Origin of the sequence: Mesorhizobium sp. C399B, assembly GCF_030323185.1 — a bacterium.
In the GTDB taxonomy this organism is placed as follows: domain Bacteria; phylum Pseudomonadota; class Alphaproteobacteria; order Rhizobiales; family Rhizobiaceae; genus Mesorhizobium.
In genome coordinates this window covers 5,593,476-5,649,278 of the sequence record NZ_CP100472.1, presented here as the reverse complement: position 1 = coordinate 5,649,278, position 55,803 = coordinate 5,593,476, and the positions used below count along the sequence as shown (strand labels likewise).

The 55,803-nt window shown below is 63.5% G+C and carries 59 protein-coding genes (2 of these 59 running past the window's edge); 29 read left to right on the top strand and 30 right to left on the bottom strand.

Annotation, left to right across the window (positions count from 1 at the left end; translation table 11 throughout):
* Positions 1–83, top strand: the end of a protein-coding gene (locus tag NLY36_RS26815; RefSeq protein ID WP_023695596.1) for a Fic/DOC family protein. The gene continues 496 nt to the left of window position 1, outside the view; the window shows 83 of its 579 coding nt (coding positions 497–579); the start codon falls outside the window, past its left edge; the stop codon is at positions 81–83.
* An 84-nt stretch (positions 84–167) separates the two neighbouring features.
* Here NLY36_RS26815 and gmk read toward each other — a convergent pair whose 3' ends face one another.
* The 7 genes from gmk to fabD all read right to left on the bottom strand — a co-directional run bounded on the left by gmk (position 168) and on the right by fabD (position 6,960).
* Positions 168–842 (bottom strand): guanylate kinase, encoded by a 675-nt coding sequence (gmk, locus tag NLY36_RS26810; RefSeq protein WP_023672729.1) that lies wholly within the window; start codon positions 840–842, stop codon positions 168–170.
* 6 nt (positions 843–848) lie between these two features.
* Positions 849–1,739 (bottom strand): YicC/YloC family endoribonuclease, encoded by an 891-nt coding sequence (locus tag NLY36_RS26805; RefSeq protein WP_023695597.1) that lies wholly within the window; start codon positions 1,737–1,739, stop codon positions 849–851.
* Between the two features lie 262 nt (positions 1,740–2,001).
* Complete coding sequence (mltG, locus tag NLY36_RS26800) at positions 2,002–3,258, bottom strand: endolytic transglycosylase MltG (protein WP_023715070.1); 1,257 nt, start codon at positions 3,256–3,258, stop codon at positions 2,002–2,004.
* Positions 3,259–3,459: 201 nt separating this feature from the next.
* Positions 3,460–4,722, bottom strand: coding sequence for a beta-ketoacyl-ACP synthase II (gene fabF / locus NLY36_RS26795; RefSeq protein ID WP_023685687.1), 1,263 nt, complete (start codon positions 4,720–4,722; stop codon positions 3,460–3,462).
* A 34-nt stretch (positions 4,723–4,756) separates the two neighbouring features.
* Positions 4,757–4,993: an acyl carrier protein gene (locus tag NLY36_RS26790; protein WP_006203723.1), complete on the bottom strand. Its 237-nt coding sequence runs from the start codon at positions 4,991–4,993 to the stop codon at positions 4,757–4,759.
* Between the two features lie 221 nt (positions 4,994–5,214).
* Entirely contained in the window at positions 5,215–5,952 is a 738-nt protein-coding gene (fabG, locus tag NLY36_RS26785) for a 3-oxoacyl-[acyl-carrier-protein] reductase (RefSeq protein ID WP_023705359.1), read from the bottom strand.
* A gap of 60 nt (positions 5,953–6,012) precedes the next feature.
* Positions 6,013–6,960 (bottom strand): ACP S-malonyltransferase, encoded by a 948-nt coding sequence (gene fabD, locus NLY36_RS26780; RefSeq protein ID WP_023735487.1) that lies wholly within the window; start codon positions 6,958–6,960, stop codon positions 6,013–6,015.
* Between the two features lie 277 nt (positions 6,961–7,237).
* Between fabD and NLY36_RS26775 the strand changes: the two genes are divergently transcribed.
* The 13 genes from NLY36_RS26775 (at position 7,238) to NLY36_RS26715 (ending at position 21,273) form a co-directional block, all read left to right on the top strand.
* Positions 7,238–9,166 (top strand): LTA synthase family protein, encoded by a 1,929-nt coding sequence (locus NLY36_RS26775; protein ID WP_023735488.1) that lies wholly within the window; start codon positions 7,238–7,240, stop codon positions 9,164–9,166.
* Positions 9,167–9,477: 311 nt separating this feature from the next.
* Entirely contained in the window at positions 9,478–9,978 is a 501-nt protein-coding gene (gene rpsF / locus NLY36_RS26770; protein ID WP_023672722.1) for a 30S ribosomal protein S6, read from the top strand.
* Positions 9,978–10,226: a 30S ribosomal protein S18 gene (gene rpsR, locus NLY36_RS26765; protein ID WP_006203718.1), complete on the top strand. Its 249-nt coding sequence runs from the start codon at positions 9,978–9,980 to the stop codon at positions 10,224–10,226. Before rpsF ends, rpsR begins: the two co-directional genes overlap by 1 nt.
* Before the next feature lie 266 nt (positions 10,227–10,492).
* Positions 10,493–11,080, top strand: a complete 588-nt coding sequence (rplI, locus tag NLY36_RS26760; RefSeq protein WP_023735489.1) for a 50S ribosomal protein L9 — start codon at positions 10,493–10,495, stop codon at positions 11,078–11,080.
* A gap of 185 nt (positions 11,081–11,265) precedes the next feature.
* Positions 11,266–12,615: a cyclopropane fatty acid synthase gene (locus tag NLY36_RS26755; protein ID WP_023735490.1), complete on the top strand. Its 1,350-nt coding sequence runs from the start codon at positions 11,266–11,268 to the stop codon at positions 12,613–12,615.
* A gap of 157 nt (positions 12,616–12,772) precedes the next feature.
* Positions 12,773–13,750 (top strand): small ribosomal subunit Rsm22 family protein, encoded by a 978-nt coding sequence (locus tag NLY36_RS26750; RefSeq protein ID WP_023685683.1) that lies wholly within the window; start codon positions 12,773–12,775, stop codon positions 13,748–13,750.
* 219 nt (positions 13,751–13,969) lie between these two features.
* Positions 13,970–15,463, top strand: coding sequence for a replicative DNA helicase (locus NLY36_RS26745; protein ID WP_023672717.1), 1,494 nt, complete (start codon positions 13,970–13,972; stop codon positions 15,461–15,463).
* A gap of 230 nt (positions 15,464–15,693) precedes the next feature.
* Positions 15,694–17,097 carry a DNA repair protein RadA gene (gene radA / locus NLY36_RS26740; RefSeq protein WP_023672716.1) on the top strand — a complete coding sequence of 468 codons (1,404 nt, stop codon included), beginning with the start codon at positions 15,694–15,696 and terminating at the stop codon, positions 17,095–17,097.
* A gap of 48 nt (positions 17,098–17,145) precedes the next feature.
* Positions 17,146–17,811, top strand: a complete 666-nt coding sequence (locus tag NLY36_RS26735) for a CvpA family protein (protein ID WP_023735491.1) — start codon at positions 17,146–17,148, stop codon at positions 17,809–17,811.
* 131 nt (positions 17,812–17,942) lie between these two features.
* Entirely contained in the window at positions 17,943–19,424 is a 1,482-nt protein-coding gene (gene purF, locus NLY36_RS26730) for an amidophosphoribosyltransferase (protein WP_023672714.1), read from the top strand.
* A gap of 30 nt (positions 19,425–19,454) precedes the next feature.
* Positions 19,455–20,210, top strand: a complete 756-nt coding sequence (locus NLY36_RS26725; RefSeq protein ID WP_023702953.1) for an SDR family NAD(P)-dependent oxidoreductase — start codon at positions 19,455–19,457, stop codon at positions 20,208–20,210.
* 77 nt (positions 20,211–20,287) lie between these two features.
* Positions 20,288–20,917, top strand: a complete 630-nt coding sequence (locus tag NLY36_RS26720; protein ID WP_023735492.1) for a hypothetical protein — start codon at positions 20,288–20,290, stop codon at positions 20,915–20,917.
* 134 nt (positions 20,918–21,051) lie between these two features.
* Positions 21,052–21,273, top strand: coding sequence for a hypothetical protein (locus tag NLY36_RS26715; protein WP_023689120.1), 222 nt, complete (start codon positions 21,052–21,054; stop codon positions 21,271–21,273).
* Positions 21,274–21,426: 153 nt separating this feature from the next.
* Here the strand turns inward: NLY36_RS26715 and NLY36_RS26710 are convergent, their stop codons facing one another.
* Positions 21,427–21,933, bottom strand: a complete 507-nt coding sequence (locus tag NLY36_RS26710; protein ID WP_023731453.1) for an OsmC family protein — start codon at positions 21,931–21,933, stop codon at positions 21,427–21,429.
* A 292-nt stretch (positions 21,934–22,225) separates the two neighbouring features.
* Between NLY36_RS26710 and NLY36_RS26705 the strand changes: the two genes are divergently transcribed.
* The 3 genes from NLY36_RS26705 (at position 22,226) to NLY36_RS26695 (ending at position 25,728) form a co-directional block, all read left to right on the top strand.
* A complete protein-coding gene (locus NLY36_RS26705) occupies positions 22,226–23,731 on the top strand; it encodes a S10 family peptidase (RefSeq protein WP_023735493.1) in 1,506 nt (501 codons plus the stop codon).
* 149 nt (positions 23,732–23,880) lie between these two features.
* The gene (locus NLY36_RS26700; RefSeq protein WP_023735494.1) at positions 23,881–24,768 is read left to right on the top strand and encodes a DMT family transporter; all 888 of its coding nucleotides are present in this window, start codon (positions 23,881–23,883) and stop codon (positions 24,766–24,768) included.
* Between the two features lie 51 nt (positions 24,769–24,819).
* On the top strand, positions 24,820–25,728 hold the full coding sequence (locus NLY36_RS26695; protein WP_023735495.1) for a DMT family transporter: 909 nt from the start codon (positions 24,820–24,822) through the stop codon (positions 25,726–25,728).
* 134 nt (positions 25,729–25,862) lie between these two features.
* Here the strand turns inward: NLY36_RS26695 and NLY36_RS26690 are convergent, their stop codons facing one another.
* Positions 25,863–26,726: a LysR substrate-binding domain-containing protein gene (locus NLY36_RS26690; protein ID WP_023735496.1), complete on the bottom strand. Its 864-nt coding sequence runs from the start codon at positions 26,724–26,726 to the stop codon at positions 25,863–25,865.
* Positions 26,727–26,838: 112 nt separating this feature from the next.
* On the opposite strand from NLY36_RS26690, the gene NLY36_RS26685 reads away from it, so the two are divergent.
* A complete protein-coding gene (locus NLY36_RS26685; RefSeq protein ID WP_023735497.1) occupies positions 26,839–27,249 on the top strand; it encodes a tautomerase family protein in 411 nt (136 codons plus the stop codon).
* A 3-nt stretch (positions 27,250–27,252) separates the two neighbouring features.
* Here the strand turns inward: NLY36_RS26685 and NLY36_RS26680 are convergent, their stop codons facing one another.
* On the bottom strand, positions 27,253–27,759 hold the full coding sequence (locus tag NLY36_RS26680) for an RES family NAD+ phosphorylase (protein ID WP_023689127.1): 507 nt from the start codon (positions 27,757–27,759) through the stop codon (positions 27,253–27,255).
* Positions 27,756–28,244: an Xre family toxin-antitoxin system antitoxin gene (locus NLY36_RS26675; RefSeq protein WP_023727360.1), complete on the bottom strand. Its 489-nt coding sequence runs from the start codon at positions 28,242–28,244 to the stop codon at positions 27,756–27,758. Before NLY36_RS26675 ends, NLY36_RS26680 begins: the two co-directional genes overlap by 4 nt.
* Positions 28,245–28,443: 199 nt before the next feature.
* Between NLY36_RS26675 and NLY36_RS26670 the strand changes: the two genes are divergently transcribed.
* A complete protein-coding gene (locus tag NLY36_RS26670) occupies positions 28,444–30,666 on the top strand; it encodes an AMP-binding protein (protein WP_023735498.1) in 2,223 nt (740 codons plus the stop codon).
* A 160-nt stretch (positions 30,667–30,826) separates the two neighbouring features.
* On the opposite strand, the gene pssA is transcribed toward NLY36_RS26670, so the two are convergent.
* Both pssA and NLY36_RS26660 read right to left on the bottom strand, forming a co-directional pair.
* Complete coding sequence (gene pssA / locus NLY36_RS26665; protein WP_023672701.1) at positions 30,827–31,642, bottom strand: CDP-diacylglycerol--serine O-phosphatidyltransferase; 816 nt, start codon at positions 31,640–31,642, stop codon at positions 30,827–30,829.
* Between the two features lie 3 nt (positions 31,643–31,645).
* On the bottom strand, positions 31,646–32,344 hold the full coding sequence (locus NLY36_RS26660; RefSeq protein WP_023695608.1) for a phosphatidylserine decarboxylase: 699 nt from the start codon (positions 32,342–32,344) through the stop codon (positions 31,646–31,648).
* A gap of 254 nt (positions 32,345–32,598) precedes the next feature.
* Here NLY36_RS26660 and NLY36_RS26655 point away from each other — a divergent pair, with 254 nt between their 5' ends.
* Positions 32,599–33,288, top strand: coding sequence for a lysozyme inhibitor LprI family protein (locus NLY36_RS26655; protein WP_050588982.1), 690 nt, complete (start codon positions 32,599–32,601; stop codon positions 33,286–33,288).
* 97 nt (positions 33,289–33,385) lie between these two features.
* Positions 33,386–34,258, top strand: coding sequence for an SMP-30/gluconolactonase/LRE family protein (locus tag NLY36_RS26650; RefSeq protein ID WP_032934285.1), 873 nt, complete (start codon positions 33,386–33,388; stop codon positions 34,256–34,258).
* On the opposite strand, the gene NLY36_RS26645 is transcribed toward NLY36_RS26650, so the two are convergent.
* From NLY36_RS26645 to NLY36_RS26630, 4 genes are all read right to left on the bottom strand, one after another.
* On the bottom strand, positions 34,237–34,572 hold the full coding sequence (locus NLY36_RS26645; protein WP_023695611.1) for an antibiotic biosynthesis monooxygenase: 336 nt from the start codon (positions 34,570–34,572) through the stop codon (positions 34,237–34,239). The genes NLY36_RS26650 and NLY36_RS26645 overlap by 22 nt on opposite strands.
* A 285-nt stretch (positions 34,573–34,857) precedes the next feature.
* Positions 34,858–36,738 carry an ABCB family ABC transporter ATP-binding protein/permease gene (locus tag NLY36_RS26640; protein WP_023695612.1) on the bottom strand — a complete coding sequence of 627 codons (1,881 nt, stop codon included), beginning with the start codon at positions 36,736–36,738 and terminating at the stop codon, positions 34,858–34,860.
* A 24-nt stretch (positions 36,739–36,762) separates the two neighbouring features.
* Positions 36,763–37,098, bottom strand: coding sequence for an ArsR/SmtB family transcription factor (locus NLY36_RS26635; protein ID WP_023695613.1), 336 nt, complete (start codon positions 37,096–37,098; stop codon positions 36,763–36,765).
* Positions 37,099–37,327: 229 nt separating this feature from the next.
* Positions 37,328–39,013 (bottom strand): LysM peptidoglycan-binding domain-containing protein, encoded by a 1,686-nt coding sequence (locus tag NLY36_RS26630; RefSeq protein WP_286461570.1) that lies wholly within the window; start codon positions 39,011–39,013, stop codon positions 37,328–37,330.
* A gap of 125 nt (positions 39,014–39,138) precedes the next feature.
* Between NLY36_RS26630 and NLY36_RS26625 the strand changes: the two genes are divergently transcribed.
* The 3 genes from NLY36_RS26625 (at position 39,139) to NLY36_RS26615 (ending at position 42,588) form a co-directional block, all read left to right on the top strand.
* Complete coding sequence (locus NLY36_RS26625) at positions 39,139–39,750, top strand: LOG family protein (protein WP_023673582.1); 612 nt, start codon at positions 39,139–39,141, stop codon at positions 39,748–39,750.
* Between the two features lie 382 nt (positions 39,751–40,132).
* Positions 40,133–41,437, top strand: coding sequence for a sulfotransferase family protein (locus NLY36_RS26620; RefSeq protein WP_023735500.1), 1,305 nt, complete (start codon positions 40,133–40,135; stop codon positions 41,435–41,437).
* Positions 41,438–41,595: 158 nt separating this feature from the next.
* Entirely contained in the window at positions 41,596–42,588 is a 993-nt protein-coding gene (locus NLY36_RS26615) for a transporter (RefSeq protein ID WP_023698659.1), read from the top strand.
* Between the two features lie 66 nt (positions 42,589–42,654).
* On the opposite strand, the gene NLY36_RS26610 is transcribed toward NLY36_RS26615, so the two are convergent.
* From NLY36_RS26610 to cysS, 9 genes are all read right to left on the bottom strand, one after another.
* A complete protein-coding gene (locus tag NLY36_RS26610; protein WP_023698660.1) occupies positions 42,655–43,341 on the bottom strand; it encodes a glutathione S-transferase family protein in 687 nt (228 codons plus the stop codon).
* 11 nt (positions 43,342–43,352) lie between these two features.
* Complete coding sequence (rarD, locus tag NLY36_RS26605) at positions 43,353–44,282, bottom strand: EamA family transporter RarD (protein ID WP_023673577.1); 930 nt, start codon at positions 44,280–44,282, stop codon at positions 43,353–43,355.
* A 138-nt stretch (positions 44,283–44,420) separates the two neighbouring features.
* Entirely contained in the window at positions 44,421–46,037 is a 1,617-nt protein-coding gene (gene cimA, locus NLY36_RS26600; RefSeq protein ID WP_023684468.1) for a citramalate synthase, read from the bottom strand.
* A gap of 187 nt (positions 46,038–46,224) precedes the next feature.
* Positions 46,225–47,181 (bottom strand): prolyl aminopeptidase, encoded by a 957-nt coding sequence (pip, locus tag NLY36_RS26595; RefSeq protein WP_023735501.1) that lies wholly within the window; start codon positions 47,179–47,181, stop codon positions 46,225–46,227.
* An 8-nt stretch (positions 47,182–47,189) separates the two neighbouring features.
* A complete protein-coding gene (locus NLY36_RS26590; RefSeq protein ID WP_023687309.1) occupies positions 47,190–47,666 on the bottom strand; it encodes a GFA family protein in 477 nt (158 codons plus the stop codon).
* Positions 47,663–48,169 carry a GFA family protein gene (locus tag NLY36_RS26585; protein WP_023687308.1) on the bottom strand — a complete coding sequence of 169 codons (507 nt, stop codon included), beginning with the start codon at positions 48,167–48,169 and terminating at the stop codon, positions 47,663–47,665. Before NLY36_RS26585 ends, NLY36_RS26590 begins: the two co-directional genes overlap by 4 nt.
* Positions 48,170–48,191: 22 nt before the next feature.
* Entirely contained in the window at positions 48,192–48,578 is a 387-nt protein-coding gene (locus NLY36_RS26580; protein WP_023673572.1) for a VOC family protein, read from the bottom strand.
* Entirely contained in the window at positions 48,575–48,979 is a 405-nt protein-coding gene (locus NLY36_RS26575; RefSeq protein WP_023698663.1) for an endonuclease domain-containing protein, read from the bottom strand. Before NLY36_RS26575 ends, NLY36_RS26580 begins: the two co-directional genes overlap by 4 nt.
* A 283-nt stretch (positions 48,980–49,262) precedes the next feature.
* Positions 49,263–50,696: a cysteine--tRNA ligase gene (cysS, locus tag NLY36_RS26570; protein ID WP_023673570.1), complete on the bottom strand. Its 1,434-nt coding sequence runs from the start codon at positions 50,694–50,696 to the stop codon at positions 49,263–49,265.
* Between the two features lie 390 nt (positions 50,697–51,086).
* Between cysS and NLY36_RS26565 the strand changes: the two genes are divergently transcribed.
* On the top strand, positions 51,087–51,242 hold the full coding sequence (locus NLY36_RS26565; RefSeq protein ID WP_023673568.1) for a hypothetical protein: 156 nt from the start codon (positions 51,087–51,089) through the stop codon (positions 51,240–51,242).
* Between the two features lie 138 nt (positions 51,243–51,380).
* Here NLY36_RS26565 and NLY36_RS26560 read toward each other — a convergent pair whose 3' ends face one another.
* Positions 51,381–52,139, bottom strand: a complete 759-nt coding sequence (locus NLY36_RS26560) for an SOS response-associated peptidase (protein ID WP_023698664.1) — start codon at positions 52,137–52,139, stop codon at positions 51,381–51,383.
* Positions 52,140–52,262: 123 nt separating this feature from the next.
* Here NLY36_RS26560 and NLY36_RS26555 point away from each other — a divergent pair, with 123 nt between their 5' ends.
* From NLY36_RS26555 to NLY36_RS26540, 4 genes are all read left to right on the top strand, one after another.
* Positions 52,263–52,670: an NUDIX hydrolase gene (locus NLY36_RS26555; protein ID WP_023698665.1), complete on the top strand. Its 408-nt coding sequence runs from the start codon at positions 52,263–52,265 to the stop codon at positions 52,668–52,670.
* A gap of 67 nt (positions 52,671–52,737) precedes the next feature.
* A complete protein-coding gene (locus NLY36_RS26550; RefSeq protein ID WP_023735502.1) occupies positions 52,738–53,115 on the top strand; it encodes a TIGR02301 family protein in 378 nt (125 codons plus the stop codon).
* A gap of 327 nt (positions 53,116–53,442) precedes the next feature.
* Positions 53,443–53,700, top strand: coding sequence for a hypothetical protein (locus NLY36_RS26545; RefSeq protein WP_023673564.1), 258 nt, complete (start codon positions 53,443–53,445; stop codon positions 53,698–53,700).
* Positions 53,701–53,806: 106 nt separating this feature from the next.
* Positions 53,807–54,610 carry a hypothetical protein gene (locus tag NLY36_RS26540; protein WP_023735503.1) on the top strand — a complete coding sequence of 268 codons (804 nt, stop codon included), beginning with the start codon at positions 53,807–53,809 and terminating at the stop codon, positions 54,608–54,610.
* Between the two features lie 21 nt (positions 54,611–54,631).
* Here NLY36_RS26540 and NLY36_RS26535 read toward each other — a convergent pair whose 3' ends face one another.
* The 3 genes from NLY36_RS26535 to NLY36_RS26525 all read right to left on the bottom strand — a co-directional run.
* The gene (locus NLY36_RS26535; protein WP_023735504.1) at positions 54,632–55,360 is read right to left on the bottom strand and encodes a nucleotidyl transferase AbiEii/AbiGii toxin family protein; all 729 of its coding nucleotides are present in this window, start codon (positions 55,358–55,360) and stop codon (positions 54,632–54,634) included.
* 62 nt (positions 55,361–55,422) lie between these two features.
* On the bottom strand, positions 55,423–55,650 hold the full coding sequence (locus NLY36_RS26530) for a hypothetical protein (protein WP_027049982.1): 228 nt from the start codon (positions 55,648–55,650) through the stop codon (positions 55,423–55,425).
* Positions 55,651–55,704: 54 nt separating this feature from the next.
* On the bottom strand, positions 55,705–55,803 hold the 3' portion of the coding sequence (locus NLY36_RS26525) for a dihydroorotase (protein ID WP_023698668.1). The gene runs 1,233 nt beyond the window's last position; the window shows 99 of its 1,332 coding nt (coding positions 1,234–1,332); its start codon lies beyond the right edge, outside the window; it ends in the stop codon at positions 55,705–55,707.

Below are 55,803 nucleotides of genomic sequence, written 5' to 3'. Positions count from 1 at the left end.
ACGTCCTGAATCCGATGATTGAGAGCTTTGCCGGCGAGGAAACCCCATTTGCAGAACTCATAAAAGATATCGCCAGCCAGTAACAGATGCCCACAGCGTCCATATTGCCAGATCGTTTGCCAAAGACGCCTTCATGGGACAGCCGGCCATCGGGGAACGACAGCTGCCTATTCCGTCTTCTCGTCCAGCAACCCCGAGACGAAATCGAACAGCCCGGGCCGGCGGTCGCGCCGCAGCCTTTCCGCCGTCACGATGCCACGCACTTCGGCGAAGGCGCGGTCGAGATCGTCGTTGACGATGACAAAGTCATATTCCTTCCAGTGCTCGATCTCGTTGCGGGCGTTCTTCAGCCTGGTCTCGATCACGTGCTCCTGGTCCTCGGCGCGGCGCTTGAGGCGCGACTTCAATTCCTTCATCGACGGCGGCAGGATGAAGATCGAGACGATGTCGGCGCGCATCTTCTCCTTGAGCTGCTGGGCGCCTTGCCAGTCGATGTCGAAGAGCATGTCACGGCCCTGCGCCAGCGCCAGTTCGGCCGGCTCGCGCGGCGTCGCGTAGCAATTGCCGTGCACCTCGGCCCATTCGAGCAACGCGTCGGAATCGCGCAGCCGCTCGAACTCGCGCGTGGTGCGGAAGTGATAGTGGACGCCCTCGATCTCCGAGCCGCGGCGTGGCCTGGTGGTGACCGAGACCGATAATTCCAGGCTGCCGTCGCTTTCCAGCAGGTTGCGCGCGATCGTCGACTTGCCGGCGCCCGACGGCGACGACAGGACCAGCATCAGCCCGCGGCGGCGAATGCGGGATCCGAGATCCCTGGCAACCATCGGCTCCTTGCCACCCATTCGGGTTTACTCCAGATTCTGGACCTGTTCGCGAAACTGGTCGACCACCGCCTTCAGTTCCAGCCCGATGGCGGTGACAGTGGCGGCGTTCGACTTGGAACACAGCGTATTCGATTCGCGGTTGAATTCCTGCGCCAGAAAATCGAGCTTGCGGCCGATGGCGCCGCCATTTGCCAGCAGCGCTCTGCCCGACGCCACATGCGTCTTCAGCCGGTCGATCTCTTCACGGATATCGGCCTTGGTAGCCAGGAACGCCGCTTCCATGTGCAGCCGGCCGGCATCGAGATTGGCCGACGCATCCATCAGCAGCCGCACCTGTTCGGCGATCCGCTCGCGGATTGCCGCCGGCTCGCGCGACGGGTCGGCCTCGGCTTGAAGCGTCAACGCCTCGATGGCGTCGATATGGCCGGAAAGCAGCGAACGCAGCGCTTCGCCCTCGCTCTGGCGTGCCTGCTCGAGGCCTGTAAGCGCCGTTTCCAGCGCCGACAGGATTGACGCGTCGAGTGCTGCCCGCACCTCCTCGGTTTCGCTGGTTTCAGGGATATCGAGCACGCCGCGCAGGGAAAGCAGACCGTCGGCAGTTGCCGGACCAACACCGAACTGGTCCTGCAGCCGCTTGGCCAAGCCCGCCAGATCCCTGAGGAAGGCTTCGTTGACCACTGGCTGCGCCTGCTGGCCGGCGGCGCGGCCGACGGTCAGCGTCGCCTGGAAATTGCCACGCGAAAAGCGCTTCTGCAGCGTCTGCCGCACAGTCGGTTCGAGCCGCTCGAAACCTTGCGGCAGCCGCAACCTGACCTCGACGCTCTTGCCGTTGACCGACTTGACCTCCCAGGCGATCGAGGCGCCGTCATGTTCGGCAACAGTGCGTGCAAATCCGGTCATGCTCTGCAAATTCATGATGCGGCTCGTGTCTCCCTGATGGTCCGATTCTAACAATTGCGCATGCGTTCGATATCACGGGCAGCGCGAATGTCAGAATCGCAATACCGGCAAGATGTTGATTTCCGCTGTCGTTTCGATCTCGCAGGGCTGAAATCGAGATTCAGAGGCACCCGAGCAAGACCGAAAACGCTTCGAACCCCGCTACTCGTTCAAAGCAGCAGCGCGTCCGCCTCTGTCCGCATCGCTTAAGGTCGATCCGTCTGAAAGCGCCGGCCTGCTACTGGGCGGCACCCGTATCGCCGGCATCACCGCTGTCACCGGCGGCATCGCCACTTGCGTCACCGTTGTCGTCGCCATCCGCCGGCGCATCGGTCTGGCCCGGAGTCTTGGCGCCCTTGGCGGCGTCTTCAGCCTGCTTCTTCTGCAGTGCCCGGTAGCGGGCAACGTTCTCATTGTGCTCGGCAAGCGTGGTGGCAAAGACGTGGCCGCCGGTGCCGTCGGCGACGAAATAGAGATCATCGGTCTTCGACGGGTTGGCGACGGCTTCGAGCGCGGCGCGGCCGGGATTGGCGATCGGCGTCGGCGGCAGGCCATTGATAAGATAGGTGTTGTAAGGCGTCTGTTTCTGGATGTCAGATTGATAAATCGGCCGGTCGGCGGGTTTGCCCTTGCCGCCGAACAGGCCGTAAATGATGGTCGGATCGGATTGCAGCCGCATGCCCTTGGCCAGACGGTTGAGGAAGACGGCGGCAACGCGCGAGCGCTCGTCGCCCCGGCCGGTTTCCTTTTCGACGATCGAGGCCAAGGTGACGAAGTCGTCGACATTGGCCAGAGGCAGGTCGGGCGCGCGCCGCTGCCAGACCTCGTCGACCAGCTTCTTCTGGTCGGCGAGCAGCTTGTCGACCATCTGTTGGCGCGTGGCGCCGCGGGTAAAGCGCAGCGTGTCGGTGGCGAGGCTGCCCTCAGCCGGCTTGGCGGCCGGCATGTCGCCGGTCAGCGCATCCTGCTCGGCGATGCGCTGCAGCGCCTGCTCGACCGTCAGGCCCTCGGGAATGGTCAGCGAGTACATCACCGACTTGCCGCTCTTCAGAAGCTCCATGATGTCGCGCATGGAGGCGCGCGGCTTTATCTCGTATTCGCCTGCCTTCAGCGCTGAATCATTGCCATAGACCCGCACGGCGATGCGGAAGATGCGGGCATCGCTGATCAGCCCACGCCGTTCGAGCTGGTCGGCAATATCCTGGACGCCGGTGCTCGGCTTGACCAGGAAGGTGTCGCCGGCCACCGACGGGCCCGGTTCGTTGAATGCCTGCTTGCCGAAATAGAGCGAAACGCCGGCGGCGAGGATCATCAACATCACCGCGGAGATGACGAAGTTCATGAACACGACGACTTGGCTGCGCGAGGCGCGCGAGCGCTTTGGTGGTGGTGTGCCGGCTTCCGGGCGCAAAGCTTCGGCCGCGGTCTTCGGCACGATCGGGCCGGTCTGCTGGTTTTGTCCGAATTGTCCGCTGCCGCCCGGATTGGTGTTCATTAGCGCCCTACCATCTGATCTCTTAGAGCGACCATGCGCCCGATTGGACTCACAGCGTGCCCTAACATTTCAAGCCTACGCATCGTGCTTTTAAAAAAGCGCCTTCGGTTTCAGGCCGATGCGACGAATCCCCAGCGGCAGAGTAGGCTTGAATATGGCAAAATTGACGACAGACCGCTGGCGCGCCGGTCGATACCGCAATCAGCCTGTATAACGCTGGAATACCAGCGAAGCGTTGGTGCCGCCGAAGCCGAAGGAGTTGGACAGCGCCACGTCGACCTGGCGATGCCGTGGCGTGTTCGGAACAAGATCGATCGCGGTTTCGCGTTCCGGGTTGTCAAGATTGATGGTGGCTGGCGCGATGTTGTCTCTGATAGCGAGGATCGAAAAGATCGCCTCGGCGGCACCCGCCGCACCCAGGAGATGGCCGATCGACGACTTGGTCGACGACATCGAGATTTTCGAGGCGGCGTTGCCGACCAGCCGCTCGACGGCGCCGAGTTCGATCGTGTCGGCCATGGTCGAGGTGCCGTGCGCGTTGATGTAGTCGACGTCGGCGGGCGTCAGCTTGGCCCGGTTCAGCGCCGCCGTCATGCAGCGGAAGGCGCCGTCGCCGTCTTCGGCCGGTGCAGTGATGTGATAGGCATCGCCGGTCAGGCCGTAGCCGGTGACCTCGGCATAGATCTTGGCGCCGCGCGCCTTGGCGTGTTCGAGTTCTTCCAGCACGACGACCCCGGCGCCCTCGCCCATGACGAAGCCGTCACGGTCGCGGTCATAGGGACGCGAGGCCTTCTCAGGCGTGTCGTTGCGGTCGGTGGACAGTGCCCGGCAAGCAGCGAAGCCGGCAAGCGATAGTCTGGTCACCGGCGATTCCGCGCCGCCGGCCAGCATCACGTCGGCATCGCCGAAGATGATCAGCCGGGCGGCATCGCCAATGGCGTGCGCGCCGGTCGAGCAGGCGGTGACGACGGCGTGGTTGGGGCCTTTCAGCCCATGCCGGATCGATACCTGGCCAGATACCAGGTTGATAATGTTGCCGGGAATGAAGAATGGACTGATACGGCGCGGTCCGCGCTCTTTCAGGATGATAGCGTTCTCGGCGATGCCCTCGAGGCCGCCGATGCCGGAGCCGATCATGACGCCGGTGGCGCAGCGCTCGGCTTCGGTGCTGGGCTCCCAGCCGGAATCCTTCAGCGCTTCGTCGGCGGCCGCAATCCCGTAAAGGATGAAGTCGCCGATCTTGCGCAGTTCCTTGGGCTCGAGCACGGCTTCGGGATTGAGCGTGCCGTTGGTGCCGTCACCGCGAGGAATGACGTGGGCGATCTTGCAGGCAAGATCTTCCACTTCGAACTCGGTGACGCGCTTGGCGGCGCTGCGGCCGGTCAGAAGTTCCTTCCAGCTGTGCTCGAAGCCCATGCCGAACGGCGAAACCAGGCCAAGGCCCGTGACGACGACACGCCTCATCGCAGGTCCTCCCCGGTGATGACTGCGGATAGTGTCAGGCCGAAGCCTTGTCGATGTACTTCACGGCATCGCCGACGGTCAGGATGGTCTCGGCCGCATCGTCCGGAATCTCGACGCCGAACTCTTCTTCGAAGGCCATGACGAGTTCGACCGTGTCGAGGCTGTCCGCGCCCAGATCATCGATGAAGCTCGCCTGCTCCGTCACCTTGTCGGCATCGACGCCAAGATGTTCGATGACGATCTTCTTGACGCGCTCTGCGGTGTCACTCATTTGGGGCATCCTCGTCTTTTGTTTGTCTGTCTTCGTTAACGGGCAGAATGCCGCTAATCAAGCTGAAAGATGGTCCTGCCGGAAACGCAACGATGCCGGACCGGTTTTTGCCCGAACCGCCGGGTTGCGGGCCGCATTACACGAAAAATGGCCGAGGTCCAAGGCGAAATGGTCTCTTTTCACAAGCCGGCCATGTCTTCTTATCACCCGGCAATATCCTGTCAGATCATGGCCATGCCACCGTTGACATGGATGGTCTGGCCGGTGACGTAGGCTGCCTCGTTGGAGGCGAGATAGGCGACGGCCGACGCCACTTCAACACTCGTGCCCATGCGGCGCGTCGGGATCGCGGCCATTATCGCGTCTTTCTGCTTGTCGTTGAGCTTGTCGGTCATGGCCGATTCGATAAAGCCCGGGGCGACGCAGTTGACGGTGATGTTGCGGGTGGCGATCTCCTGCGCCAGCGACTTGGAAAAGCCGATCATGCCGGCCTTGGAGGCGCAATAATTGGTCTGGCCAGGATTGCCGGTGACGCCGACCACCGAGGTGATGTTGATGATGCGGCCATGGCGGCGGCGCATCATCGGATGGGTCAGCTCGCGGGTCAGCCGGAACACGGCGGTGAGGTTCACCTCCAGCACGCTGTCCCAATCCGCGTCCGCCATGCGCACGAACAGGCCGTCCTTGGTGATGCCGGCATTGTTGACCAGTATGTCGACGCCTTCGAGTTCGGCTTCGGCCTTCTGGCCAAGCGCCTTGACCTCGTCACGGTCGGCAAGATTGGCCGGGAACAGCTTTACCCGGTCGCCGAGTTCGCCGGCCAGGGTCTCCAGTTTCTCGACGCGGGTGCCGTGCAAGCCGACAATGGCGCCTTGCGCATGCAGCACCCGGGCAATCGCCTCGCCAATGCCGCCCGATGCGCCGGTGACGAGCGCCTTGCGGCCGGTCAGTTCGAACATTTTCGTCTCCTGATCTTAAGAGAACACCCTTCCCACGGGAGGGGTTGAATCGCCAGTGGATTATGCAAGCGCGGCCAGCGCCGCCTCGACATCGGCCGGCGTGCCGACGGCCGATGTGGCGATGTCGCGGCTGATCCGCCGCGCCAGGCCGGAAAGCACCTTGCCGGCGCCGATCTCAAACAGCGTGGCGACGCCATTGGCGCCGAACCACTCCACCGTTTCGCGCCAGCGCACGCGGCCGGTGATCTGCTCGACCAGGCGGCGCGCGATCTCGTCGGGGTCGCTGGTCGGGACTACAGTGACGTTGGAGACGACGGGCACCACCGGTGCATTCTTGGTCACCCCGGCCAGCGCCTCGCGCATGACATCGGCCGCCGGCGCCATCAGCGCCGAATGGAAGGGTGCGGAGACCTGCAGCATCAGCGCCCGCTTGGCGCCCTTTTCGGTGCACAGTTTCGCGGCGAGTTCCACCGCCGCCCTGGCGCCGGAGATCACCAGCTGGCCGCCGCCATTGTCGTTGGCGATCTGGCAGACCTGGCCGGATCCCGTTGCGGCCTCGGTGCAAGCGGCTTCGACGTCGGGCTGTTCCAGTCCGATGATCGCCGCCATGGCGCCCTCGCCGGCCGGCACCGCCGCCTGCATGGCGTTGCCGCGGATGCGCAGCAGCCGGGCAGCATCGGCGACCGAAACGAAACCGGCCGCGGCAAGGGCGGAATATTCGCCGAGCGAATGACCGGCAACGTAGGCAACCTTGTCCTTCAGCGAAAAGCCGCGCGCTTCCAGCGAGCGGATTCCCGCCAGCGAGACCGCCATCAGCGCCGGCTGGGCATTGGCAGTCAGGGTCAGCGCCTCTTCCGGGCCTTCCCAGATCAGTTTCGACAGCTCTTCGCCCAACGCATCATCGACTTCCTCGAACACCCTGCGTGCCTCGGGGAAGGCGTCGGCGAGGTCCTTGCCCATGCCGACAGCCTGGCTGCCCTGTCCCGGAAAGGTGAATGCGACGGCCATTTGGGCGCTCTCCAGCGGCTGATTTTTCCTGCCTGTGACGCAAGGCGGACCGTCAAGTCAAGCCCGAAGGCGGCATTTCGGCTCTCGCTTGAACCGGAGCTGACCTCGAGTCCCTGTTCCCAAAGGCTTTTTGCCGATCACACCTGATGAAAACCGCTCACGAATCGTTTGCTGGCTCTTCTTATTTTCGCCACAGGCGCTAGCTTTTGCATGACAGTTCTATGACAGAACGGTGGCGCGAGTGGAAATACGCGTTGCTTGGGCCGGGGGAAGAGACGTGGCTAGGATCAGGAAGGGCGCGGCCGTACCCGCGCCACAGTTCTTGGAAGACGATCCGTCCACCGGCTACCTGCCGGGGCGCAGATGGCCGGTCATCCGCTACGGTATGGTCACGCTGCTTGCCTCCGCCATCCTGGTGTTCGCCATCGAATGGATCGTGCGGGGCGACTTCTTCGGCACGGTCGACTTCTTCCTGCAGCCATTCAAGCCGGGCTGGACCACCATCATTGTCTTTGCATTGGTGCTGATGGGACTGGACGCCGTGCTTGGCCGCAGTCACCAGAGCCTGATGATCGTGGCGCCGCTGACGCTGGCGCTGGCCTTTGTCGGGCATCAGAAGTCGCATTATCTCGGCGATCCACTCTACCCAACCGATTTTCTTTATTCGCGCCAGATCATGGCACTGATGCCGCTCCTGGTGCGCGAACGGCCCTGGACGGCGCTCGCCATGGCGGTCGGCATCGTCGCCGGCCTGTCGCTGCTGATCTATGGCTGGCGGTTGTGGCGCCGCAAGGTTCCGATCCTCAGCCGCAAAGGGCGGCTGGCGCGGCTGACGCTGGCAGTGCCGCTGCTCGCCTTCTTCGTCTCGATCATGGACTACGCCACCTTCTCGTGGACCCGCGACCGGCTGCAGATCATCCCGATCATGTGGGACCAGAAGGAGAACTACGCCTCCAACGGGTTTGCGCTGGCCTTCGCGCTCAACGTGCCGATGGCGCATGTCTCGGCGCCGGCGGGCTATTCCGACAAGGCGATCGACGCGATCGACAGGCCTGATGTGACGGCCTCGGTACCGGATGAGAAACCCGACATCATCGTGGTGATGAGCGAATCTTTCTGGGATCCGACCAAGCTGCCCGGCGTCACAATCACGCCTGACCCGATCCCCAATGTGCGGGCGCTGCGTTCCGGCTATATGTTCTCGCCGGAATTCGGCGGCATGACCGCCAACATCGAATTCGAGGCGCTGACCGGCTTTTCCAATGCCTTCCTGCCGGCGGGCTCGATCCCCTATCAGCAATATGTGCGCACGCCGACGCCGTCGCTGGCGACCTTCCTGAAAAGCGAGGGATACCGGGCGCGCGCCATCCATCCGGGCACCAACTGGTTCTGGAACAGGGGCGCCGTCTATGCCGATTTCGGCTTCAACGATTTCCGCTCGGAAGAGACGCTGCCGCCACTGGAAAAGCGCGGGCCGCTGGCTTCCGATGCCTCGATGACCGACGAGATCATCGCAGAGGCCGACGCCAGCGAGCGGCCGGTGTTCTTCTTCGCCGTCAGCCTGCAGAACCACGGTCCCTACGAGCCGTACCGCTATTACAATCCGACCCACAAGGTCGCGGCACCGATCAGCACATGGGCGCGGGAATCGCTGCTCAGCTACGCCGAAGGCTCCGCCGATGCCGACCGTGGCCTCGAACGATTGATCGAATGGGCGAAGAAGCGCGAGCGGCCGACGGTCATCGCCTTCTTCGGCGACCATCTGCCGCCGCTCGGCCCCGTCTATGTCGAAACCGGTTACCTGAAGGACAATGTCGCGCCGCGCAAGGAACCGACGCCGGAGGCGGCACTGGAGCATCATCAGACGCCGCTGGTCATCTGGTCTAACCGCACCGGTCCGGCGCAGGATATGGGCGCGGTGAGCCCGGCCTTCCTGCCCTACCATATCCTTACCACGGCCGGGATCACGCACCCCTACTATACCGGCTTCTTAGGCGCGCTGCGCGAACGCTATCGCGTCGTGGATCGCAATCTGCTTCTGACACCGTCAGGTGAGGCCACGGCGGACTGGGCGCGGCAGAAGGACATCGATCCGGCGATCAACGATTTCCGCCTGCTGCAATACGATATGATGTTCGGCAAGCGTAAGGCGGCTCCGGAATTCTTCCCCGAAACGATCAACGGTCGTACCCCGCATACGAGTTGATGCCTGGTCTTTTCCAACCCTGCGACGCCAGGACGCTGCCCGGAGCATGCGTTACCCTTGCCTTCCAGCCAAATTGCTATATAGACGCCCGCAATCTGCCGGTCCTTGCTGGGGGCTGAACGGAGGGCCGGAGGTTTTACCCAAAACCTTCGTGTGAAGCCAGAAGCGCTTCCGCCTCCCGTGTCTCCGCTCTCGACCGTCTCGAAATGCTCCTTTCTTCCCCGCCCCTTCGGGATCAGCGGGTCAGAGAAGTTGCAGAGGCTTTTGCCGCGAGGATCCGGGAGAGAAACGAAGAAAGGCACTGAACCACTATGGCTCTATACGAACATGTGTTCCTTGCCCGGCAGGACCTCTCGCAGCAGCAGGTCGATGCGCTTGTCGAACAGTACAAGGGCGTCATCTCCGCAAATGGCGGGTCCGTCGGCCGGGTCGAGAACTGGGGACTGAAGTCCCTCACCTACCGGGTCAACAAGAACCGGAAGGCTTACTACACGCTTATGGACCTCAACTGCCCGCCGGCAGCGCTCAACGAGATGGAGCGCCAGATGGGCCTGTCCGAGGACGTGCTGCGTTTCCTGACCGTCAAGGTCGAGGCGCATGAGGAAGGCCCGTCGGCCATGATGCAGAAGCGCGAAGAGCGCTCGGAACGCGGCGGCTTCGGCGACCGCGACCGTGGTGATCGTGGTCCGCGCTCGTTCGGCGACCGTGATCGCGGCGACCGTGGCGATCGTCCGCCGCGCTCATTTGGCGACGCCGGTGGTGATCGTGGTCCGCGCCGTCCGCGCGAAGGCGTTGAAGGAGGTGCAGAATAATGGTCGACATCAATCAGATCCCGACCCGGCGCCCGTTCCATCGCCGCCGCAAGACCTGCCCGTTCTCCGGCGCCAACGCGCCCAAGATCGACTACAAGGACGTGCGTCTTCTGCAGCGCTACATTTCCGAGCGCGGCAAGATCGTGCCGTCGCGCATCACCGCCGTCAGCCAGAAGAAGCAGCGCGAACTCGCCAAGGCGATCAAGCGCGCCCGCTTCCTCGGCCTGCTGCCCTACGTGGTTCGCTAAGACTTTCGAGCGGGCGGTTCGCCGCCTGCTTCCTTCTCCCACGGCGACGGGCGCCGCAGGGGTAATTTGATGATGCATGTCGTTGTCCCAAAACCGGGACCACTCTTGGCGACGTGCATTGAAATCCCGAGTTGAGGTGAAAAGCCTCTAACTGCCGCGACAGGCAGGACAGCGACACCGGCGCCAAGGCGCTCAGAGCTTCCTGACCTGTTCCATTCAATTCGGCGCCGATCCCGCGGTCGGTGCCCAGACGAAGGAACAAGACCATGCAAGTGATTCTTCTCGAACGCGTTTCCCGCCTCGGCCAGATGGGCGATACCGTCAAGGTCAAGGACGGCTTTGCCCGCAACTTCCTCTTGCCGGAGGGCAAGGCGCTGCGCGCCAACGAAGCCAACAAGAAGAAGTTCGAAGGACAGCGCGCGCAGCTCGAAGCCCGCAACCTCGAGCGCAAGTCGGAAGCCAGCCAGGTTGCCGAAAAGCTCGACGGCAAGAGCTTCATCGCCGTACGTTCGGCCGGCGAGACAGGCCAGCTCTACGGTTCGGTGTCGACCCGCGACATCGCCGACCTGCTGACCGCCGAAGGGTTCTCGGTCAACCGCAACCAGATCCAGCTCAACCAGCCGATCAAGACTATCGGCGTCACCAATGTGGCGATTGCGCTGCATCCGGAAGTCGAGGTCACCATCAGCCTCAACATCGCCCGCACGGCCGACGAAGCCGAGCGCCAGGCCAAGGGCGAGACGCTGACCACCGCCGAAGCCATCTATGGCGATGACATCAACGACAACGCACGGCCGGAGAACTTCTTCGACCCGAACACCGAGTTCGAAGGCGGCGAAGAAGACAACGCCTGATCCCGTACGGGCCTGATCGGGAAGCGAGGGGAGCAGCGCTCCAATCACTTCCTCGTCATCCAGCCTTTCTGGACCAATGCCCGGGCCTCTCGCCCGGGCATTTTTGTGCCAAATGGAACTTTTCGAACCCCTATATATTGTTGCAGAATTGGTCCGCCAGTCTGACCGTGAGGGGACATTTGGTGATGAATATTCTGTTGAAGCGCGTTCTCGACCGCCTGGTACGTACGGGCAATCTGAAAGTCACCGGGCCGAAGGGCTCGACAGTGGTTTTCGGCGACGGCAGCGGCGAGCCGGTTCACATGCACATCAAGACCGCGCATGCCGAGCGCGCCATTACCTTCGATCCGATGCTGGCGGTGCCGGAAGCCTACATGGACGGCGAACTCGACATCATCGAGGGCGGCGTACTGGGTATGATGCGCATCGCCTTCCAGAACATGGGCAGCGGCGGTATCGACGCCACCTGGTCGAAGGCTATCGAGGGTCTGCGCCACGCCTTTCGCCGCCTGCAGCAGATCAACACCGCATCACGGGCGCGCCGCAACGTGCAGCGCCACTATGACTTGTCGGGTGACCTCTACCGGCTCTTCCTCGACGACGACATGCAGTATTCCTGCGCCTACTTCGAACAGCCGGACATGACGCTCGACGAGGCGCAGATGGCCAAGAAACGCCATATCGCCGCCAAGCTCAGGCTGAAGGCCGGCCAGACCGTGCTCGATATCGGCTCCGGCTGGGGTGGACTCGGCCTCTATCTCGCCAAGGCTTTCGATGTCGACGTGCAAGGCGTGACGCTGTCGACCGAGCAGCACGGCGTCGCCACCGACCGGGCGCATGCGCAAGGCTTGCAGGACCGCGTGCATTTCGACCTCAAGGACTACCGCGAGCTCAACGAACGCTTCGACCGCATCGTCTCGGTCGGCATGTTCGAGCATGTCGGCGTCAACCACTTCCGCACCTTCTTCGACAAGTCGGCGACGCTGTTGAAGCCCGACGGCGTCATGCTCTTGCACACGATCGGCCGCTCCGGCGTGCCGTGGGCGACCAGCGCCTTTATCCGCAAGTACATTTTTCCGGGCGGCTACATTCCCTCGCTGTCGGAGGTGATGCCGGCGATCGAGAAGTCGGGGCTTGTGGTCACTGACATCGAGATTCTGCGGCTGCACTATGCCGATACGCTGAAGCATTGGGGCCAGCGCTTTGCCGCCAACCGCGACAAGGCCAAGGCCATCTATGACGAGCGCTTCTGCAGGATGTGGGAGTTCTATCTGGCGGCTTCGGAAGCCGCCTTCCGCTGGCAGGATCTGGTGATCTTCCAGATCCAGATCGCCAAGAAGAACGACACGCTGCCAATGACGCGCGACTACATGGCAAAATGCGAAAAGGCGCTGGAAATGCGCGAGATGGGGCATCGCCAACAGACGGCGGCCGCCGAGCCTGCTGTCGCGAGGTCTGCTGCCGCCAAGTCCGTTGCTGTCAGGTCCGTTGCGGCCAAGCCAACGCGCCGTCGCAAGGTGGCAGATCGCGAATAACGCCTCGATTGCGATTGCCGCTTGCCATTGACGGCTCTGACACTGAAAAAGGTCTCGTTCTCGCGAGACCTTTTTTAATGACCTGCCTGCCCACCATCGCCACCACCCTTGTCGAGTTCGCCGGCGCCTCGGTGCTCGCGGCACGCGGAGCCTGAGCGTGGAACTCCCCGCCTCGCTGCGACAAGGCGTCGAGCGCCTGCTCGAAACGATACCGCTGGCGGTGCTGCGCCAGGCGGCGAAGACGCTGTCTGACCGCTACCGCGCCGAATTGCGCGACGGCCGCCTGCACATGGCCGAAGAGATGGCGGTAAAAGCCTATCTGGCGACGCGGCTGCCGGCGACCTACGCGGCGGTACGGGCCGGTCTCGACGAACTCGCCTATGCGCGGCCCGATTTCCAGCCAACGAGCTTGCTCGATGTCGGCGCCGGTCCTGGCACGGTGCTTTGGGCCACTACAGACCTGTGGCCCGACCTCGAAGAGGCGGTTCTGGTTGAAGCAAGCGCCGCGGTGCGCAAGGTTGGCCAGTCGCTCGCCCTTGATACCATCGCCACCAGGATGGACTGGCGCGCCGGCGACGTGACCATCGACCTTGCCGATCTCAAGCCTGCCGATCTGGTCACCTGCGCCTATGTGCTGGACGAGATCGCGCCGGCATCGCTGCCGAAGCTTGTCGGCCGGCTCTGGCAGTTGACCGGCGACACACTGCTGATCGTCGAGCCCGGCACACCGGCCGGCTGGCAGCGCATCCTGGCAGCGCGCAGGCAATTGCTGGAGGCCGGGGCGCATGTGCTGGCGCCTTGTCCGCATGAGGCGCCCTGCCCGCTTGAGCCCCCCGACTGGTGTCATTTTTCGCGCCGCGTCGCCCGCTCGCGCCTGCATCGCCTGGCCAAGGACGCCGACGTGCCGTGGGAGGACGAGAAATTCATCTACGTCGCGGCTTCGCGGCAACCCGCGCCTGCACGTCAGCCCCGCGTGATTGCGCCGCCGAAATCGGGCTCCGGCAAGGTGCTGCTCAAACTGTGCCAGCCGGATGGCGGCGCCGGCGAGACACTTTTCACCAAGCGCGAGGGCGAGTTGTTCAAGGCAGCGCGGCGACTGGACTGGGGCGATACATTGGACGGAAGAAGCGGATAATCACCAGATTGTTCTTGCTCTGTTCCAACGACTCGGATAAAAGTCAGCGCCTTTCTGAGTCAACCGGAATCGGGGCGCGGAAACACTCTTCTGTGGACGGTTTGCCGCCCCTGTGAACAACGGGCATCGAGGTTGATTGGTCGTGCGGTGATGCAGAAAGGTCAGCACCGATTTATCTCGTTCTGATATCGAGAAGCCGGGATCAAAATCGGGGACATCATGGCAGAGGCAGCGCGAAAATTCGGCGTGGCGGAGCAGCAACCGCTTTATCGTGAAGCGCCGAACAACATCGAGGCCGAGCAGGCGCTGCTCGGCGCCATCCTCGTCAACAACGATGCCTTCTACCGCGTCTCCGACTTCCTCAAGGCCGGCCATTTCTACGAGCCGCTGCACCGGAAAATCTTCGAGGTCGCGGCCGAGCTCATCCGTATGGGCAAGGTGGCGACGCCGATCACGCTGAAAACCTTCCTGCCGGCCGACGAGAAGGTCGGCGACATGACGGTGGCGCAATATGTGGTTCGTCTGGCGGTCGAAGCCGTCACCGTCGTCAATGCCACCGATTATGGCCGCGCCATCTACGATCTGGCCACGCGCCGGGCGCTGATCACCGTCGGCGAGGACATGGTCAACATCGCCTATGACGCGCCGGTCGACATGGCGCCGTCCGAACAGATCGAGGATGCCGAGCGGCGGCTGTTCGAACTGGCCGAAACCGGCCGTTACGACGGCGGCTTCGAGAGCTTCACCGACGCGGTCAAGACCGCCGTCGACATGGCCAACGCCGCCTATATGCGCGACGGCCATTTGTCGGGCCTCGCCACCGGCATGCGCGATCTCGACCGCCGCATGGGTGGCCTGCAGGCGTCGGATCTGATCATCATTGCCGGCCGTCCGGGCATGGGCAAGACATCGCTAGCCACCAACATCGCCTTCAACATCGCCGAGATGTATGAGCCGGCGCAGCAGGCCGACGGCTCGTTCAAGGCAGCCAATGGAGGCGTCGTCGGCTTCTTCTCGCTGGAAATGTCGTCCGAGCAACTCGCCACCCGCATCATTTCCGAACAGACGGAAATTTCGTCGTCAAAAATCCGCCGCGGCGAGATTTCAGAGATGGATTTCGAAAAGCTGGTCGCCTGCTCGCAGACCATGCAGAAGATCCCGCTGTTCATCGACCAGACCGGCGGTATCTCTATCGCGCAGCTGTCGGCGCGGGCGCGGCGGCTGAAGCGTCAGCGCGGCCTCGACCTCATCGTCATCGACTATATCCAGCTGATGCAGGGGTCGAGCGCGAAATCGTCGCAGAACCGGGTGCAGGAAATCACCGAGATCACCACCGGCCTCAAGGCGCTGGCCAAGGAACTCTCCGTTCCGATCATCGCGCTGTCGCAGCTGTCACGTCAGGTCGAAAGCCGCGAAGACAAACGCCCCCAGCTGTCCGATCTTCGCGAATCCGGCTCGATCGAGCAGGACGCCGACGTGGTGATGTTCGTCTACCGCGAGGAATATTATCTGAAGAACCGCGAACCGAAGCCCGGCACCGACGAATACATCAAGTGGGAACACGAGATGAACGAGATGCGCGGCAAGGCCGAAGTCATCGTCGCCAAGCAGCGCCACGGCCCGACAGGTTCGGTGAGCCTCGCCTTCCATGGCGAGTTCACACGGTTTTCCGACCTCGCCGAAGAGCATCATATTGCGGAGAGGTTCGAGTAGCTTTTTGGCCTACCGCAGCGCTCCGTCACACCCCCCTCTGGCCTGCCGGCCATCTCCCCCGCAAGGGGGGAGATCAGCAGCTTTGCGGATGGCGCTCATCTTGCGACGTTGGCGATTGGCGAAAGCAGCGACGATAGCCAATCTCCCCCCTTGCGGGGGAGATGTCCGGCAGGACAGAGAGGGGTGTGCAGGATCACCCTCCTTCGGTCATTTGCAGGCAGCATCACTCCATGGCTAAATCGCGCGTCCAGTTCATCTGCCAGAATTGCGGGTCGGTGCATCAGCGCTGGGCCGGTAAATGCGATGCCTGCGGCGAGTGGAACACACTCGTCGAGGAAGGCACGTCCGGCGGCATCGGCTCGGGACCGGCCAACACGCGAAATGCGCGCAAGGGCCGCGCCGTGGTGCTGACCAGCCTGTCCGGTGACATCGAGGATGCGCCGCGGATCATCTCCGGCATTGGCGAACTCGACCGCGCCACCGGCGGCGGTTTCGTGCGCGGCTCGGCGCTGCTGGTCGGCGGCGATCCCGGCATCGGCAAGTCGACGCTGCTTACCCAGGCCGCAGCAGCATTGGCGTCAAAAGGCCACCGCATCGTCTATGTCTCGGGCGAAGAGGCTGTCGCGCAGATCCGGCTGCGGGCGCAGCGGCTTGGCGTCGCCGACACGCCGGTCGAACTTGCCGCCGAGACCAATGTCGAGGATATCCTGGCAACAATAGCCGATGGCAGAAGGCCGGACCTCGTCATCCTCGATTCCATCCAGACGCTGTGGACCGACATGGCCGACTCGGCGCCCGGCACCGTCACCCAGGTGCGCGCCTCGGCGCAAGCGATGATCCGCTACGCCAAATCCACCGGTGCTGCCATCGTGCTGGTCGGCCATGTCACCAAGGAAGGCCAGATCGCCGGTCCGCGCGTCGTCGAGCACATGGTCGACGCCGTTCTCTATTTCGAAGGCGAAGGCGGCCATCACTACCGCATCCTGCGCACGGTGAAGAACCGTTTTGGGCCGACCGACGAGATCGGCGTCTTCGAGATGTCGGACAAGGGCTTGCGCGAGGTCGCCAATCCGTCGGAGCTGTTCCTCGGCGAACGCCACGCAAAATCGCCGGGTGCCGCGGTATTTGCCGGCATGGAAGGCACACGTCCGGTGCTGGTCGAGATCCAGGCGCTGGTGGCGCCGTCCACATTGGGCACGCCGCGCCGTGCCGTCGTCGGCTGGGACGGCGCACGGCTGTCGATGATCCTTGCCGTGCTCGAAGCCCATTGCGGCGTGCGCTTCGGCACCCACGATGTCTACCTCAACGTCGCCGGCGGCTACCGGATTTCCGAGCCGGCGGCCGATCTGGCGGTTGCCGCTGCACTGGTTTCGTCGCTCACCGGTCTTGCCCTTCCCGCCGATTGCGTCTATTTCGGCGAAATCAGCCTGTCGGGCGCAGTGAGGCCGGTTGCGCATGCGCAGCAGCGCCTTAAAGAGGCCGAAAAGCTGGGTTTTGGAAGTGCGGTTCTGCCCTTGGGCAGCGAGGAGGTTGTCGGGGGGATCGGGGCCGGCGCTTTCCAGCCGACCGAACTTGCCGATCTCGTCGCGCGGATAGCCGGCTCACGGCGCAGCCGTGTCGACGTGGAAGATTGACGCGGCTCGCCCGAGCCGTGAAAAGACAATCTGAGTGGGGCGAAAGACATGCCGATTACGCTGCTGGACGGAATTCTCGTCGGCTTCACCCTGGTCTCGGCGATGCTCGCCATGGTTCGCGGCCTGTCACGCGAAATCCTGTCCGTCGTGTCCTGGGCGGCTGCCGCCGCGGCGGCATTCTTCTTCTACAAGCCGGTGCTGCCTTACGTTCAGCCCTATGTCGAAAGCGACAAGATCGCCATGGCGGCATCCGCCGGCATCGTCTTCCTCATCGCGCTGATCGTCGTTTCCGTCATCACCATGAAGCTAGCCGACTGGATCATCGATTCCAGGATCGGCGCGCTCGACCGTACGCTGGGCTTCCTCTATGGAGCCGCGCGCGGCGTCCTCGTCGTCGCCGTGGCGCTGCTGTTCTTCAACTGGCTGGCCGGCGCCAAGGCGCCTGCCTGGATCGCCAACGCCAAGTCGAAGCCGCTGCTCGAGACCATCGGCGCCAAGCTGGAAAGCCTGCTGCCCGAAGATCCGGAAAACGCCATCCTGAAGAAGCTCAATCCGAATCAGCCGGCAGCCGAGACGCCTCCGGCGGCCGGTGCACCGGCGGCAGATGCTCCGGCAACCGGTGACGATACGCCGGCGCCCGACGACGAGACCGACGCTCCGGCCGATAACGCACCCGCTGCTCCGGCTCCGGCCCCAGCCGCGCCGGCAAACTGATACGGACGGATGGTGCCTGACAGGCGCCATCCCGGCAGTTCCGGCCTGACTATGGTGTGAACGGCGCACGACGTGCGTTGCTTTCGCGGTGCTATCGCACTATATGGCCATTTTAGCGGAGCTTGAGCCCCATGGCAGTTTCGAAGGCAGACGCGGACGACGTGCTTTCCGCCGAAGCAGACGATCATTTCCACGACGAATGCGGGGTGTTCGGCATTTTCGGCCGGCAGGACGCTGCGGCCATCGTAACGCTAGGCCTGCATGCGCTGCAGCATCGCGGCCAGGAAGCGGCCGGCATCGTCTCCTATGACGGCACGCAGTTCCATGTCGAACGCCATGTCGGCCTGATCGGCGACACCTTCACCAAGCAGCACGTCATCGACAGCCTGCAAGGCAACCGTGCCATCGGCCACACGCGCTATGCCACGACCGGCGGCGCCGGCATGCGCAACATCCAGCCCTTCTTCGCCGAACTCGCCGATGGCGGCTTTGCCGTCGCCCATAACGGCAATCTCACCAACGCCATGACCGTGCAGCGCGCGCTGCAGAAGCAGGGCGCGATCTTCTCGTCGACCTCCGACACCGAGACGCTGCTGCATCTCGTTGCCACCAGTAAGGAACGCGATTTGAATTCGCGCTTCATCGACGCCGTGCGTCAGGTCGAAGGCGCTTTCTCGCTGGTCGCGATGACCTCCAAGAAGATGATCGGCTGCCGCGATCCGCTCGGCATCCGCCCGCTGGTGCTCGGCGACCTCGACGGCGCCTGGATCCTGGCCTCCGAAACCTGCGCGCTCGACATTATCGGCGCCCGCTTCGTGCGCGACCTGAAGCCCGGCGAAATGGTCGTGGTGACCTCGAAGGGCATCGAGAGCCTGTTCCCCTTCGAGCCGCAGAAGACCCGCTTCTGCATCTTCGAATATGTCTATTTCGCCCGCCCGGACTCCTCGGTCGAAGGCCGCAATGTCTACGAAGTGCGCAAGCGTATCGGCGCCGAATTGGCGCAGGAAAGCCCGGTCGAGGCCGATATCGTCGTGCCGGTGCCGGATTCCGGCACGCCGGCGGCAATCGGCTTCTCCCAGGCGGCAGGCATCCCCTTCGAACTCGGTATCATCCGCAACCACTATGTCGGCCGAACCTTCATCCAGCCCGGCGATTCGATCCGCCATATGGGCGTCAAGCTCAAGCACAACGCCAACCGCCGGATGATCGAGGGCAAGCGCGTGGTGTTGGTCGACGATTCGATCGTGCGCGGCACCACCAGCCAGAAGATCGTGCAGATGGTGCGCGACGCCGGCGCCAAGGAAGTGCATATGCGCATCGCCTCGCCGCCGACCAGCGCGTCGTGCTTCTACGGCGTCGACACGCCGGAGAAGTCGAAGCTTTTGGCATCGCGCATGTCGATCGAGGAAATGGCCGAGTTCATCCGTGTCGATTCGCTCGGCTTCCTCACCATTGACGGGCTCTACCGCGCCGTCGGCGAAGCCAGCCGCGACAATGAGCAGCCGCAATTCTGCGACGCCTGTTTCACCGGCCAGTACCCGACCCGCCTGCTCGACTTCGAAGGCCACGACAATGTGCGCACGCTGTCGCTGCTGGCGAACAACGGGGCGTAAAGCCCAACTGCTATCCTTGAAAGCGCTCGCATGACCCTCGACCTCTCCGGCCGCGTCGCGGTCGTTACCGGCGCCTCGCGCGGCATCGGCTACTTCATCGCCAAGGAACTTGCCGCCGCCGGCGCGCATGTCATTGCGGTAGCCCGGACCGTCGGCGGGCTGGAAGAACTCGACGACCAGATCAAGGCCGAGCGCGCGAAAACCGGCAAGGGCGAAGCGACGTTGGTGCCTCTCGACCTCTCAGACATGGCCGGCATCGACCGGCTGGGCGGCGCCATTCACGAGCGCTGGGGCAAGCTCGACATTCTGGTGGCCAATGCCGGTGTGCTCGGCGTCATCTCGCCGATCGGCCATGTCGAGGCCAAAACCTTCGAGAAGGTTATGACCATCAATGTCACCTCGACCTGGCGGCTGATCCGCTCGGTCGACCCGCTGCTCAGGCTGTCCGACGCCGGCCGCGCCATTCTCATGTCGTCCGGGGCCGCGCATTCGGCGCGCGCCTTCTGGGCGCCCTATGCGGCGTCGAAGGCGGCTGTGGAAGCCATGACGCGTTCCTGGGCGCATGAGACGCAGAGCCTGGCGCTCCGCATCAATGCCGTCGACCCCGGCGCCACCCGCACCGCCATGCGTGCACAGGCCGCGCCCGGCGAGGATCCGGAAACGCTGCCGCACCCCTCAGAGGTGGCAAAACGCATCGTGCCGCTGGCGAGCCCCGAGCTGAAAGAGACGGGGCTGATCTTCCAGGTCAAGAACAACCGCTTCGTCGCCTACCGGCAGCCGGAATAAACCGGGTTGTAGCGGGATTAAACAGGCCTCCAGTTACGTTTCTTCGAATGTAGGACATTCGAAACCGGAGGACCGACATGCGTAGACTTCTTCTCGTTGCCGCCGCCGCGATTGCCGCCACAGCTGGCGTGGCGCTGGCGCAAGACGCCAAGATAAGTTTCTTCGTCACCAGCGTCGGTTCCGGCAAAGGCGCCGATCTCGGCGGTCTCAAGGGTGCCGACGCGCATTGCGCCTCGCTGGCGGAAGCGGCTGGGGTTACCGGCAAGGAATGGCACGCCTATCTCTCGAGCGCCAATGTCGATGCGCGCGACCGTATCGGCAAGGGTCCCTGGGTCAACGCCAAGGGCGAGAAGATTGCCGATGACGTCGCCTCGCTGCACAGCGACGCCAACGCCATCACCAAGCAGACGGCGCTCAACGAAAAGGGCGAGGTGGTCAACGGCCGCGGCGACAAGCCGAACCGGCACGACATATTGACCGGCTCGAAGCCCGACGGCACCAAGCTCGCCGACCAGACCTGCGGCGACTGGACCTTGAGCGGGGCGGAGGGCGCGGCGATGATGGGCCACCACGACCGCACCGGCCTTGACGAGTCGGCGGCGGCGAAATCCTGGAACTCCTCGCATGCCTCGCGCGGCGGCTGCAGCCAGGAGGCGCTGAAAGGCACCGGCGGCGACGGCCTGTTCTACTGCTTTGCCGCGAACTAAGCGGGCTCGGGAGCGGTTCTGTTCACGGGTCTGTGATGGTCCGGCGAGCCGCTCCCCCATCGCCCTGCTTTCGCCATCAGCCGGGAGTTGCTAGGGTCAACCGACTCCGACACCCAGCAAAGCGAGGAATTCCCATGGCTGCTCCCAGCGTAGCATTGGTCTGGTACCTGGTGATCGCCGGCCCGCAAGGCGGCATGGTAGTGCTGCCCAGCACCTTCGACACCCGCGAACAGTGCACAAACGCGATTACCGAATACCAGAAGCAGCCGACGCCGGCCGGCTGGGCGGTCAACTGCGTGCCGAGCGCCTCGCCTTTCACCGATGAGGGTGATGCGGAAGAGCCGGCGGCGCAGTAGCGCAATCTCCCCCCTCGAGGGGGAGATGGCCGGCAGGCCAGAGGGGGTCGCCTCGCGTAAAGTGCCAACCTCCTTCCGCACAAAGGGCGTCGCGTCCAGTCGGCCCGACCCCCTCTGTCGCCTTCGGCGACATCTCCCCCTCAAGGGGGGAGATCAGGCGCGCGCCTTCACCGTCAGCTCCGGCTTGCTGTTGATGGTCTGGAACACCACGCAATAGCGTTCAGTCAGCTTGATGAGCGAATCGATGCGGTCCTGCGGCTCATCCGTGTCGAGGTTGAAATTCAGCCGGATGGCGCGAAAGCCCACGGGGGCGTCCTTGGCCACGCCCAGCGTGCCACGAAAGTCGAGATCGCCTTCGGCCTCGACGGTGGCTGCGCCAAGCCTGAATTCCAGCGCCGTCGCCACTGCCTTCAGCGTCACGCCGGCGCACGCCACCAGCGCCTCCAAAAGCATATCGCCCGAACACAATTCGAGCCCGGAACCGCCGGTCGCCGGATGCAGGCCGGCGACCGCCAGCGCCCTGCCCGTCTCGACCTTGCAGGCAATCGACTGGTCGTCGATGGAGCCTTTGGCGCGAAGCGTGATCAGCGCTCGCGAGGAATCGTCGCGATAAGCCTCCTTGATCGGCGCCTGCATGGCTTTGAGTGCGGTGGCATCCATGTTGCATTCCTTTCAGGTCCTTCGCACTTTGATAGCACTGATATGCCGGCGAGACAGCGCCCCCCTCTGGCCTGCCGGCCATCTCCCCCGCACGGGGGGAGATGGCCGCTTCGCCGATAGCGCTTTCTACGCCGGCGATTAGCGAAGGCGGTCGCGACATCCAATCTCCACCCCTGTGGGGGAGATGTCCGGCAGGACAGAGGGGGGCTGAAGGAATGCTACCTCACGAAGAGTTACTTTGACTTCGACCGCCCCAGCCATACCTAAGCAGAGTCATTCCCGCGGAGACATCATGCCGTTCAAGCTGAAACTGATCTCGCTTACCCTGTTGGTGCTTGCAGCCTTCGCGCAGCCAGTCCTCGCCGAAACGCCCGAGCGCCCCGCCCCTGCCGGCGGCGTGCTGTCGCTGCTGCCGGCACCGCAGACGACCAGCCATTCAATCACCATTGCCGGGCGCAAGCTGGACTATCAGGCTAAGGCCGGCACGCTGTCGCTGCTATCCGGCAAGGGCGAGGTCACCGCGGAAATCTTCTATGTCGCCTATACGCTGCCGCCACTGGCGGGCGCGGAGAAGGCTCGCCCCATCACCTTCGTCTTCAATGGCGGCCCGGGCGCGGCATCCGCCTATCTGCATCTCGGCGCACTCGGCCCGCGTGTCGTCGCGACCGGCGCCGATGGCCAATTCCTGCCGCCGCCGCAAAAGCTGATCGACAATCCCGACAGTTGGCTCGACATGACCGACCTCGTCTTCGTCGATCCGGTCGGCACCGGCTACAGCCGCGAGGCCCCCGGCCAGGACACGAAAGATTTTTGGGGCGTCAGCCAGGACGCCAGTTCGATCGGCGCTTTCATCCGGCTCTATCTCGCCCAGAACGGCCGCACCGGATCGCCGCTCTTCCTCGCCGGCGAAAGCTATGGCGGGTTCCGCGCGGCACTTCTCGCCAGGACCCTGCAGGAAGATGTCGGCCTGAGCCCCAACGGCATCGTACTGATCTCGCCTGCACTGGAGTTCACGCTGGTGCTGCCCGACGAATTCCAGCCACTGCATTGGGCGCTGGAACTGCCCTCGCTGGCGGCGGTGCGCCTGCGCAGCGAAGGCCTCAGCGGCGAAGCACTGCGCGAAAAGCTCGCCGAGGTCGAAAAGTATGCGCTGGGCGACTACCTCACGGCTCTGACCGGCGGGCTGGAACAGGGCGGGCGGCTGGCCAGCCAGCGCGTGGCCGAGATCACCGGCCTGCCGCTCGACCTCGTGCAGCGCAATTTCGCCCGCATCCCGACCGGCCTGTTCGCGCGCGAATTCCAGCGCGCCAGTGGCAAAGTGCTCAGCCCGTATGACGGCACCATCGCCACCAGCGACATCGCCCCGGAGAGCGCCCGCAGCGCCGGCCCGGATCCGGTGCTCGACCGCAGCGTGCCGGCGCTGACCTCGGCCTTTGTCGGTTATGCGCGCGACGAGCTGAATTTTCGCACCGATGTCAGCTACAGGTTGCTCAATGGCGATGTGACCCACGCCTGGGACTATGGCGGCTCGCGGCAAGGCTATGCCGGGGTGATGGACGATCTGCAGCGGGCGCGCTCGCTCAACCCGGGGCTCGGCGTGGTGATCGTCAACGGCGACACCGATCTGGTCACTCCCTATCTGGCCTCACGCTATCTGGTGAGCCAAATCCCGACGCTGGGCGGGGCAAAACCCATCCGTCTCGACGTCGTCGAAGGCGGCCACATGATGTATCTCAGGCCGGGCGGCCGGCGCGCCCTGAAGGAGGCCGCTTCGGAGCTCTACCAGGCAACACAGTGAACGGCGTGCCCACGCTGTCGGCCAGGCTGCGCCAACGCAAGCTTGCCACTGGCGTAGCGCCCCGCAGGCTTTCGCCCGTATAGCCTGCAATGGGAGCCTGATTGGGGCAGGCTTCTTCTTCGTCCTCTTGACAGCGCCGGACACGCCGCATGGCCGATATTGCCATTCTGGAAACCCGCGAAAGGGTGCTTGCCGGCATCCTGTTCACCGGCTGCGCCTATTTCCTGTTTTCGACCCAGGACGCCGCGATCAAGCTTCTGGTCGTCGGCATCAGCGTCTGGCAGATCATGTTCTTCCGCTCGATCGCTGTGCTTATCGGCTGTGCTGCAATCGGCGGACCGCGCATCTTTGCCGACACAATGCGCTCGCCCATCGTGCGGCCGATGCTGGTGCGCAGCGCCTTCACGCTCGGCGCCTGGCTCTGCTACTACAACGCCGCCCGCTCCCTGCAGCTGGCCGAACTCACCACCATCTATTACGCCGCCCCGATCATCGTCACCGTGCTGTCGGTGGTGATGCTTGGCGAAAAGGTGCCGCTGTTGCGCTGGCTGGCGGTGTTCATCGGCTTCGTCGGCGTCTTCACCGCCTGTGATCCCGCTCGTCTCGGCTTGTCCGTGCCGATGCTCTTGGTACTGGCGGCGGCAGTGCTGTGGGGCATTGCCGTGGTGCTGTTGCGCAAGACGGCGCTGGCCGAGCGCACGCTGATCCAGCTTGTGCTCAACAATTTCTACTTCCTGGTGTTTTCCGCGGTGCCGGCGCTGTTGGTCTGGCAGATGCCGGACTGGCGCCAGTTGCTGCTTTTGATCAGCGTCGGCGCGCTCGGCGGCGTGGCGCAATTTATGCTGTTCGAAGGCATGAAGCGGGCGCCGGTGTCGATCGTGGCGCCGTTCGAATACACCTCATTGGTCTGGGCCTTCGGGCTCGGCTTTGCGATCTGGGGCGACGTGCCGCGTCGCGAGGTGTTTCTGGGGGCGGCGTTGATCGTCGGCGCCGGCCTGCTGATCATCGGCAACGAGCATTTCCGCAAGCGGCTATGAGTACCCCGTGCTGACAGCATGGTGGCAGGAGAAGACGGATAGGCTGCTGAGATGACGGAAGCGCTCGACGGCCCAGGCACCACAGATACCGCTGCCGAGCGTACGCTCGGCATCATGCTGGTGGCGGCCTCGGCGGCTTTCTTCGCCCTCACCGGCGTGCTGACCAAATCGATCCACGCCGACCCGCTGATCATCACTTGCTGGCGCGGCTTTGTCGGCGCGATCCTGATCACCTTCTATGTGCTGTGGCGCCGGCGCCGCTCCGGCGGGCGGGAAAGCTTGCGGCTTGGCTGGCGCGGCTGGTTGCTGGCCCTCGAGGGCGCCGCGGCCAGCATCGCCTTCATCTCGGCGTTCAAATTCACCTATGTCGCCAATGTCGCGGTCATCTACGCCACCGCGCCCTTCATCACCGCGCTGCTCGCCTTCGTGCTGGTGCGCGAGCCGTTCCGGGCGCAGACGCTTGCCGCCGCCGCCGTTTCGCTGTGCGGCGTGGCGATCATGGTCGGCTCCGGCTTCGGCAGCGGTCATCTGTTTGGCGATGGGCTCGCGCTGCTGATGACCGCCGGCAGCGCGCTCTACATGATCATGGTGCGCGCCTTCCGCGACACGCCGGTGGTGTGGGCGGGCGCAGTCTCGGCGCTTCTGCTGTTCGTGCTCGGCTGGTTCGTCACCGACCCCCTGGCGATTTCTGCTCGCGACGCCGTGCTGCTCGTCGCCTTCGGAGGATCGTTCGCGGCGGCGTCGATCCTGTGGACGGAAGGCTCGCGGCTGATCCCTGCGCCTGAGTCCGGCCTTCTCGGTGCCGCCGAAGTGCCGTTTGCGATCCTGTTCGCCTTCCTGTTCCTCGGCGAGATCGCGCCGGCCGCCAGCCTGATCGGCGGCGCCATAGTACTGTGCGCGGTTTTCGCCCATGCGGGGCGCGACTGGCTGGCCGCGAGAAAAAGTGCGGCAACCCAATAATTATTTTCCAAGTCATGGAACCATCATGCGGATCAGGCAGTTTTATGTGCGACGGGTCACCCCCCAAGTCCCCCCAAACCCCTCGACCCGTCCTCCTCAAAGCCGACCGTAAAGGTCGGCTTTTTCTTTGGACATCAGCCGGCAAAGCCGGGCAAGGCGAGGTTGTCGCTGAGCAGGATGGCAAGATCGCGCGCCGGCCGCTCGGCGCCCTGGCCGAGTTTTATCGCGAATTGCGCTGTCGGCACCGGCGGCAGGGCGAATTCGCGCGGTGCTTCGGCAATGCCTGAATGGGCAAAGCGGGCGGTGCGCAAGGTCAACGCGATGCCGGCATTGACCGCCGTGCGTAAGCCGGCAAGGCTGGCGCTGCCGGCGGCAATGCGGTAGCGGCGGCCGGCAGCATCGAGGGCCGCGAGTGCTGCTTCGCGAAAGCCGCAATAGGGGTCGAGCAGCGCCAGCGGCAATTCCTCTTCCCGCACGGCAAGCCCTTTTTGCGAGCACAGCCACAGCATCGGCTCACTGAACAGCCCGACTTCGTCATTGGCCGGCGTCTTGCGCATGACAACGGCCAGATCGAGCTGCCCGGCCTGCAGCGCCTCGCCAAGCTCGGCCGAACGGCCGACGCGGAGTTCGACCCTGACGCGCGGATGGCTGGCCGCGAAGGCGCGCAGCAGCTCCGGCAGGCCGCTATCGGCGAAATCCTGTGTCGTGCCGATAGCGACGCGACCGGCGGCACGCGCGCCCTTGAGCGCCAACCAGGCCTCGCTGTGCACGGCAAGAATGCGGCGGGCATGACCGACAAGATCCTCGCCGGCCGGCGTCAGCCCGCGCCCGCGCCCCTGCGCCACCAGCAGCGGTTCGCCGACGATCTCCTCCAGGCGCTGCATCTGCGCGGTCACCGCCGAGGGCGAGCGGCCGACAGCAGACGCAGCCTGAGCCAGCGAGCCGCCATCGACAAAGGCAAGGAAGGTTCTGAGCAGATCGGGATCGAGCACTTGCATACTTCGATAATACAGAACCTTTTGTTCGAAACAATTCGTTTTTTTTGATTCAAAGACGGTGGCATTGTCTCTCCAACGGCAAACAGGCGCCGCTCAAACGAAGGAGAGAAAAATGCCCATCATCAACATCAGCATCACCGGCAAGCCCGACGCCAAGCTGTCCGCCATAATTGCCAAGGAAATCACCGGCCTGACCGCAACCCATCTGCGCAAGGACCCGACGATCACCGCCGTCGCCGTCACCTATATCGACCCGCAGCACTGGTTCGCCGGCGGCAAGTCGCTGGCAGAGCATGGCGCCAATACTTTCTGGCTCGACATCAAGGTGGTCGACGGCACCAACACCAAGCTGGAGCTGGAAGCCTATCTGAAGGCGATCTTTGAGGCCTTCGGTAAGTTGCTGGGTGGTGTGCACGAGGAAAGCTATGCCTTCGTGCATGAAGTCCCGGCCGCTGCTTACGGTTATGGCGGCAAGTCGCAGGAGTTCCGGTTCATCAGTGGGCGGCTGAAGGCCACGGCCTGATTGCTACCCAGCGGGAGGATGAAGCCTTGTATCAAGCGCGAAATCTTCCCGGAGATGCAAGCTATAAAGGCCTGCCGCCCGGTTGGGATCGAACACCAGGTTCCAGCTGTGCTGGGATACCGCGCTGGGGATCAGAAAGAACGGATGCTTTGCCAGCAGACCATCGCCGAACTGCTGCTGTCCCGCGCCCGGGATGCCGGGACGCAGCCAGTTCGCGTTCGGAATATCGTCGGTTTGGACCACATAAATCTCTGATGGATCGACGATGTCGAATGCCGTCAGCACGTGAGGGACAGTATCCAGCGTGCGAAACCCCTTGTGGACCGCCACCTCCAAGATGGCGGTCGATGGGTCGATGGACGCATATACGGCTCTGATCCCTTTGCTGTTCCACCTTCCCCCAAGCTTGAAGGCTCCTTCGCCACTGTCCCAGCTCGCCTTGAAGCGTCTGTGATCAAGCCTCCAGCCCAACAACTGCCCTGTTCCGAGGGAGCCCGGCAAAGGCGTCACGCGTAGACACCATAGTCGAGCCGCTCAAGAAACTCCTGCACAAGCGCAGTGCCCGCCGCCGTGGCCAGCAGATCGATCGGCCGGCGATTGTCCAAACCCATGGCAGACTCGATCATCCATTTTTCCGCGTCTTCCTGAGTCCCGAGCACGGACGTGGCCTTTGTCAGGAGCTTGGCGAAGTTCCAGGTTCTGGAACCTTGCTCCCGACTGAGGGTCTTGGAGTGATCCGATTTGTGCCGCTGAAATGTCCGCTCGCTCATGCCGAATGCGGTCTCAAACGCATCGGCGGGATCAATGACCATCAGATGCCTGACGAGGCTTTCGAGCGCCTGGCCCGGAATTCCATGCAGGATCATTTCATGTGCCTCAAGAGGACTGGCTACCGAGAATCCAAGAACCTTCCGTCCACCAAACAGGTCGACCATTCGTTCGAACTCCGGCTCCATATGTGGTGCCTCGGCAAAACCCAGCGGGGAACTGGCCATATTACCTCTCCGTCACGTGTCGCTTCATTTACGACACGTGTCGCAACATTTCAAGGCCTGCGTTTGGGTCATTGCCTGGTGAGGTCAGGTGGAACACCGCTCCCTCGCACCCGCGCATTGACCTTGCTCCCCATTGCGCTACCCTCTGCTCTCGAAGCGGACGAAGAGCCGCATACCGGACCGTTGGGAGAGACGCGGCATGATCCTGACACTGGCGCTGCTTGCAGGCCTCGTGCTGGCCTGGCTGCTGATTGGCGCTATCGAGACGTTTCGTCTCGACCTGCGCTTTACCCAGGCGCTGCTCTATGTGCCGTTCAAGCTCGCCTACCGGATCGATGACCGGCGCATCCGCATTGCCCGCAACGCGCCGACGCCGGTGATCTATGTGGTCTCGCACCAGTCACGCTTCGAGCCGGCGCTGATGCTGTCGCTGCTGCCCGACGACACGCTGCACATTCTCGACGAGGCCTCGGCGCGCTCGCCCTGGATGGAGCCTTGGCGCGAGCTTGGCCGCACCATCGCCTTCAACGCCGAGCATCTCTTCGTCAGCCGGCGGCTGGTCAGGGTGCTGAAGGGTAAAGGCCGGCTTGCCGTCTATCTGCCCGATGACGTCGAGCCCGATGTGAAGACGTTTCGCCTGTTCCGCGCCGTCACCCGCATCGCCATGCAGGCCGACGCCCGCATCGTGCCGATATTCGTCACCGGCTCGCGCGACCTGCCGGTTTCCTTGACGCCAAAGAACCGGGCGCCGCGCCACTGGTTCCCAAAACTCTCGATCAGCGTGCTGGAGTCAATGACGATTGCCGAACTGGTGGCGCGCAACCCCGACCAGGCTTCCAACACAAATGCGTTGTTCGACCGCATCGCCGAGGCGCGGCTTTATGGCAGCAACCTCGATCGCGGCCTGTTCCTGGCCATGCGCGATGCCGCGGATCGCACCGGCGCCTCGCATCCGATCATCGAGGATGTGATCAGCGGCTCGCTCAGCTATCGAAAAATGTTCATCGGCGCGCGCGTGCTCGGCCGCCGTTTCGAGGCGGTGGCGGCGCCCGGCGAAGCGGTCGGGGTTTTGCTGCCCAACGCCAATGGCGTGGTGCTGTCCTTCGTCGGCCTGCTCTCGGCCGGCCGGGTAGCGGCGATGATCAACTACACGGCAGGGCCGGCCAGCGTAACCGCCGCGGTGCGCACGGCAGTCATCCGAACGGTGGTTTCCTCGCGCGCGTTCGTCGAGAAGGCGGCGCTTGCCGACATCATCGCCGCGATCGAGGCCGGCGGCGCCAAAATGCTGTGGCTGGAGGATGTGCGCGCAAGCGTCACGACGCTGGAAAAGCTCGCAGCAGCGGTGCTGTGGCGGTTCCCGCTGCAGCGGCAGGATGCGGCCAAGCCCGCCGCAATCCTGTTCACCTCAGGCTCGGAAGGCACGCCCAAGGCCGTGGTGCTGTCGCACCGCAATCTCCACGCCAACGCCATGCAGGCCGAGGCGCGCATTACCATTTCGCCGTCCGACATCCTGCTCAACGTGCTGCCGGTTTTTCACTCTTTCGGCCTGACCGGCGGTACCATCCTGCCGCTGGTGACCGGGGTGAAACTGTTCCTCTACCCGTCACCGCTGCACTACAAGATCATCCCGGAGATCGCCCGCAAGGTGAAGCCGACCATCATGTTCGGCACCGACACTTTCCTTGCCAACTATGCCCGCACCGCCAAGGATGGCGATTTCTCCAGCCTGCGCTTCGTCGTCGCCGGCGCGGAAGCGGTGAAGCCGGAGACGCGGCGCGTTTATCGCGAGCGCTTCGATGCCTCGATCATCGAGGGGTTCGGGCTGACGGAGGCCGCTCCCGTCGTCGCCGTCAACACCGCCATCCATGGTCGCCACGGCACGGTCGGACGGCTGTTGCCGGCGATGCGCATGAAGCTCGAACCGGTCGAGGGTATCGAGGGTGCCGGCCGCCTGTGGCTCGACGGGCCGAATTTGATGATGGGCTACATGACCGCTGACCGGCCCGGCGAATTGCAGCCGCTGGACGGCTGGCACGACACCGGCGACATCGTCTCGGTCGACCGCGAAGGCTTCATCACCATTCGCGGCCGGGCAAAACGCTTCGCCAAGATCGCTGGCGAGATGGTGTCGTTGGGCGCCGTCGAGATGCTGGTGCAGTCGCTGTGGCCGGAAGAGCGCCACGCCGCGGTGGCGGTGCCGGACAAGAGGCGCGGCGAGCGCATCGTGCTGGTCACCACCGCCGACGACGCCGATCCGGAAGAACTGCGCGCCTTCGGCAAGAAGGCAGGTGCGGCCGAACTGATGGTGCCCAACGACATCGTCAAGGTCGGGGAGATCCCGGTGCTGGGTTCCGGCAAGACGGATTATGTCTCGACGCGGAACCTGGCGATCGAGAAGCTGGGGCTGGGCCTGGCGGCTTAGCGTATCTCCCTCCTTGAGGGGGAGATGGCCGGCAGGCCAGAGGGGGTCGCCTCGCGTGAAGCGCCGACGTCCTCTTCGCTCAAACGAGGTCGCGTCCGGGGCGTGCCGACCCCCTCTGTCGCCTTCGGCGACATCTCCCCCTCAAGGGGGGAGATAACAACTACCCAATATCCGACGGCGGCACTTTTTCGCCCTCGCGCTTGGCGCGCTTCGAATACGCCCGCACGCTGAAAGGCAGGAAGATGAGATAGCCTGCGACAGAGGCGGTCAGCGTGTACCAGGGATAGGTCATCAACAGCAGGACGTAGAGAACGACCGCCAGGATGATCGGCAGCACCTTGTCGCCCGGCACTTTCAGGCTTTTGCCGGAATAGACCGGCAGCCGGCTGACCAGCAGGAAAGCGACCAGCACAGTGAAGCCGGTGGCGACGAATGCCGTCAGGCGGTCCGGCTCGAGACCGAGCCGCAGGAAGGACAGATAGAGCGGCAGCATAACCAGCACGGCGCCGGCCGGTGCCGGCACGCCGACGAAGTATTCGCTCTGCCAGATCGGCCGGTCATGGTCTTCGTCGAGCACGTTGAAGCGCGCCAGCCGCAGGCCACAGGCGATGGTGAACAGAAGGGCTGCGATCCAGCCGAAGGAGCCGGCGCGGTCGAGCAGGAAGGCGTAGAGCACCAGTGCCGGCGCGACGCCGAAATTGACGATGTCGGCCAGCGAATCCATCTGCGCGCCGAATTTGGATGTCGCCTTCAACATGCGCGCCAGGCGCCCGTCTATGCCGTCCAGGAAGGCGGCGAGCAGCACCATCACCACGGCCGGCTCGAAACGGCCCTCGAAGCCGAAGCGGATGCCGGACAGGCCGGCGCAGATGGCAAGCACGGTGACCAGATTAGGCAGCACCATGCGCATCGGAATCTCGCGGATGCGCGGGCCGCCGCTGCCATGGGCCTCGAACTTTTTGAACGGCGCGCCCACCGCTTACGAAATCCTGACGAGCGGGGTTGCGGAGACGCCGCCGAATTCGGCGAGCACGGTTTCACCTCCGACCGCCGTCTGGCCGACGGCGACGCGCGGCACCGCGGTCGAAGGCAGGAAGACATCGACGCGCGAGCCGAAGCGGATCAAGCCGAAGCGTTCGCCGATGGCGATCGAACCGCCGGTCTCGGCCCAGCAGACGATGCGGCGTGCCACCAGGCCGGCGATCTGCACGGCGACAACGATGCCGTTGGGACTGTCGATGACCAGCCCGTTGCGCTCGTTCTCCGAGCTTGCCTTGTCGAGTTCGGCATTCAGGAACTTGCCCGGCCGATGCTCGATTTTGGTGATGCGGCCGCGCACGGGAGCACGGTTCACATGGCAGGAGAAGACATTCATGAACACCGAGATGCGGGTCATTTCGGTGTTGCCGAGGCCGAGCTCGCGCGGTGGCACGGCCGGGCCGACCGCCGAGATGACGCCGTCGGCGGGACTGACCACCAGCCTGTCATCGACCGGGGTGACACGCTCGGGGTCACGGAAGAAATAGACGCACCAGGCGGTCAGGATCAGGGCGATCCAGAACAGCACCGAGGAGAAATAGCCGAGGAACAGCGTGCCCGCACCAAAGGCGGCAATGAACGGATAGCCCTCGCGATGGATCGGAACGAAGGCATTCTTGATCGAGTCGACGAGGCTCATTGGCTGGAGCTCATGGGCTGGGGGCGGTCCCTGTTTCAGGTCCGGCCTCAATACCGGAAAGGCTCCGCGGCCGCAACGCAACATTGGGCAAGGCCGCATCGGCCGCAGCCGGCAGGAACGGTCACGTGCTTGCCTGCCGGCGGCTTTGCCGCCAGAGTTCATACCGCCGCTGGCTCAGTGCGCGGCGAAAAGGCCGACCGCCCATGATGCCAAACACAGGCAAAGCGTACCTTGTTGCCATACGACTGGCAGCCATGGGTGCCGTTTTGACCGTATTCCTGGCAGCGAGCGACCACGCAGCGGCGCAAGGCAAGCCATCCTTCGATTGCGCCAAGGCCGCCAGCGTGGCGGAAAAGGCCATATGCGCCGATCCGACCCTGGCGCAGGCCGATGCCGAGGTCGCGAAGAATTATGCCGCGCTGCTGAAGAGGCTCGATGCTCATGCCGGCAAGGCGCTGCGGGACGACCAAAGCGATTTCATCGCCTATCGCGATCAGATCGCCGGTTTCAACGAGAACACGCCCAAGGACCAGCAGACATTCGATCTCGGCGAATTCCTGCATGACCGCGCGACCTTCCTGGGCGGCATCCGTAACCCGGCCGATGGCGGCTTGATCGGCACATGGAGCAGCGTGCGCGGTAGCGTCGACATCAAGGCTGTTGGCGGAGGCAAGGTCGAGATCTCGGAAGAGGTCGTTTCCAATCCAGTCTCGGGAAGTGGGTCATGCGAGATCGACGGCACGGTCGAGAAGCGCAACACTCTGCGACTGGTCGACACCGACGACAACGACAACCCAACCGGTTTTGTCTTCACCTTTCGCCGCAACGGCGATGCGCTTGTCGTCGAGCAGAGCGGCGCCGGCAAGGATGGCAGATCGGAGCCCCTGTCATGCGGTGCCAACGGCCATGCCGATGGCACGTTCTTCCTGAGCGAAAAACAGTAAACCTGCTGTCGGCAAAACCACCCCTCACCCGTCCTTGGTGAGACGGCGATCATGGTTCCTTGCCATGATTGCGCACCCAACAAGGAGTTACCCCAAAATGCTGAACCAGACGCGTCTCGTTGCCGCCGGCCTCGCGTTCGGGGAGTCGCCGCGCTGGCATGACGGACGGCTGTGGCTCTGCAACTGGGGAACCGGAGAGATCGTCGCGGTGGATGAGGACGGCGGGAACCAGGTGATGCTCACCGTGCCGGCCATCCTGCCCTATTCGATCGACTGGTTGCCGGATGGCCGATTGCTGATCGTCTCGGGTCGGGATGGCTTGTTGCTGCGGCAGGAGGCGGATGGAACGCTGGCCACCCATGCCGATCTTCGGTCGCTGTCAAACAGCCCGTGGAACGAGATCGTCGTCGACGGGCGCGGCAACATCTATGTCAATGGCGGCGGGTCGGCGCCTGCACCGGGCGAGCATTTCGGGCCCGGCACCATCGTGCTGATCACGCCGGACGGCTCGGTTCGACAAGTGGCCGAGAACATCGCTTTCGCCAACGGCATGGCGGTGACGCCGGACAACAGGACACTGATCGTGGCGGAGTCGCATGCCAACCGGCTGACCGCCTTCGATATCGCGGAGGATGGCGGGCTTTCCAACCGCTGCGTCTGGGCCGATCTCGATGGCTTTCCCGACGGCGTCTGCCTCGATGCCGAAGGAACTGCCTGGTATGCGGATGTTCCCAACAAACGCTGTGTGCGGGTGCGCGAAGGTGGCGAGGTGTTGCAGACAGTCGATGCCGATCGCGGCTGCTTTGCCTGCATGCTGGGCGGGCCGGATGGCACGACACTGTTCATCGTTGCCGCCGAATGGCGTGGTTTCGAGAACATGATCAGCGATGCCCGCACCGGCCAGGTGCTGAGCGTCGAGGCGCCAGCACCTGGCACGGGCTGGCCCTCCTACATCTCAGGCAGACGCTGATAGTTGGCGATATCGGCCTTCACACCCAGCCAGGCAATGGTCTCCTGCGGGTTGAAGCCCGCCCGCTCGTGGGCCGCCTTGACGATCGGCACGACATTGTCGACGGCCGCCTGGTTTTCCCATTCGACAATGGTGACCAGGTTGAACTCACCCGGACCCGAAAATTGCTCGAGCACGAAATCCTGGACGAAGCCTTGCTGCAGGCGCAGCAGTTCATGCGTTGCCCTGACCTTGCGAAGGATTTCTTCACGGGCCTCGGCAGGAACGACGAATTTGTCGACCCTGAACACGGCTGCCTCGGCAAGTTTATCCATTTGAATCTGTCTCCGTTCTTGAACGACTTGGGTTCGGTGGCTCAGGAACGGGTTTGCGATCTCAACTTAGGTTGAGGTCAAGGGGAAATTTTCGGTGGTGATGATGGCGACGACGCTGCATATCTCCCCCCTTGAGGGGGAGATGGCCGGCAGGCCAGAGGGGGTCGGTTCGACTGGATGCGCCCCCCTTGCGACCGATGAAGGTTAGCGCTCCACGCGCGGCGACCCCTTCTGTCGCCTTCGGCGACATCTCCCCCCAAGGGGGGGAGATCGGCGCTCCGCCGCCTAGCTCACCTCCGAAGTCCGCCTGCGCACAACCACACCCAGCTCATCGCTCTCGCGTGCAACTCGAAGCCTCTCTTCGGCTTCTGTCGCTTCGCGCTGGCGGTCCCACATCGACGCGTAGAGGCCATGCTTTTGCATCAGCTCGGCATGGGTGCCGCGCTCGGCGATCTCGCCGTCCTTGAGCACGATGATCTCGTCGGCGGTGATCACCGTCGACAACCTATGCGCAATGACGATGGTGGTGCGGCCCTTGCTGACCAGGTCGAGGGCGGCCTGGATCTCCTGTTCGGTGTGGCTGTCCAGCGCCGAGGTCGCCTCGTCGAGCATCAGGATCGGCGGCGCCTTCAGGATGGTGCGGGCGATCGCCACGCGCTGCTTTTCGCCGCCCGACAGTTTTAGCCCGCGCTCGCCGACCATCGAGCGGTAGCCTTCGGGCAGTCGTTCGATGAACGGGCCGATCTGGGCAAGCTCGGCGGCTTTCTGCATGTCTTCCTCGCTGGCGCCGATGCGGCCGTAACGGATGTTATAGGCGATGGTGTCGTTGAACAGCACGGTGTCCTGCGGCACCATGCCGATGGCGCCGCGCAGGCTCGCCTGCGTCACATCACGGACATCCTGGCCGTCGATCAGCACCTGACCGCCCTGGACGTCGTAGAATCGGAACAAGAGCCGCGAAATCGTCGACTTGCCGGCGCCGGACGGACCGACAATGGCCACCGTCTTGCCGGCCGGAACCTCGAAGGAGACGCCCTTCAGAATCTTGCGGCTGGGGTCGTAGGCGAAGTGCACGTCGCGGAACTCGACCTTGCCGGCTGTAACAGCCAGTGGCTTGGCATCGGGCTTGTCGGTGATTTCCTGCGGCACATCGAGCAGATCGAACATTTGCTCGATGTCGGTCAGCCCCTGGCGGATTTCGCGGTAGATGAAGCCGATGAAATTGAGCGGCACCGCAAGCTGCATCAGCATGGCGTTGATGAAGACGAAATCGCCGACCGTCTGCGTGCCGGCCTGCACCTCCAGCGCCGACATGCACATGACGATGACGGTGCCGAGACCGAAGATGATGCCCTGGCCGAAATTCAGCCAACCGAGCGAGGTCCATATTCTGGTCGCCGCCATTTCATAGCGCGCCATCGAACGGTCGAAGCGCTCAGCCTCCATACCCTCGTTGTTGAAGTATTTGACCGTCTCGTAGTTGAGCAGCGAGTCGATCGCCTTGGTGTTGGCGTCGGTGTCGCTGTCGTTCATGTCGCGGCGGATCGAAATGCGCCAGTCGCTGGCGCGAACCGTGAACCAGACGTAGAGCCACACCGTGGCCGCCACCACGACCACATATTTCCAGCCATAGGTGTAGGCGAAGATGCCGGTGGTCAGCGCGAATTCGAGGATGGTCGGCGCCGTGTTCAGCATGATGAAGCGCACGATCGTCTCGATGCCCTTGGTGCCGCGCTCTATGATGCGCGACAGGCCGCCGGTGCGGCGCTCGAGGTGAAAGCGCAGCGACAGCTGGTGCATGTGAACGAAGGTGCGGAACGCGAGCTGGCGCACCGCATATTGGCCAACGCGGGCAAACAGCGCATCGCGCAGCTGGTTGAAGCCGAGTTGCACCAGCCGCACGACATTGTAGGCGACGACCAGCATCACCGGCGCCAGCAGGAAGGACGGCAGCGGCGGCGGCGATTTGGCGTCACCGGCCAGAGAATCGGTCGCCCATTTGAAGAAGTACGGCCCGGCAACCAGTGTCAGCTTGGCAACGACCAGAAGCAGCGTTGCCCAAGTGACGCGTGCCCTGAGATCGGCGCGGTCGGCCGGCCACATATAGGGCCACAGATTGCGCAAGGTGCTGAAGGTCGAGCTATCGGAAACGGTTTTTTCTGCCACTTGTCTTGCCTTTTGGGTGAGAAATCAGCGGCCGGAGCAGCAGGAATTGACGAGTGCGGTCAGCGATGCGGAAACGTCGGCGAGCGCGGCGCGGTCGAGTTGATAGCGCGAGCGCTGGCGGTCGGGCTCGAAGCGGACCAAGCCTGCTTCGACCAGGATTTTCAGATGCTGGGAGACCGTCGACTGCGCGAGGTCGAGATGGTCGACAACCTCACGGCAGCAGCAGGAGCGGCTGGCCGACAGATGTCTAAGGATCTCGATGCGCGCCGGGTGCGAGAGTGCGGCGAAGCAAGCGGCAACGGCGCGGCTTTGGGGCGGTGCGCAGTTTGCGTGGTCTGGTTCAGCGAGCGAGTCTGCCATCGTTCATCGGCGATAGACGATGAACGGGTGCGTGGCAAGCTAACCCGATGGGTAGAGCGACCTAATCTCCCCCCTCGAGGGGAGATGTCGCCGAAGGCGACGGAGGGGGTCGGTACGTCCTGACGCAACGTCGTTTGCAGCAAAGAGAAGGTCGGCGTTCTATGCGCGGCGACCCCCTCTGGCCTGCCGGCCATCTCCCCCTCAAGGGGGGAGATCAAGCGCTCGGCCGCTACTGCGTCTTCACCGGCGCCGTTGTCACCTGCTCGCCCATCGCCTTGAGGTCGGCGGCTTCGCCTTCCTTGGACTTTTCCGGAACCTTGAACACCTGCCCCGGCCAGATGCGGTCGGGATCGCTGATCTGGTCCTGGTTGGCGAGATAGATGGTCGAGAAGCGCACGCCGTGACCGTAGACGCGCCGTGAGATCCGCCACAGCGTGTCGTGCCTGCGGATGATCACCGCGCCGTCGGCATGTTCAAGCTTTGGCGCCACCGTCTCTGGCACATCGGGCGTTGCCGCCGCGACGACGGCTGGAACCTCAGCGGCAGGCGCTGCCGGTGCCGCAGGTGCCCCGGCAACCGCCGGGGCAGCCGGAGCCGGCGCTTCAGCCGCCGGTGCGGCTGGTGCGGATGCGGCAGCAGCTGGTGCGGGCTTCGCAGGGGCAGCCGCGATAGTGGCTGGCGCCGCAGGCTTCGGAGCGGCCGGTGCTTCGGCAGCAGCCGGTGCGGCCGGCTCAGCAGGCTTTGCTTCGGCGGGCTTGGTCTCGGTGGGCTTGGCCTCCGCGGGCGCCACGGCGGCGATCGCTTCGCCGGGTTCGCGCTCGAACGGCACGGCGGCGCGCGCCACGACCTTCACGCCGTCGGCGTCGAGACCGTCGACATGGATGGTGTAGCTGCCGACCGGGATGTCGCGCGTCGCCTCGACCAGGAAATGACCGTCGGGCGAGGTCACCGCATCACCAAGCAGGATATCGTTGGCATAGGCGCGCACCTTGCGGCCGGCGTCAGCCAGACCGGCGACGAAGATCTTGTTGCCGTCGATCTCGACCGCCTCGACGACGATCTTGGGTGCAGCCACGCCTGCCGCCGGCGGCGCTGCAGGTACTGCTGGCGCTGCAGGGGCAGTTGCGGCTTCCACAGCCGGAGCAGCAGGTGCTGTTTCAGCGGCCACGGCAGGCGCAGCCGTAGCAGGCGCCTCAGCGGCTGGGGCAGCGGCCTGATCGCCGGCGGCCGGTGCCGCGGGCTTGGTCTCAGGCGCCGGGACGCTAAGCAGCTCGGCCGGCTTGCCGGGTTCCTCGACCATCGCCAGCACCTGGCCGGCGGCGTCCTTGGGAACCGAAACGACGGCGGTCTGCACGGAAGGGGTAACCACATCGCCGGCCGTCGCGCGCAGCGCAATCGTATAGTCGCCGGGCTTCAGCGGATCGTCGAGAACGATGACGAAGGCGCCGTCCGGACCGGCGACAGTCGAGCCAAGCACCGAGGAGCCGTTGAGGATCTCGATCTTCGAATTGGGCGCAGCATTGCCGGCAACGACGATCGAGCCGTTGCTTTCGACGCGCACGACGTCGAAGCTCGGCGCAACCGGGCCGGCCGCGGCCGGCGCTGGGGTTGTTGGGGCAGCAGCGGGCGCGGCAGGTGCCGCCGGAGCCGCAGCTTCGGTCGCGGGAGCCGTTGCGTCGGCAGGCGCGGGTGCTGCGGGAGCCTTGGCATCGGTGGGCGCGGCGGGCGCCGGCGGCAGCCTTCCCTCGGTCCCCGGATCGGCCAGCTTTTCAGCCGGCGGCGTCAGCGATGCAATCGCCGCAGGCGGCGTGGGATTCAGATACGGGTCGAGTGCGCCCGATACATAGGCGGTTCCGACGACCGCGACGGTCCCACCGGCCGCGAACAGAAACGCCTTCAATGGATTAACAGCCATATTTCCCCTACCCCTTAGCCACCTGAAGCCGGTCTAGCGTGTTTTGCCGGCACCGACAAGAAAAAGCCCGGGCTTGTCAGCCCTTGGGGCTTGACCCCGCATTCAGACCCAATCACCAATCACGAATGAACACGATTCGATCCGTCTGCGTCTATTGCGGCTCGTCTCCGGGCCGCGATGAAATCTATGCCAAGGCCGGGCACCTGCTTGGCCGCTCGCTCGCCAAAGCCGGCCTGCGGCTGGTCTATGGCGGCGGCACCAAAGGCATTATGGGCGCAGTCGCCGAAGGCGCGCTCAAGGCCGGCGGCAAGGTAACGGGCATCATTCCGCGCTTCCTCATCAATAAGGAGGCGACCGAAACCGCGCTTGACCGGCTCGACGAGTTGCTGATCACCGACAACATGCACGAGCGCAAGCACAAGATGTTCGAGAAATCCGACGCCTTTGTGGCGCTGCCCGGCGGCATCGGCACGGTCGAGGAAATCGTCGAGATCATGACCTGGGGCCAGCTCGGCCATCACCGCAAGCCGATCGTCTTCGCCAACGTTCAAGGATTCTGGGATCCGATGCTGGCGCTGCTCGACCATATGGCCAGCGAAGGCTTCATCCACACCGCGCAACGGGTCAAGCCGCTGGTGGTCGAAGACCCCGAGGCCATCGTCGCCGCCATCATGGTGGCGGGGTCGTCGGTCGATGCGCCGACGGAAGGCGTGCAGTCTGTAATTGACAAGATGTGAGGACGAAGCCGGCCTTGGCGCAGGCGGCCAGGAATTGAGCCCGGTTGGTGTCGTCGGCCTGGCGCACCAACTGCGCCGCGTCGTGCTGGCGCTCAAGGCTGCCGGCTACGAAACACTGGGCAACACCTGGACGGCGACAGCAACAAGGCCAGCCTGGCCCAGAAGCAGAAGTCCAATGCGAAGCCACTGATCGACTGCATCTGCTTGGCAAGGATCTGTAGCGTTGGGGCAGCTGACTTCGATCTGTCCAGCTTTTCTTGAGCTCCGTCTTGTGCGCAATGTAAGCACGTTGGCGACGATTTCCATTTGCAGCCCGCTTCGCACTTGGTTATCGGAGAACATTGGGCGGGAACGGAAATTTGGAGAGCGAGACAAACGGGAGATGAATCCGCGCGAGCGATTGACGGCCGCGAAGGGCGAGATCGCGTCGGAACCAAGGACGGCGATCCTGGTCCTCGGAATGCACCGCAGCGGCACCTCGGCGCTCGGCGCCCTCGTCGCCGCGCATGGAGCCACGCCGCCGAAACATCTGCTGCCCGGGAGCCTCCACAATCCCAAGGGACATTGGGAAAGTACCCCACTCACCATCGCCGACGACCACCTGCTCACGGCGGCCGCCTCCTCCTGGCAAGATTGGCTGCCGCTAGATCGGCAGTGGCTGCAGTCGCCGGCAGCCGAGCGATTTCGGCCCATGATGACGGCGATCATTGCCAGCGAGTTCGGCGATGCCCCCCTGTTTTTCGTCAAGGATCCGCGGATCTGCCGGTTCCTCCCCTTCATAGCCTCGATCCTGGCCGATCTCAGGATTGACCCGATCGCATTTCTGCCTGTCCGCAACCCGCTCGAAGTCGCCTGTTCGCTGCAGGAACGGGATCAAATGGAACTGCCGACAGCGTTCATGCTGTGGCTCAGGCACGTGCTCGAAGCGGAGCATCATTCGCGACACATGCCGCGCTGTATCCTGCGCCACGAAGACCTGTTGAGCGACTGGCGACATCAGATGGACCGCGCGGCCAGGGAGACCGGAATCGTCTGGCCTGTCACGTCCGATCACGCCGACGCCGCAATCGCCGAGTTCCTGGACAAGGATCTGCATCATCAGCGGGCCTCGGTCGCTGATCTGCAAAACCATCCGGATGCCACGCCGTTAGTCCGCAGTGCCTATGCCATTTTGCGCAGTATGGCGTCTGAAGGCGACAGCCAGGACTTGCGCGACCAGCTCGACAGGGTGCGGGCGACGTTCGATGAGAGCTGCGATGTGGTTGGCAAGGCCGTTGCCGCAGGGAACCTGGCCGCTAAACGGCTACACGGCGAACTGGGAAAGGGCATCGTCGAGCGTGACGCCCTCGCTGACGCCCAACAGGCCCTCATCCGAGACCGAGACAGCTTCATGGCGGAGCGTGACGCGCTCGCTCACGCCCAGCAGGACCTCATCCAAGCCCGAGACAGCTTCATGGCGGAGCGTGATGCGCTTGCTCACGCCCAGCAGGACCTCATCCAAGCCCGAGACAGCTTCATGGCGGAGCGTGACGCGCTCGCCCTGGGCCAAGACGGCCTCGTAGCCGAGCGTAGCGCGCTGGCCAGGATCCGAGACGACCTGGTGGCGGAGCGCGATGCGGCGCTTGCGTCACGCAGATGGCGATTGACCGGACCGTTGCGATGGGTGAGCTCCATTCGTCGGCGATAGCAGCAAACACTCTAAACGCTGCTCGACAAACTGTGATCGCCTGTCAAGAAACCGTCACACGGAACCCGCCTCCCTCGTGTTACGAAGGACGGGTCGGCATCCGCGCGTCGGCATAGTCGAAATCTGAACCTGGTCGAAATTTCTTGGCGAGGCGAGCCGTGAACATTGCTCTCAACGCGGAAGGCCTGTCGCCTTACCTGCCCGACGAGCACGGGCTGTTCTTCATCTACCATTTCACCGCCGAGGGCCTGCGCACCAAGGACGCGGCCGAGGCTGCATGGACATGGCGCAGCTACCAGCTGTCCGACCTGCGCGCCCGTCATGAGATCGCCGCCGAGCAGGCTCTGCCCGGGCCGGTGCGCGAAGCTTTCCTCGGCGCCAGCCAGGGTTGCCACATCGATCTCGAGGATGCCTGGCTTTATGGCGACCTGCCGGATCTGCGCCACGACTATTCGGCGGAAGCGCGCGGGCTCGGCCATTTCCGTTTTGCGCTCAACGACAAGACGCTGATCGGCGCGCGCAAGCAGCCACTGGAATCGGTCGATCTCATCCGCAAGGCGGTGGAGAGCGGCTCGCGCAAATTCCGCTCCCCCGCCGACCTGGTCGAAGCGGTCATGGGCCAGTCGCTCGACGGCATGGCGGCCGAGCTCCACGGTCTTGGCGATACGCTGGACGGCATCGAGGACCGTATCGTGCGCGATGCCTGGCACGGCGAGCGGCAGTCGCTGGTCGAGGCGCGCCGTCAACTGGTGGTCATCCACCGGCAGATGGCGACGCTCACAAACCTTTTTCGCCATCTCGACCATTCGCATCGCAATGAGCTGCCCGATCGGATCAATGACATGGCGACAAGGCTCTCGCACCGGGCACACACGCTCTATCACGACGGCGAGCAGTTGCAGGCACGCGCAAGGTTGCTGCAGGACGAGTTGATGGCCAAGCTGACAATGCAGTCCAACCAGCTGCTCTATGTGCTGTCGGTGATGACGGCGGTGCTATTGCCGATGACCATCATATCAGGCCTGTTCGGCATGAATGTCGGTGGCCTGCCCATGGTCAATACGCCGATGGGCTTCTGGGTGGTCTCGGCGGTTTCGATCGTGATCGCCGCGGCGACCTACATGTTCGTAAGGCGGCTCGGGCGGACGTAACGCCCCGACCCCTTTGTTTTCACGCAATTCCCAAGGGAACGCGACGCGCTTTTCCTGGAATGCCCATCACGCCGTAGCGCGAAGATCCTCGACGATGGTGCCGGCGGCAGCGACCTCCGCCTCATGGTCCGGCTCCCGCCAGGTCTCGGCGAGACCCGCCGCATACCATTCATGCATGGCCGGCAGGCCAAGCAATTGCGGGGGATAGGCTGCAGCTGCCCCTTCGAAAGACAGCCCATAGGATAGCACACGGAACGCCACCGGAGCAAAGAAGGCGTCGACGGCGGTAAAATGGCCGCCGGCAAGGAACGGCCCGCCGAACAGGGCAAGGCCATCGTTCCAGAGATCGCCCAAACGGAACAGATCCTGCTTCAGCGCGTCCGACATCGGCAACGGTTTCACCCGCAAGCCGCAATTCATCGGGCATGCGCCGCGCAAGGCCGTGAAACCAGAATGCATTTCGGCGGCGGCCGAGCGCGCCCAGGCTCGCGCCTTGGCCTCGGCAGGCCACACACCATGGTGGCGCTCGGCGAGATACTCGGCAATAGCGAGCGAATCCCAGACGGCCCAGCCGTCATCGACCAGGCAAGGCACGCGCCCGCTGGGCGAGAACGCCCGGTAGAGATCGAAACTGGGCCCGGTCGGAAACGGCGTCAATTGCTCCTCGAACGGAATGTCGAGGGTGCGCATCAGCACCCATGGCCGCAGCGACCATGACGAATAGTTCTTGTTGGCGATATGCAGCACGTACATCGAAAGGCTCCCTACTTCGGGGCCAACGCCACCGGGCGGATTTCACGGCCACGAAACATCGACCAGGAATACATCGCCAATGCCGCCCAGATCAGCGCGAAGGCAATTGCTTGCGTGGTGCCGAACGGCTCGTCGAAAATCAGCACGGCGATCAGGAACACCATGGTCGGTGCGATGTACTGCATGATGCCGATGGTGGAGAGGCGCAGAAGCTTGGCGCCGAAGGCGAACAGCAGCAGCGGCACCGAGGTGACTGGGCCGCAGCCGATGAGCAAAGCCATATCGGTGCCGTTGCTGGAGATGAAATGGTCCTGGCCGTTGACGACCAGGAAGACGATGTAGGCAAGCGCCGGCACCGACAGCAAAAGCACTTCGAGCAGAAAGCCCTGGCTCGGGCCGATCGGCAACGTCTTGCGGAAGAACCCATAGGCAGCGAAGGAAAAGGCCAGCGCCAGCGACACCCAAGGCAATTTGCCGGCATCGACGGTCAGAACGGCAACTGCGACCGCCGCCAGCAACACGGCCGCGATCTGCAGCCGGTCGAGCTTCTCGCCGAGCAACAACGCGCCGACGACGATGCTAACTAATGGGTTGATGTAGTATCCGAGCGCCGTCTCGACGGTGCGGTCGACCGAGATCGCCCAGACATAGATGGCCCAATTGACGGAGATCAGGGTCGCCGTCAACGCCGCCATGGCGATGCTGCGTGGTGAGCGGATTGCCGCCTTGAAATCGGCGGTCCGACCGGCCCAGACCAGCACCGCGGCGGCAATCGGCACCGACCAGACGATGCGGTGGGCGATCACCTCGATCAGCGGCAGATGCGCAACCGCCTTCATGTAGAAGGGCAACAGGCCCCATAGCAGATAAGCGCCGAGCGCGAGGAGAAAGCCGCTGCGGGCTTTGGAGTCGGCGTCGGGCTGGATCGTGTCGCTGGCCATGGCAACCGCTATGGCCCAGTGGGCCATCCAAAACCATCGCAAAATTATGATGGATCAATGGACTTCCGCTGATGGCTCAAGGGGCGGCGCAAGTTCCTCGCCCCACTTCGGGGGCGAGGAAACCCACGTCTTGCAACCCTACTCCGCCGCCACCAATCCCGCCATGTCGCGGTTCTTCATCAGCTTGTAGACGATCGAATCCATCAGCGCCTGGAAAGAGGCGTCGATTATGTTTTCCGACACGCCGACCGTCCACCAGCGTGCGCCGGTGCCGTCATGCGATTCGATCAGGACGCGAGTGATCGCCTCGGTGCCGCCATTGAGGATACGCACCTTGAAATCGGCGAGCTCCATGTCGGCGATCTCGCTCTGGAATTTGCCGAGGTCCTTGCGCAACGCGATGTCGAGCGCGTTGACCGGGCCGTGGCCTTCGGCCACCGACATCTTCTCCTCGCCCTCGACCATCACCTTGACGATGGCTTCGGAGACCGTCTTCAACTGGCCGTTGGCATCGAAGCGGCGCTCGACCATGCAGCGGAACGAAGTGACGTTGAAGAACTCCGGCAGGCCGTGCAGCATTTTGCGCGCCAACAGCTCGAAGGAGGCATCGGCGCCCTCATAGGCGTAGCCCTCGGCCTCGCGCTCCTTGACCACCGAGATCAGCGCATCGAGACGATGGTCGTCTCTGGGCACATCGATGCCGCGCCGCTTCAGCTCGGCGAGGAAATTGGCCTTGCCGCCCTGGTCCGAAACCATAACGCGGCGGCGGTTGCCTACCGCCTCGGGCGGCACATGTTCATAGGTCGCCGGCTCCTTGGCCAGTGCGGAGGCATGGATGCCGGCCTTGGTGGCGAAGGCCGAGGCGCCAACATAGGGCGCCTGCGCTTCCGGAGCACGGTTCAGCAATTCGTCGAAGGCGCGGGAAAGCCGGGATATCCCGGTCAGCGCCTCGGCCGAGATGCCGGTTTCAAACCGATCGGCGAAGGCCGGCTTCAGCGCCAGCGTCGGTACGATCGAGACCAGATTGGCGTTGCCGCAGCGCTCGCCGATGCCGTTCAGCGTGCCTTGGATCTGGCGCACGCCGGCCTCGACGGCGGCGAGCGAATTGGCCACCGCTTGGCCGGTGTCGTCATGGGCATGGATGCCGAGATGGCCGCCCGGAATACCTGAAACAATGACCTTGTCGACGATGGCGCGCACTTCCGAGGGCTGCGTGCCACCATTGGTGTCGCACAACACCACCCAGCGCGCGCCGGCATCATAGGCGGTCCTGGCGCAGGCCAGTGCGTAGTCCGGATTGGCCTTGAAGCCGTCGAAGAAATGCTCGCAATCGACCATCGCTTCCTTGCCGGCGGCAACAGCTGCTTCGACCGACGCGTTGATCGAGTCGAGGTTTTCCTCATTGGTGCAGCCGAGCGCGACGCGGACATGATAGTCCCAGCTCTTGGCGACGAAGCAGATGGCGTCGGACTTGGACTGCACGAGCGCTGCCAGGCCCGGGTCGTTGGATGCCGACACGCCTGCCCGCTTGGTCATGCCGAAGGCGACGAACTTTGCCTTCGCCGTGCGCTTCTGCTGGAAGAAGGCGGTGTCGGTCGGATTGGCGCCGGGATAGCCGCCTTCGACATAGTCCATGCCGAACTCATCGAGCAGCTTGGCAATCGCGATCTTGTCCTCGACGGAAAAGTCGATGCCCGGCGTCTGCTGGCCATCGCGGAGGGTTGTGTCGAAGAGATAGAGGCGTTGTTTGGTCATTGTTCTGTTGGCGCGCGAGCACCCCCCTCTGGCCTGCCGGCCATCTCCCCCTCAAGGGGGAAGATCGGCAGCTTTAGCGTCGGTTCGTTTCCTGCAGCGATGAAGATTTGCGAAAGCGCCGATGACAGCCAATCTCCCCCCTTGAGGGGGAGATGTCCGGCAGGACAGAGGGGGGTGCCACGCGCTGTCATTTCCCCGCAAACCCATCCGTCGCGCGTATCAGCCGATCCAGAATCCCCGGCTCCGAATAGGAATGGCCGGCGCCTTCGATGAGGTGGAAATCCGCCTTCGGCCAGGCCTTGTGCAGGGCCCAGGCATAGCGCGCCGGGCACGGCATGTCGTAGCGGCCGTGGACGATTGTGCCGGGAATATCCGCGAGCTTATGGGCATCGCGCAGAAGCTGCCCCTCCTCCAGCCAGCCGGCGTGGACGAAATAGTGGTTCTCGATGCGGGCAAAGGCGATGGCGAAGTCGTCCTCGCCGAACTTGTCGCTGGTCTCCGGCTCCGGTAGCAGCGTGATCGTCTCACCTTCCCACAGGCTCCAGGCAAGGGCGGCTTCCAGCTGCGCCTTGCCATCGGCGCCGACCAACCGCCTGCGGTAAGCGGCCATCATGTCGCCGCGCTCGGCCTCAGGAATTGGCGCCAGGAAACGCTCCCATTTGTCGGGGAACATCTCGGAGACGCCGAACTGATAGTACCATTCGAGTTCGGCGCGGGTCAGCGTGTAGATGCCGCGCACGACAAGCTCGCTGACGCGATTAGGATGCGTCTCGGCATAGGCCAGCGCCAGCGTCGAGCCCCACGAGCCGCCGAACACCAGCCATTTTTCGAAGCCGCACATCTCACGCAGCCGCTCGATGTCGGCAACCAGGTGCCAGGTGGTGTTGGCCTCGAGCGAGGCGTTGGGTGTCGATTTCCCGCAGCCGCGCTGGTCGAACAGGATGACGTCGTAAAGCTTCGGGTCGAACAATTGCCGATGTTTTGGCGAGAAGCCGCCGCCGGGACCGCCATGCAGGAAAACGGCCGGCTTGGCGCCCCTGGTTCCGGAGCGCTCCCAGTAGATATGATGGCCGTCGCCGACATCGAGCATGCCGGACTCGTACGCCTCGATCTCTGGATAAAGAGTACGAAGTTCACTGTTCATTTCATTGCTCATATCTTCAGGCCGTGCGCGGGCCAGTCCGTGGTTTCGTGGTCGGGATGCTGGAAGGAGATGATCTGCTCCTGGCGGGAGTAGAAATCCGGATCCTGATGCATGGGCTGGTCAAAGATCGTTTCCACCCAAGGCAATCGGACCGCGTAGTTGACCTGGATCTGCGGCGCCAGATCGGAGCGGTCGTCGAAGGCGCCGATGGCGATCTCCAGTGCGCCAGGTTGGCGATAGGTCAGCGGTGTACCGCAGCGGGCACAGAAGCCGCGATCGATGTTGACCGACGACTGGAAATAGGTGGGCTCTTCGCGCATCCATTCGACGCCATCCTTGGGCACTGTCACCAGCGCGCCGAAAAACGAACCGAACTGTTTCTGGCACATGCGGCAATGGCAGATGGACGCCCGGCCGAGCTTGCCCTTGATGCGGAAACGCACGGCACCGCACTGGCAGCCGCCGGTTCGAACTTCATCGGTCATGATTTTCCCTCTGGCGGCCGGTGTTCGGTGTCCCATTGTTCGGTGTCATGGTCGGGATGCTGGTAGGAGACGAGCTCGGCGAGATAAGGCGCCGACGACATGTCGGCCATAGTGTCCTCGCCCGGCAATTGCGGGATGGTATCGACATAGGGAAGTTTTGCCTCCGTGCCCCACTGGATCAGCGGCACGATATCAGCCGGATTGTCGAAGGCGCCGATGGCGAGGCCGATGCCGTCGGGCGCGGTAAAGGTCAGCGGCGTGCCGCAATTGGCGCAAAAGCCGCGATCGACATGGCTGGACGAGGCGAAATATTTCGGTTCGCCGCGCGTCCAGTCGAGTTTGGCGCCACGCACCGAGACCAGGGGCGCGTAAAATGAGCCGAACGCCTTCTGGCACATGCGGCAATGGCAGATCGAGGCGTCACCCAGCGCACCCTCGACGCGAAAGCGCACCGCGCCGCACTGGCAGCCACCGGTGTAGATCGGCCGGTTGTCGAGGCTCATGGCGTCTCACTCCGTTTCATAGTCATTCGGGCGCATGGCAGACGGCCTCGACATTGTTGCCGTCGGGATCCAAGACGAAGGCGCCGTAATAGTCCGGGTGATAATGCGGGCGCAGCCCCGGCCCGCCATTGTCCTTGCCGCCGGCGGCGAGCGCCGCGGCATGGAAGGCGTCGACCTCGGCGCGGCTGCGCGCGGTGAAGGCGACGTGCTGATGGGTCCTCGGCTTGTCATCGCTGGCCTGCAGCCAGAACACCGGCCGGTCGCGGCCATAGCCACCGACCTTGGCGCCGCCGGTATATTCCAGTGGCACCATGTAGATCAGCGAGGCGCCAAGCGGCGCTATCGCCTGGTCATAAAAGGCTTTCGACGCGTCGAAGTCGGCGACATTGATGCCGAGATGGTCGATCATGAAACAAGCTCCTCCCTTGCTGGCGCCGGCACGTCGGCGCCGGCCAAGCCGGCCCCGATGACGATGTGCTGGCAGGCATTGTCGATATCGCGGATGACGTCGTCGTTCCAGAAGCGCAGGATGGTCCAGCCACTGGCACTCAATTGAGCGCTGCGTGCCTTGTCGCGTTCTGCATCTTCTACGTCGGCATGCTGACTGCCATCAATCTCGACTACGAGGTGGTGGGCCGAACAGGCGAAGTCGACAATGTAGGGTCCAATCGGTACCTGTCGGCGAAAGCTTATCCCCATCAGCCGGTGAGCCCGCAACTCATTCCACAGTTTCAGCTCGGCATCGGTCATGACGCGACGCATGGACTTTGCATTCTTGCGCTGACGCGATGGAACGAGGTCGTGACCCATGCTCAGGCCACTCCGCGCTGGCGATTAGCGAAAACCGAGGCGAGGGCTGATCTCCCCCCTTGCGGGGGAGATGTCCGGCAGGACAGAGGGGGGTGCTGTCCCGCCAGCGTCTCAACCGGCAGCCATTGCGTTCTCAGAAAGTGGCCGAAATGAAAGTGGGCAAGAAGGAACGCTGGCGTTCCTTCGCACCCCCCTCTGTCCTGCCGGACATCTCCCCCGCAAGGGGGGAGATTGGCTGTCGCTGCCGCCTTCGCCAATCTTACAACGGTGTCTCGCGCCACCCTCACCGCTTCACCTCCCACGTCGTCACGCGTTCGTTGGTGACAGGATCCTTGCCGTCCTTCAGCTGCACGCCTTGCTCCAGAAGCTCGTCGCGGATGCGGTCGGCCTCGGCCCAGTTTTTCGCTGCGATCAGTTCCAAGCGCTTGGCGATCGCCTTGGCGATCGCTGCCTCGTCGACCTTGGCCGCGCCGATATCGAAGCCGAGGAACGACAGCGATGCCTTCAGCGATGCGGCCGCTTCGTTGCCCTCCGCGGCCTCACCGGCAAGCTGCGTGAGCTGCTGGAAGGCGGCATAGGTGGCGAGGTCGTCAGACAGCGCCGCCACAACCTCCGCCGGAACTTGCCCTGCCGACGGGGAGAGATCGGCGGCGCGCTTCCATTTGCGCAGCGTATTCTCGGCCTCTTCCAGCTTGCGTACGGAAAAATCGATCGGCTCGCGGTAATGCGTCATCAGCATCGCCAGCCGCAGCACCTCGCCCGGCCATTTGCGGCCGCCGAAAGTGTCGGTTTCCAGCAGTTCGGCGATGGCGTAGAAATTGCCGACGCTCTTCGACATTTTCTGGCCCTCGACCTGCAGGAAGCCGTTGTGCATCCAGACATTGGCCATGACGTCGGTGCCGTGGGCGCAACGCGACTGGGCGATCTCGTTCTCATGGTGCGGGAAGATCAGGTCGAGGCCGCCGCCATGGATGTCGAAGACGTCGCCGAGATAGGCGGCCGACATGGCCGAGCACTCGATATGCCAACCGGGCCGGCCCCTGCCCCATGGGCTGTCCCAGCCGGGCTCCTCCGGTGACGACAATTTCCACAGCACGAAATCCCCTGGGCTCCTCTTGTGAGCGTCGACGGCAATTCGCGCACCGGCCTGCTGTTCGTCGAGATTGCGCTTCGACAGCTCGCCATAATCCGGCATCGAGGCGGTGTCGAACAGCACTTCGCCGGCGGCGACATAGGCGTGGCCGCGTTCGATCAAACGTTCGATGAGGGTGATCATGTCAACCTTGCCGTCGGCGCGGCGCGCGACGAACTCGGTGGCGCGTGGCTCGACCGTGGGCGGCAAGCAGCCGAGTGCGGTGACATCCTTGTGGTACTGATCGGCGGTTTTTTCGGTGACGCGGCGGATCGCCTCGTTGAGCGTCAGGCTTCCCGACGCGATCTCGGCGCCGAAATCGCGCAGCGCGCGGGCGTTTATCTTGTCGTCGACATCTGTGATGTTGCGCACATACGTGACACCAGCCTCGCCATAGAGGTGACGCAGCAAACGGAACAGCACGTCGAAGACGATCGCCGGACGCGCATTGCCGATGTGGGCAAAGTCGTAGACGGTTGGGCCGCAGACATACATGCGCACATTCGACGGGTCGATCGGGAGGAACACGTCCTTCGTCCGCGTTAGCGTGTTGTAGAGGCTGAGACCCTTCGATGCGTCAGACATGCGTGCCCTTCCGGCCCGTTAAGTTCTGGATGGAGTCTAACCTGTGCCAAGGCACAAATCGGCTCCAGCCTGCTGGCCGGGGCGTTTGTCCACTCTGGGGAAAGATGAGGCGAAAACGTCCGGACCAGCGCGAAGCTAGCCAATAATGCAAATGCCACAAATGGCGGAAAACGTTTTCATCGGCGGCTTTATCGCCTTGGCCGGTGTTGCCGTCAAGTCGCAACTTCCGGCAAAAGCGTCGCTGGATCATAGGTCAGGAGCCGCTGAAACATTTTATTAAACATGTCGGCACAGTCATGAAACATTCGCCGGCTAGTCCACCATAGGTCACGATTCGGTCAGATTCGGCCGGCAAACGCAGACACGGAAATGTTACCAGGGAAGAGATCGATGTCACGAACCAAGCAGGAATCGAGCCGCGCCAAGCAACCGGCGCTCGCCAACCACTACCGTGCGATCGGCCCGGCCGCGATCGTCGCCGCCCTTCTCCATACCGCGAAGAATAAAAAGCCGGCGCCGAAAATCACTTCGCCCCGCGCTGCCTGAACAGGCATCGTGCCGGCCGCCGACAAGGCGTGCGCCGGAACGGAAGGCTGAGGCGCCCATAGCGCGCCTGAAAACAACAGCTCTTCCTATTGAGCAGGTTCTTCCCGAAGACCGGACCTGGCTTCTTGGGAGCGCGCTCTAAAACAGCGTCATCTGACTGTCGTCCGCGCCGGGCTTCTGGCGCCTGACCTTGCCGGGCTCGACGATGCCCATGTCCTGTATCTCCGGCCCGGTGTTGGCGACCTTGTTGACGAGGTCGGAGACCGGAATTGCCTCGAAGAAATCGGGCAGCGCGGGTTTGAGCAGGTCGGCCACATCGCGCGGCTCGAGCGTGCGGCAGTCCAGCCAGCGGGCAAAATCTTCAGGCGCGATCACCACCGGCATCCGGTCATGGATATGGGCGATGCCGGCATTGGCGTTGATGGTAAGAATGGCGCCGGTGTCCATTTCCGAACCGCCCGGCTCGGCATAGGTTTCAATCAGCCCGGCAAAGGCGATCAACCCGCCATGCCTCGGCCGTATCCAGTAGGGCTGGCCCTTCTTGCCGCTGCCGGATTGCTGCCACTCATAGAAGCCGGAGGCCGGCACCAAGGCACGGCGATGGCGCATGGCGGCTTTGAACGAGGCTTTTTCAATAGCGCCTTCCGAACGCGCGTTGATGAGCAACGGAAATTCCCTGGTGTCCTTGACCCAGGTGGGGATCAGCCCCCAGCGCACCAGCATCGCCTGGCGATCCGGGAAATTCGAGCCCGGCATGCGCGGCGGTCCCGACAGCGCCATCAGCACCGGCTGCGTCGGCGCGATGTTGTAGCGGGCCGGAAAATCGTCCAGCTCCGCCAGGCCGAGCAAGGCGGCGGTCTGGTCGGGCGTCGCGGTCAGGGCAAAGCGTCCGCACATTGGCAAGCTCGATGAATTGATCCGATCGCGAACGTGGCGATGGAACCGGCGCTGCGCAACCGCTAAAGCTGCTCGCTGCCAGCCGGTCCACAGGGTGGGCCTCACATAAGCGAATCGATATCGATGAACGAGCAGCGCAAGACACTTCCCGCAGTCTCGGTCGCCGTCGTGCGCGGCAGGACGGTGCTGCTGGTCAAACGGGCGCGGCCGCCGTCGCAGGGGCTTTATGCCTTTCCCGGCGGCAAGGTCGAGCCCGGCGAGACGCTGCAAGAAGCAGCAGTGCGCGAATTGCTGGAGGAAACCGGGCTGCGGGCGCAGGACTATCGTCCGCTTCGCGACATCCACATCGACGGCAGCGGCGAGAATCACCCGGTCGACTATCTGCTGACCGTGTTCGGCGCCGTTTATGCCGGCGGCGAAGCGACGGCCAGCGACGATGCCGAGACCGCCGCCTTCTATAGTCTTGATGAAATGGCGACGCTGCCGCTCGCGGGTGACGTCATGGAGGTGGCTGAAGAGCTTTTGGCCTGAAGCAGGCCCATATCTGCCGCTCCGAGAATCGCCTTGCAGGCGACAAAATGTTTCGTCAGATAGACTTATGACCCGCGCCTCGCTGTTCCTTGCCGCATGCATCGCCACCGCCACGGCTTTTGCCGTGCAGCCGGCGCTGGCCGCCGAGTCGCCGTTCGAGCCCGGGCTGATGCGACTGGCCGAGGTGCTGGGGTCGCTGCATTTCCTGCGCAATCTGTGCGGCGAAAAGGGCGACCAGTGGCGCACCGAGATGGAAAAGCTGATCGATTCGGAAAATCCCGATCCGGAGCGGCGTGCCCGCTTCATCGCCAGCTTCAACCGCGGTTACCGTTCCTTCGACGGCACCTATACCCAATGCACGCCGTCAGCGACCGAAGCCATCAGCCGCTACATGAAGGAAGGCGAGACGCTGTCGCGCGACATCGCCTCGCGTTACGGCAACTGACGAGCGCCAGACGGCGTTTAGCTACGCCTTTTCGAGCACCCGCCTTGTATCCACGGCACGTTGATGCAATCTTGGTGTTGCACTTGCGCAACAGTATTAACGAAACGTTAGCGCGCGAATGCGGAATTAACTCAAACTGAAGGTTTTCATCCCGCTCACCGGTCTAATCGGCTAAGTTTGAATCGGACCGAACGCAGGCGACGAAGTTTGTAAAGATGATCAAAAAAATGTCGTATTTACAGATACTTAATTAGCCTGCGTGAGATAGGGGCAGCCCAAGCCGGATCCGACCCGTCGGACCGCCGCTTGAAAAGGTGGACATCGCAAATGGAACATGGCGTCAACGACATCGACGCGCTGGTCAGGGAAGAAAAGCGCCTGACCGCGGTGGAAAGCCATAGCGAGGCCTGGGCGGAAGGTCTGTCGGCCGGCATAGAACCTGAGATCATCGCCGAGGCAGCGCTTGAAACCGCGTTCGGCGAGATGCTGCGAGCCAATGGCGAAACCTCGGCCCTTGCCCTGCTCGATCGCATGCGTGAAAAGGTGATCGCCGGCGCCTTCGAGCCGGAGCGGTTTCGGCACTAGGCGTCGCGCGTCTCAGAGGGTGCACTGCCAGCTTACCGGTTCTTTGACGACGGCGAGTCGTTTGGGCATCATGCCTGAAGAGCCTAGGCCCGAGGAGAGGCAAGCGGTGAATTTTTCGATGTCAGGCCGGCCTCGCGGCGTGGCCCTCAGCATCTGGCTTGCCGCTTCCTGCGCCGCGGGTCCGCTGGCGTTTGTCCTGACCAGCAACCCTGCCTACGCGTTGAGCGAGATCAAGCGCGAGGAGCTTCCAGTTCCTGCCGGGCCACCAGCCAATGGTGAGACGGCGCCGTCTGAAAATTCAGTGCCAATGCCCGATCTGCCCGGCACGGCGCCACCGGCGGCCAGCCAGCCGAAATCGCCCACGGAGCCCGGACAAAGCCAACCGGAGGCCCCCGCCAACGATGGCGGCGTGGCCAACCCGCGTGCCGATCCAGAAGCGCCGGTGCCCGAAGTCGTCTACGACCTTTCCAAATTGCCGGAGCCCGTCAGGCGCATGCGCGATCTGATGGTCGAGGCCTGCGTCAGCGGCGACATCGAGAAGCTGCGGCCGCTGATCGGCAAGGGCGACACCATGACCCAATTGTCGCTGGGCGAAATCGAGGGCGACCCGATCGCGTTCCTGAAAGGGCTATCGGGCGACAAGGAAGGTCAGGAAATCCTCGCTATCCTGGAAGAGGTGCTCAATGCCGGCTATGTCCATGTAGACGTCGGCACACCGCAGGAACTCTATGTCTGGCCGTATTTCTTCGCCCTGCCGCTGGACAAGCTCAACGCCAGACAGCGGGTCGAACTGTTCAAGATCGTCACCGCCGGCGACTATGACGACATGAAGCAGTTCGGCGCCTACATCTTCTACCGCGTCGGCATCACGCCGGCCGGGCAGTGGACATTCTTCGTCGCCGGGGATTGAACGGCGATTCCCCTGGGATGGCTACTGGCTAGGGCTAGAGAGCTCGAGGCCTGTGTCAGGCCATATGCGGATACCTTCATTTCGAAGGGCCGAAATCGCTTCGACCGCCGCGTTGGGATCCATTTGCAGCACCTCGGCGGCATGCCGCAATTCTTCCTTGTCCCGCAGCCTGTTTACCACCCAAGCCACCTTGCGCTCGATATCCACGCCATAGGCCGCCTTCGCCTTGCCAACAGCGTCGCTCGGGATTTCCTTATAGATGCCAACCAGCACTCCAAGATCGATGGCATCGCGATATGCAATTGCACGGTCCTGACATCGATCCGCGTTCGCCAGCAACTTCTCGGCAAACATATCCGCCGGGACCAGGGCGGATATATTCAGATCGTCGTCGAAATGGCCTCGCAGTTTTATGCGGCCTTCGCGGATGACTTCAAACTTGATCGTTTGGCCTTTCAACCGCACGATCGTCCGCAAGCCATATTGATCGATCTGGAAGTCCCGAACAGCCTCGACCGGCTCAGGAAAGAATGCTCTGACGCCACGTTCGGCTGCGGAGGTCCGCAATTCGCGATAGCCATCACTGTCGGCACACAGGAAGTCCACATCCAGTGAGCGGCGATATTCCCCGAATTTCATAACGATCGCAGTGCCACCGCCGAACCAGCACTGGTTTGCGGTCAGGAAATGGCGATCCATCAACCCGAGCGCTTCGGCAATGATCTGGTGCTCGGGCCTCTTGAATTCCATCATGACGCTCGCGGTGTGTCCTGTTGATATTCCGGCTGCGAGGAACGATCAGGTGAGGGAAATCAGCCGGCGGTCAAGAGCACGCCGTGACCGAATTTGTCTGCCAAACTTTGGATAAGCATCTTCTCACGCACAGTAAGACGCTTTTGATCGACAAACCGCCAATTACGCTCATACAGCGCAAATGCCTCTTCGGCCGGAATCGGGCGTGCCGCATCGCGGTTCCAGGCGAGCGCCTGGAGCTCCGGAAACTCCGCAGGGACAATCATGGGCGCGATATCTGCGTTCATAATGCCCTTAACGTAGTGGATAGCGCTTAAAAAATCCAACGCAGCAAGAAACCGCTAAGCCGGCAGCGCCTCGGAAAACTCTACCGGCCTGCCCTGCCCGGGCGTGACGATCTCGCCTTCCCACATCACGCGACGACCGCGCACGATGGTGCC

Coding starts and splice junctions, on each gene's coding strand:
- gmk (WP_023672729.1), bottom strand. CDS start 842: ATGGGTGGCAAGGAGCCGATGGTTGCCAGGGATCTCGGATCCCGCATT.
- NLY36_RS26805 (WP_023695597.1), bottom strand. CDS start 1,739: ATGAATTTGCAGAGCATGACCGGATTTGCACGCACTGTTGCCGAACAT.
- mltG (WP_023715070.1), bottom strand. CDS start 3,258: ATGAACACCAATCCGGGCGGCAGCGGACAATTCGGACAAAACCAGCAG.
- fabF (WP_023685687.1), bottom strand. CDS start 4,722: ATGAGGCGTGTCGTCGTCACGGGCCTTGGCCTGGTTTCGCCGTTCGGC.
- NLY36_RS26790 (WP_006203723.1), bottom strand. CDS start 4,993: ATGAGTGACACCGCAGAGCGCGTCAAGAAGATCGTCATCGAACATCTT.
- fabG (WP_023705359.1), bottom strand. CDS start 5,952: ATGTTCGAACTGACCGGCCGCAAGGCGCTCGTCACCGGCGCATCGGGC.
- fabD (WP_023735487.1), bottom strand. CDS start 6,960: ATGGCCGTCGCATTCACCTTTCCGGGACAGGGCAGCCAGGCTGTCGGC.
- rpsF (WP_023672722.1), top strand. CDS start 9,478: ATGGCTCTATACGAACATGTGTTCCTTGCCCGGCAGGACCTCTCGCAG.
- rpsR (WP_006203718.1), top strand. CDS start 9,978: ATGGTCGACATCAATCAGATCCCGACCCGGCGCCCGTTCCATCGCCGC.
- rplI (WP_023735489.1), top strand. CDS start 10,493: ATGCAAGTGATTCTTCTCGAACGCGTTTCCCGCCTCGGCCAGATGGGC.
- NLY36_RS26755 (WP_023735490.1), top strand. CDS start 11,266: ATGAATATTCTGTTGAAGCGCGTTCTCGACCGCCTGGTACGTACGGGC.
- NLY36_RS26745 (WP_023672717.1), top strand. CDS start 13,970: ATGGCAGAGGCAGCGCGAAAATTCGGCGTGGCGGAGCAGCAACCGCTT.
- radA (WP_023672716.1), top strand. CDS start 15,694: ATGGCTAAATCGCGCGTCCAGTTCATCTGCCAGAATTGCGGGTCGGTG.
- NLY36_RS26735 (WP_023735491.1), top strand. CDS start 17,146: ATGCCGATTACGCTGCTGGACGGAATTCTCGTCGGCTTCACCCTGGTC.
- purF (WP_023672714.1), top strand. CDS start 17,943: ATGGCAGTTTCGAAGGCAGACGCGGACGACGTGCTTTCCGCCGAAGCA.
- NLY36_RS26725 (WP_023702953.1), top strand. CDS start 19,455: ATGACCCTCGACCTCTCCGGCCGCGTCGCGGTCGTTACCGGCGCCTCG.
- NLY36_RS26720 (WP_023735492.1), top strand. CDS start 20,288: ATGCGTAGACTTCTTCTCGTTGCCGCCGCCGCGATTGCCGCCACAGCT.
- NLY36_RS26715 (WP_023689120.1), top strand. CDS start 21,052: ATGGCTGCTCCCAGCGTAGCATTGGTCTGGTACCTGGTGATCGCCGGC.
- NLY36_RS26710 (WP_023731453.1), bottom strand. CDS start 21,933: ATGGATGCCACCGCACTCAAAGCCATGCAGGCGCCGATCAAGGAGGCT.
- NLY36_RS26705 (WP_023735493.1), top strand. CDS start 22,226: ATGCCGTTCAAGCTGAAACTGATCTCGCTTACCCTGTTGGTGCTTGCA.
- NLY36_RS26700 (WP_023735494.1), top strand. CDS start 23,881: ATGGCCGATATTGCCATTCTGGAAACCCGCGAAAGGGTGCTTGCCGGC.
- NLY36_RS26695 (WP_023735495.1), top strand. CDS start 24,820: ATGACGGAAGCGCTCGACGGCCCAGGCACCACAGATACCGCTGCCGAG.
- NLY36_RS26690 (WP_023735496.1), bottom strand. CDS start 26,726: ATGCAAGTGCTCGATCCCGATCTGCTCAGAACCTTCCTTGCCTTTGTC.
- NLY36_RS26685 (WP_023735497.1), top strand. CDS start 26,839: ATGCCCATCATCAACATCAGCATCACCGGCAAGCCCGACGCCAAGCTG.
- NLY36_RS26675 (WP_023727360.1), bottom strand. CDS start 28,244: ATGGCCAGTTCCCCGCTGGGTTTTGCCGAGGCACCACATATGGAGCCG.
- NLY36_RS26670 (WP_023735498.1), top strand. CDS start 28,444: ATGATCCTGACACTGGCGCTGCTTGCAGGCCTCGTGCTGGCCTGGCTG.
- NLY36_RS26660 (WP_023695608.1), bottom strand. CDS start 32,344: ATGAGCCTCGTCGACTCGATCAAGAATGCCTTCGTTCCGATCCATCGC.
- NLY36_RS26655 (WP_050588982.1), top strand. CDS start 32,599: ATGGGTGCCGTTTTGACCGTATTCCTGGCAGCGAGCGACCACGCAGCG.
- NLY36_RS26650 (WP_032934285.1), top strand. CDS start 33,386: ATGCTGAACCAGACGCGTCTCGTTGCCGCCGGCCTCGCGTTCGGGGAG.
- NLY36_RS26645 (WP_023695611.1), bottom strand. CDS start 34,572: ATGGATAAACTTGCCGAGGCAGCCGTGTTCAGGGTCGACAAATTCGTC.
- NLY36_RS26635 (WP_023695613.1), bottom strand. CDS start 37,098: ATGGCAGACTCGCTCGCTGAACCAGACCACGCAAACTGCGCACCGCCC.
- NLY36_RS26630 (WP_286461570.1), bottom strand. CDS start 39,013: ATGGCTGTTAATCCATTGAAGGCGTTTCTGTTCGCGGCCGGTGGGACC.
- NLY36_RS26625 (WP_023673582.1), top strand. CDS start 39,139: ATGAACACGATTCGATCCGTCTGCGTCTATTGCGGCTCGTCTCCGGGC.
- NLY36_RS26620 (WP_023735500.1), top strand. CDS start 40,133: ATGAATCCGCGCGAGCGATTGACGGCCGCGAAGGGCGAGATCGCGTCG.
- NLY36_RS26610 (WP_023698660.1), bottom strand. CDS start 43,341: ATGTACGTGCTGCATATCGCCAACAAGAACTATTCGTCATGGTCGCTG.
- rarD (WP_023673577.1), bottom strand. CDS start 44,282: ATGGCCAGCGACACGATCCAGCCCGACGCCGACTCCAAAGCCCGCAGC.
- cimA (WP_023684468.1), bottom strand. CDS start 46,037: ATGACCAAACAACGCCTCTATCTCTTCGACACAACCCTCCGCGATGGC.
- pip (WP_023735501.1), bottom strand. CDS start 47,181: ATGAACAGTGAACTTCGTACTCTTTATCCAGAGATCGAGGCGTACGAG.
- NLY36_RS26590 (WP_023687309.1), bottom strand. CDS start 47,666: ATGACCGATGAAGTTCGAACCGGCGGCTGCCAGTGCGGTGCCGTGCGT.
- NLY36_RS26585 (WP_023687308.1), bottom strand. CDS start 48,169: ATGAGCCTCGACAACCGGCCGATCTACACCGGTGGCTGCCAGTGCGGC.
- NLY36_RS26580 (WP_023673572.1), bottom strand. CDS start 48,578: ATGATCGACCATCTCGGCATCAATGTCGCCGACTTCGACGCGTCGAAA.
- NLY36_RS26575 (WP_023698663.1), bottom strand. CDS start 48,979: ATGGGTCACGACCTCGTTCCATCGCGTCAGCGCAAGAATGCAAAGTCC.
- cysS (WP_023673570.1), bottom strand. CDS start 50,696: ATGTCTGACGCATCGAAGGGTCTCAGCCTCTACAACACGCTAACGCGG.
- NLY36_RS26565 (WP_023673568.1), top strand. CDS start 51,087: ATGTCACGAACCAAGCAGGAATCGAGCCGCGCCAAGCAACCGGCGCTC.
- NLY36_RS26560 (WP_023698664.1), bottom strand. CDS start 52,139: ATGTGCGGACGCTTTGCCCTGACCGCGACGCCCGACCAGACCGCCGCC.
- NLY36_RS26555 (WP_023698665.1), top strand. CDS start 52,263: ATGAACGAGCAGCGCAAGACACTTCCCGCAGTCTCGGTCGCCGTCGTG.
- NLY36_RS26550 (WP_023735502.1), top strand. CDS start 52,738: ATGACCCGCGCCTCGCTGTTCCTTGCCGCATGCATCGCCACCGCCACG.
- NLY36_RS26545 (WP_023673564.1), top strand. CDS start 53,443: ATGGAACATGGCGTCAACGACATCGACGCGCTGGTCAGGGAAGAAAAG.
- NLY36_RS26535 (WP_023735504.1), bottom strand. CDS start 55,360: ATGGAATTCAAGAGGCCCGAGCACCAGATCATTGCCGAAGCGCTCGGG.
- NLY36_RS26530 (WP_027049982.1), bottom strand. CDS start 55,650: ATGAACGCAGATATCGCGCCCATGATTGTCCCTGCGGAGTTTCCGGAG.